This window comes from Microbacterium sp. SWDP-B6, assembly GCF_059803615.1.
This window is the reverse complement of sequence record NZ_JAPFGV010000005.1, coordinates 113,355-168,208: the sequence shown is the minus strand read 5'-3', so window position 1 is coordinate 168,208 and position 54,854 is coordinate 113,355. Positions and strand designations below refer to the sequence as shown.

Below are 54,854 nucleotides of genomic sequence, written 5' to 3'. Positions count from 1 at the left end.
GGTAGGACTGGCCGAACATGTTCGCCGACGCGAGGATCGTGGTCGTGGTGATGAAGGTCATCACCGGACGGAGTCCTGGAAGGGTGACGCTCGAGAACTTCCGCATCGCTCCGGCGCCGTCGAGCGCGGCCGCTTCATAGAGGTCGCCGTTGATGCCCTTGAGGCCGGCCAGGAAGATGATCGTGTTGAGTCCCATGGTCCACCAGACGGTGACGCCGACGATGGAGACCCAGACCCAGGGGACGTCGACCGTCCACGGGATGTCCGAGGGGAGCCCGACCACGCCGAGCAGGTGGTTGAGGATGCCCGACTGCGTGTCGAAGATGTAGCCCCAGATCACGCCGATGACCGCGACGCCGAGCACATACGGCGCGAAGAAGATCGTGCGGAACGTCGTGGCCGCGCGGATGCGCTGGTTCAGCAGGATCGCCACGAGAAGCGGGATGACGACGAGGAACGGCACGCTGATCACGATGAAGATCCCGGTGACGCTCATCGACTTCCAGAAGTCGCTGGAGAGCACGTTGCCCGGGGTGAACAGATCGATGTAGTTCTGGAATCCGACGAACTCCTGCACGTCGCGGAACGGGCTCCAGTTGGTGAGGCTCATCCAGATGCCGAAGATCCCTGGGCCGGCGACGAAAGTCAGGAAGAGCACGAGGAACGGAGCGAGGAACAGATACGCGGTGAGCGGCTTGCGCCGAGAGGATGCGGAGCCCGCAGGTCTGCGCGGGTGTCGCCCCCCAGCGCTGCTGCGCTGGGGGGCGACGAGGGTGGCTGTCTCAGTCACCGTACTTGGCCCGGTTCTGCTCGAGGATCTGATCGGCCTTGGCCGCGGCGTCGTCGAGCGCGGTCTTCGGATCCTTCTTGCCGGTGAGGGCCTCGTTCAGCGCGAGGGTGATCTGCGCGTTGACCTCGGAGATCCCGGGCGAGACCGTCTCGTAGTGGGCGTACTCCAGCTGCTCCATGAAGGGGGCGAGGTTGGGGTAGGTCGAGAGCAGCTCCGGGTCTTCGCGCACCGAGTTCGCGGCAGGCAGCTCGCCGGTCTCGGCCCATCCGAGGGAGTTGTCGTTCATCCACTTCACGAAGACCGATGCGGCCGCCGTCTCGTTCGCGTCCTGGCCCTTGTTGGCCGGGAACACCCAGTGGGTCGAGCTCGACCACACGGCCTTCTCGTCGCCGATCTGCGGCACGGGTGCCGGCGCCCAGTCGAGGTCGTCGAAGGCGGTGTTCGTCGTCTGCCAGACGCCGTTCCAGTTGAATGCGGTGTCGCCAGCGATGAGCGCCTTGATGTTGCCGTCCTGTGCGACGTTCGCGGGGCTGTACCCCTTGTCGACCATGTCGGTCATCCAGGTGAGGGCCTTCACGCCCGCCTCTGAATTGAACGTGGCCTCGGTGACGTCGTCGTTGTAGAGGTCTCCACCGAACTGCCAGATCAGGCTCTGGAACTCGAACGTGCCGGTGAAGACGTAGCCGTCGACCCACTCGCCCTGGACTCCCGCACCCTTCAGCGCGTCGAGTGCGGCCAGATACGACGCCTCGTCGGTGGGGATCTCGCTGATGCCGGCCTTCGCGAGCACCGACTTGTTGGTGAACAGGCCCAGCGGCGTCACGCTCCACGGCACCGCGTACTGGGTGTCCTGGTAGTTGCCCTTGTCGAAGACGGTGGGCGGGAAGTCCTCCGCCGCATATCCGAGCCCGTCGATGATCTCGCCGGAGTCGAGCAGCAGGTTCTGCGCCGCATACGTGGCCAGGTCGTCTCCGTGCAGCACGGCGACGTCCGGCCCCTTGCCCGCCTTGATGGCGAGCGGCATCTTCGCCGTGATGTCCGCCCACTCCTGCGGGACGGCCTTCACCGTGATGTTGTCGTGCTCCGCGTTGAACTCCTTGATGAGCTCGGGGACGATCTTGGGGGCTGCTCCACCCGTCCAGCCGTGCCAGAAGGTGATCTCGACATCGGGGCCGGTGTACTCCCCGTCGCCGGAGACGCCGCCCCCACCGGTGCCGGCCGACGCCGCGCACCCTGATGCCGTGATGCCGATGGCGAGTGCGATGCCTGCACCTATCGCTCGGCGAGCCCATGGACTGTTCATGTGATTGCTCTCCTTTGAGTGACTCCGGCGCACCGGAGCGGGATGACCGGATACCCCAGCCGTGTTCGCAATTTACAGCGCTGGAATTTTGTTGTCAAGGTAGTATCGCGGGTGACGACGTAGCGACCAATTGGAGACCGCATGGGTGTGCGCTTGCAGGATGTCGCGGAGCTCGCCGGCGTCTCGATGAAGACCGTGTCGAATGTGGTGCGCGGATACGAGCACGTGAGCGCATCGACGCGCGAACGCGTGCAGCGCGCGATCGACGAGCTGGACTACCGGCCCAACCTCATGGGCAGACGCCTCGCGACCGGCCGGACGGGTCTTCTCGCCCTCGCCTTCGCGAACGTCGCCCTTCCGTACTTCGCCGAGCTCTCCCGCGCCGTCTCGGCGGCGGCCGGCGAGGCAGGCTATCGGGTGCTGCTCGAGGAGACCGACGGAACGTTGGAGGGCGAGCGCGCCGTGCTCACCAGCTCCGAGTCCGGGATGGTCGACGGCATCCTGTTCCAGCCGTCCACGATGTCGTCGGCCGAGATCTCGCGCCACCGCAGCGACCTGCCGATGGTGATCCTCGGAGAAGGGGCAGCACCCCTCCCCGTGGATCGCGTCATGATCGACAACTTCGAAGCCGCTCGCACCGCCACGGCGCACCTGGTGTCGCTGGGGAGACGGCGGATCGGCTTCGCCGGCCACGAGACGCAGGAGATGTCGTCGACCTCCCTGCAGCGCATCGCTGGCTATCAGCAGGCCCTGGAGGATGCGGGCCTTCGGCCCGACCCCCTCCTCCTCTTCCCCAGCCGAGAGATCTCGCCGTCCGGAGCGGTCGAGGGCGTCGGCGGCGCGCTCGACGCCGGAGCCGACTTCGACGGGCTCGTCTGCCGCGACGACCTCGCCGCGATCGGCGCCCTGCGCGCGCTGCACGAGCGCGGCCGCCGCATTCCCGACGACGTCGCCGTCACCGGCTGGGACGACATCGAGCTGAGCCGGGTGACCTTCCCGAGCCTCACCACCATCGCTCCCGATCTGCACGAGCTCGCCCGCCGCGCCGTCGAGATGCTCATCGAGCGGATCTCCGGGTTCTCCGAGGCCGGACGCCACGAGCTGGTCGGCTACCGGCTGGCCGTCCGCGAGAGCGCGCCGTCCCCTCGGTGATCGGGATGCGTGTCGCACGCGGACTCGGATTCCGCGTGGTTTACAGCGCTGCATAAATCATGCATGCTGGACTGCATGCTGAGAATCGATCCGCCACTCCCGCCCATCGCGAGCCAGGGGGACGGAACCTACCCGCGCCCTCAGCTGGTCCGGAGCGAGTGGAGCGACCTGACCGGCCGCTGGGGCTTCGCCGTCGACGACGACGACCGCGGCATCCGCGAGCAGTGGTTCGCCAATCCCTCCTTCGACGCGTCGATCGTGGTGCCCTTCCCGCCCGAGTCGTCGGCGTCGGGAATCGGTGACCCCCGTCCGCACACGGCGCTGTGGTATCACCGCGCCCTCACGCACGACGAGGTGCTGGCCGCCGGCCATCGTGACGGGCGCCGACTGATCCTCCGCTTCGGGGCAGTCGACTACCGCGCCGTCGTCTGGGTCGACGGGCAGCGAGTCGGCTCACACGAGGGCGGGCACACGCCGTTCGCGGTCGACATCACCGACGCTCTCGAGCGAGACGGCGGGGGCCATGTCGTGGTGCGGGTCGAGGACCGGGCGACGGATGTCGCCCAGCCCCGCGGCAAGCAGGACTGGCGTGACGAGCCCCATGCGATCTGGTACCACCGGACGAGCGGAATCTGGCAGCCCGTCTGGCTCGAATCCGTACCCGCCGGCCCGGCGATCGAGTGGATCCACTGGCGCGCGGATCTGCCGTCAGGACGCGTGCACGCGCGCATCGGTCTGACCACCACGCCGGCATCCGAGTGCGTGGTCGACGTCGAACTGCGTCATGGTGACACCCTGCTGGCACGCGCCTCGACTCTCGCTCGCGAATCCGAGATCGAGATCGACATCCCGATTCCGAGCCAGGCGAACGGACAAGCGTACGAAGAGCTGGTGTGGTCGCCGGAGAACCCGCGGCTCATCGATGCCGTCATCCGGACATCGGGGGACGGGGCACCCCTGGACACCGTGTCGTCGTACCTCGGGCTTCGTTCGACGAGCGTCGATCGGCGCTGCTTCCTGCTCAACGACAAGCCGCGGTTCGTCCGCTCCGTCCTCAGTCAGGGATATTGGCCGGACACCCATCTCGCCGCCCCGTCGGCGCACGCCCTGCGCCAAGAGGTGGAGCTCATCAAGGAACTCGGGTTCAACGCCGCCCGGGTGCACCAGAAGTTCGAGGATCCGCGTTTCCTCTTCTGGGCCGACCGGCTCGGGCTCATGATCTGGGCAGAGGCGCCCGCCGTCTTCTCCTTCACACCGACGGCCGTCGAGCGCACGGTGCGCGAGTGGCTGGAGGTCGTCCACCGCGACGTCTCGCATCCCTCCATCGTCACCTGGGTGCCGCTGAACGAGAGCTGGGGCGTGCAGCACATCGCGCACGACAGCCGCATGCTGCACCACGCTCTGGCGCTCGTGCACCTGACGAAAGCCCTCGACCCGACTCGCCCTGTCGTATCGAACGACGGGTGGGAGCAGGCCGAGACCGACATCGTGGCCATCCACGACTACGAGGGCGACGGCGAGGTGATGGGCGCCCGATACAAGGACCGCGCCGCTGTCGACGAGATGATCACCGGCGTCGGGCCCGCGGGCAGACGACTCGTGCTCACAGGCGAGGTCGACGACGCGCCGGTGATGCTCACGGAGTTCGGCGGCATCTCGTTCGACGTGCACCGCACCGACCATGCCTGGGGCTATACGAGCGCCAGCTCCGACAGCGACTTCCGTGACCGACTGAGCTCGCTGATGGCCGGCATCCACGACAGCACCGCCCTCGCCGGGTACTGCTATACGCAGCTCACCGACACCCTGCAGGAGACCAACGGCCTCGTCGGCGCCGACCGGGTCCCCAAGCTCCCCGTGGACGAGCTACGCGCGATCATGGTCGGTCCGAGAGGATCCCAGCCGTGGGAGTGAGCGTCCGGGGGCGGGCCGGCGGTGCCGGGCATCGCCCCGTGCATCCCGGCTACTTCGCCGACCCCTTCGTGCTGCGTCTGCCCGACGACACCTACGCGGCGTACGGGACCAACCCGACGGCGAGGTCGACCGAGGAGGTCTTCGAGGTCCTGCTCTCACACGATCTCGAGACGTGGCGCAGTGCCGGTCTGGCACTGATGCGGCTCGACTCCGAGATGGGAGACGAGTACTGGGCCCCGGAGGTCTGCTTCCGCGACGGCTCGTGGTGGATGTACTACTCCGTCGGGCACGGCATCAGCGGTCATCACCTGCGCGTCGCCCGCGCGGCCGAGCCGACGGGTCCATTCCACGATCTGGGTGTCGATCTCACCCCTCACGAGACCTTCGCGATCGATCCGCACCCGTTCCAAGACGCGGACGGGGAGTGGTACCTGTACTTCGCGCGTGACGTGCTCGATGCGGAGCGACCCGGCACGCATCTCGCTGTCGCCCGCCTGCCCGCGCCGGCGCAGCTCGCCGACACGCAGGCCGTGCTCGAGCCCTACGCCGATTGGCAGATCTACGAAAGAGAACGCCCGATGTACGGCGGGACGTTCGACTGGCACACGCTCGAAGGACCCGCGGTGGTGCGCAGGCAGGGCAGGTACTGGATGACGTTCTCCGGCGGCGCATGGACGGGCCCCGGCTACGCGGTGTCCTGGGCGTCGTCAGCGAGTACGCTCGGCCCGTGGGTCGCCGCACCGCCGACGGCGCCTCCCCTTCTCTCGTCGGGTGCCTCGCTGATCGGCCCCGGCCACAACTCGCTCGTCGTCGGGCCCGACGGGGGCGACCGCATCGCGTTCCACGCATGGAATGCCGATCACTCCGAGCGACAGATGCACGTCGCGTCGATCGACTTCAGGTCCGAGGAGCCGGCGCTGCTCGCGACCACCCCCGACAGCGGCGCCTGACCCACGGCGGGATTCACCGGACCGGGATCAGCCCGCGGCGAGCGCGGTCACGAACCGGTGCGCGAGACCGTCACCTGGATGCTCTTCATCAGCGGCTGGTCGCTCTGCACGCTGAAGTCCTTGCGTCCGATCAGCACGTTCATCTCGGGCATGTAGCCGGCGGCGCTGCCGCGCGGCAGGTCGTAGGGCACGGCACGGAACGCGGTCAGCATCCGCGTCGATCCGTCCTTCGAGGTCGACACGATGTCGACGAGGTCGCCCTCGACGAGACCGCGGTCGCGCATGTCGTCCTCATGCAGGAACACGAGCTCTCGCAGGTTCTTCACGCCCCGGTAGCGGTCGTCATTCGAGTAGATCGTGGTGTTCCACTGATCATGCGAGCGCATGGTCTGCAGCACCAGGGTCTCGGACGACTCGGGGATGACGTTCGGCAGCGGCGCGTGCGAGAACTCGGCACGACCCGACGGGGTCTCGAACACCCGCTCCCGCGCCGGCTGGGGGATCCGGAACCCGTGCCTGTCGCGGATCAGCTCGTTGAACCCCTCGAACCCGGGCAGCACCTTCGCCATCACATCGCGGATGTTGTCGTAGCCGCCGACATACCAATCCCAGGGCGTGGCCGTGTGGGGCAGCGTCGCCTTGGCCATCCCGGCGATGATCGCCGGCTCCGACCTCAGATACGCGGATGCCGGCTGCTTGCGCCCCATCGAGAGGTGCACCATGCTCATCGCATCCTCGACCGTGACGCCCTGCGGGCCCTGAGCCTGCTGGTCGCGCTCGGTGCGACCGAGGCAGGGCAGGATCAGCGCCTTCTCGCCGTGCACTAGGTGACTGCGGTTGAGCTTGGTGCTCACCTGCACGGTCAGGCGGCACTTCTCGAGCCCCTGCGCCGTGAACGGGGTGTCGGGAGCCGCGAGCACGAAGTTGCCGCCCATGCCGACGAACACCTTCACGCGTCCGTCATGCATGGCCTCGATCGTCCGCACGGTGTCGAGTCCCGGATGCCGCGGCGGATCGATGCGGCAGGCGTCGGCGAGACGGTCGAGCCAGGCGTCCGTGGGGTGGTGGTCGATCCCGCAGGTGCGGTTGCCCTGCACGTTGCTGTGCCCGCGGATGGGTGAGGGACCGGCGCCTTTGCGCCCGATGTTGCCGCGCAGCAGCAGCAGGTTGACGATCTCGCGCACGGTGTCGACGCCGTGCTCGTGCTGGCTCACGCCGAGGCACCAGCTGATGATCGTGCGCTCCGACGCCAGGTAGATCGCGGCCGCCTCTCGGATCTGCTCCTCACTGAGGCCCGACTGCGCGACCAGGTCGTCCCATGAGGTGGCGTCGACCAGCGCGCGGTACGCCTCGACCCCGTTCGTGAGGGTGCTGAGGAACCCGGTGTCGAGCACCGACGGGTCGGTGGTGGCGGCCTCGAAGACGACCTTCGACATGCCCCTGATGAGAGCGAGGTCGCCTCCAGGACGCACCTGCAGGTTCATGGTGCTCGTGCCCGTGGCCTTGAACCGCGCCATGTCGACGAAGTCGTGCGGCACGATGGTGCGGGTGGCGGCAGCCTCGACGAGCGGGTTGACGTGCACGACCTGGGCGCCGCGCGTCACGGCATCCGCCAGCGCGGTGAGCATGCGCGGAGCATTGGAGGCCGCGTTCACGCCGAGCACGAAGAGCGCGTCGCAGTCGTCCCAGTCGTGAAGGTCGACCGTGCCCTTGCCGGTGGCGATCGACGCTTTGAGCGCGCGACCGGAGGCCTCGTGGCACATGTTCGAGCAGTCGGGCAGGTTGTTCGTGCCGTACTCGCGCACCATCAGCTGGTAGAGGAACGTGGCCTCGTTGCTGAGCCGCCCGGAGGTGTAGAACGACGCCTCATCGGGGCTGTCCAGCGCCTGCAGCTCGTCGCCGACGAGCGCGAACGCGTCGTCCCACGAGATCGGCACGTAGTGATCAGTCGCCGCGTCGTAGACCATCGGCTCGGTCAGGCGCCCCTGGTCTTCGAGATCGAAGTCGGGCCAGGTCGCGAGCTCCGTGACGGTGTGCTCGGCGAAGAACCGACGATCCACCCGCTTGCGCGTCATCTCCCAGGTGACGTGCTTGATGCCGTTCTCGCAGATGTCGAGCTTCAGATTGCCGGGGTCGTCCGGCCACGCGCATCCGGGGCAGTCGTAGCCCGAGACCGGGTGGTTCATCTGCAGCATCGCGAGGGGACCGGCGATCGGCTCGCTCTCCCTCAGCACGACTCGACCCACCGACACCGCCGCGCCCCAGCCGGCGGCGGGGTGACCGTACGGCTTGCGCGACCAGGGCCGATCGGTGCGCGGACCGTAGCCGCCCTGACGCGGCTCGGCGGGCATCAGCCCGAAGGCCGTTCCGGCGGTTCCCGCGGTTCCGGCTGTTCCCCGGTCATCGAGCATGCTGTGCCCCTTCTTCGGCGTAAGCAGACGACGCGTGGCCGTCGATGCGCACTCGATGCGCGTGCGAGTAGATGTTCATCGATCGTCCGCGGACGAATCCGGCGAGCGTCACCCCTGACTCCTCGGCGAGCTCCGCTGCCAGAGACGAGGGCGCCGAGACGGCACTGAGCACAGGGATTCCGGCCATCGCGGCCTTCTGCACGAGCTCGAAGCTGGCCCGACCGGAGACCTGGAGGATCTGCCGGCGCAGTGGCAGCCGGTCGTTCAGCAGCGCCCAGCCGACGACCTTGTCGACCGCGTTGTGACGCCCGACGTCTTCGCGCAGCACGAGCAGTTCACCGGAGTCGGCGTCGAACAACGCCGCTGCGTGCAGACCGCCCGTCTTGTCGAATGCTGCCTGCTCCGCACGCAGTCGATCCGGAAGCGCGGCGATCTGCTCGGCATCGACCTGCACGTCATCCTGGTCGACCGGATGGCGAGACACCGTGCGCACCGCGTCGATGCTGGCCTTGCCGCAGACGCCGCACGAACTGGTGGTGTAGAAGCGTCGGGCAGCATCGGGGTCGGGAAGCGCCACGCCGCGAGCCAGGCTGATGTCGAGGACGTTGTACGTGTTCTCCTGGCCACCCGTACCCGGGCCGCCGCAGTGGATCGCCGAGTGGAGCTCGGCGCCGTCGGAGATGATCCCCTCGGACACGAGGAACCCGGCAGCCAGCTCGACGTCGTGCCCTGGAGTGCGCATCGTGACAGCGAGCGGCGAGCCCGCGACGCGGATCTCCAGCGGCTCCTCGACGGCCAGCGTGTCGGCGCGACGGCTCGCACCCTCGCCGAGGGTGAGCTTCAGAATCGGTCTCCGCGTCGTGATCCGCCCCACACCAGCGAGCGTACTCCGCGGTCACGGGATCGGATCGATACGTCATCGGGAGGCCGATACCTGGGTACCCTAAGCCCATGAGCGCGCCTCGCAACGCACGTCGGACACCCGCAGCCCTCGCCATGGCGGCGATCGTCGCCCTGGCGCTCACCGCGTGCACCGGCGGTGGAGGCGAACAGGGCACGACGAGCGACGGCGGCCAGGGATTCCCCGACGACGGCTGCACGCACATCGCGGTCGCCACCTCGTCTGAGAAGGTCAACATGCTCGACGAGCTGGCCGAGGCGTTCAAGGATTCACCTGAGCACGAGGGGCTCGAGACGTGCGCCACGGTGCGCCCGACCAACGTGTCGTCCGGCAACGCGACGCGCTTCCTGACCTCCGGCGAAGACTGGCCGAGCGATGACACGTCGCTCTGGCCCACCCTGTGGTCTCCGGCATCCACCGTCTGGACCGATCGCGTGGCGGCCGCCGCATCACCCAGCCTCGTGGGCGAACCGAAGTCGTTCACGCGCACGCCCGTCGTGTTCGGCATGCCCGAGCCGATGGCCACGGCCCTCGGCTGGCCGAACACCCCCATCAGCATCACCGACCTCGAGACCCTCTGCCAGGACCCCGCGGGGTGGGGCAGCGTCGGCAAGGACATCTGGGGTGCCTTCAAGATCTCGAAGACCAACCCCAACACCTCGACCACCGGGCTCTCGACCATCCTGATGCAGTCGTACGAGGCGACCGGCAAGCTCGAGGGACTCACCTCGGCCGATGTCGAGGCCGCGGCGGACTTCTCGCGGGTGTTCGAGGAGTGCGTCATCCACTACGGCGACACCACCGGAAACGTGCTCTCGACGCTCTATGACGAGACGCAGAACGGCTCCAACGGCTCGGCCTACGTCTCGGCCGTGGCGCTGGAGGAGACCTCGCTGCTGAACTACAACCAGGGCAACCCCGACTCGCACACCGTGCAGCCGGGCGAGACCCTGACGCCGCCGAAGACCAAGCTCGTCGCCGTCTATCCCGAAGGTGGCTCCATGTGGTCGGACAACCCGATCACCGTGCTCGGGGCCGATTGGGTGACGGCCGAGCAGCGCACGGCCGGGGAGGCCTTCGCCGAGTTCGTGCAGACGACCGCGGCGCAGAAGATCCTGCCCGAGTACGGCTTCCGCCCGCTCGACGAATCGGTGCCGCTGGGCGACCTGTTCACCCCGAAGTACGGAGTCGATCCCGCTCAGCCCGCCGTGACGCTGCCGAAGCCCGAGGTCGACGTGATCTCGACGGCGATCGACCAGTGGACGCAGGTGCGCAAGCCCTCGTCGGTGCTCGAGCTCATCGACATCTCAGGGTCCATGGACGACCCGATCGGCGACGGACGCTCGCGCCTCGACGGAGCGATCGAGGGTGCGCAGTCGACGCTGAACCACTTCCGCTCCACCGATGAGATCGGCGTCTGGGCGTTCACGACCGGCATCTCCTCCGACGAGGGTGAGGGCATCCAGGTGCTCCGCGACGTGAGCGCGCTCGGCTCGGACGGCGAGAAGCTCGACTCGTCGCTCGATGACCTGCGCTACGCGCAGCGCAACGGCACTCCGCTCTACGACTCGATCCTGCTCGCGTACGAGGCGATGAGCGAGCGGGCCGAACCCGGTCGCATCAACGCGATCGTGGTGCTCTCGGACGGCGAGGACACCGACTCGAGCACCTCGCTCGACTCGCTCATCGCCAAGATCGGCAAGAGCACGAAGGAGGGCGGAGATGACGCTCCCGTGCGTATATTCCCGATCGCGTATGGAGAGGGTGCTGACACCTCGGCACTGCAGCGCATCGCGGATGTGACGGGCGGACAGCTCTTCGACGCCTCGGACGCCGAACGCATCGACCTCGTCTTCGCCTCCGTGATCAACAACTTCTGAGGTCTCGCGATGCCGTATCTCTCCTCGTCGAACAACCCGTGGCTCGAGGATGCCGTCGCAGGCATATCCGGTCAGAACATCTATGTCGACCCCGACGTGTCGGGCGGACAGGCGCTGACCGACGCCCTCGCCGGGGTCGTTCCGGGTGACGGATCGATCGCGGTGGTCGTGCTGCCGGCAGGGGCCGACAAGACCACGCCCTACAGCAGCTACATCCTCGAGCGGCTGACTGCCGCGGGCGACCACGAGACCGTGATCCTCGCCGTCGGCGACGATCTGCAGGCGACCTCAGCGGCGATTCCCAGCGATGACGCCCTGCGCATCGCGAACGAGAACGAGTCGTCAGGGGCGAATCTCCCAGACAAGCTCGTCGAAACGGTGCAGGAGATCTCAGCCGAGACCCCGACCTCATCGGGGTCTGACTCCGGTGTCGCCGGGCCGGTGATCCCGCTGGTGATCGGAGGCGTGGTTCTCGTGGCAGCCGCCGTGACCGCCGCCGGCCTGATCGCGCGTCGTCGACGTCGCACCGCGGCCGTCTCGATCGACCCGGTGCCCGCCGGCATCCGTCTGCGAGTGAACCGTCTGCGTGAACTCCGCGCCGACTACGCCGCCGTGCCGGGCAGCCCGGTGGCGGCCGAGACGGCGGCGGGGATCGACGCCCTCGCCTCGCACGTCGAGCAGCTGTTCATCCGTCTCGACGCCAAGGCCGGCGAGGATCAGAACGTGCTGGCCGAGGCCGAGTACTCCGACAAGCTCGCCCGCCTGGTCGCGGCCCTCGACCGCGACTACCTGCTCGACCTGCTCACCCGGCCCGACCTGTGGGATGCCCCCGACGAGCGCATCGCCGAGGTGCGCGAAGCGCTGTCGTCGGTGACCACCCAGATCGTCGACAACATCAAGCAGGTCAATGCCCGCAAGGGACTGCTGTTCCAGGTGTCGCTCGACTCGCTCATCGGTCGCAGCGAGCTGCGCGACTGGGAGCGTCAGTTCAAGCAGAGCTCCGGCGAGTAGTCGGCTCTCAGCGCGTCGGAACGGCGGCGTCGACCATACGACCGTCGACGAGGTGCAGCACCCCGTGCATGCGCGGAAGATGCACGAGGTCATGGGTGACGAGCAGCGTCGAGGTGTTCCGCTCGTCGGTGAGCCTCAGGATGAGGTCGATGATCTTGGCGCCGCGTTCCTGATCGAGGGCACTGGTCGGCTCATCGACCAGGAGCACACTCGGATCGTTCATCAGCGCTCGTGCGATGTTGACTCGCTGACGCTGTCCGCCCGAGAGCTGGTGCGGCCTCTTGTGACCGTGCTCGGCGAGGCCGACCGCGGCGAGCAGTTCATCAGCGCGAGCTGCCGCCGTGGCGCGATCGCGTCGGCTGTGCGGCGCCCCGAGCTCGTTCATGACGCTCAGCTGCTCGCGGGCGGTCAACGACGGGATGAGGTTGGGCTGCTGGAAGACGATCCCGATCCGGTCCCGCCGCAGTCGCGTCGCCTCGGCCGGACTGAGGGCCGTGACATCGCTGCCGTCGATGAGGATCTCGCCCGAATCCGGACGCAGAAGGGTGCCGGCGACGGCGAGCAGACTCGACTTGCCCGAGCCGCTCGGGCCCGTGATGCCGGTGACGGTTCCGGGATGGGCGGTGAGGGAGACGCCGTCCACGGCGGTCACCCGGGAGTCGCCGTCGGGGAAGGTCAGGGTGATGTCGTTCAGGCGGATCATCGGTTGCTCCCGAGGGCGGTGAGGGGGTCGGCGGAGGTGACGGAGCGCAGGGCGAAAGCGGCGCCTGCGAGGCCGAGGGCGATCATGATGCCCCCAGGAAGGAGGGTCGTGATCGGACTCAGCAGGAACGGGAGGGCGGTGCCGGCGAGCAGGCCGAGCACGGTGACGAGCCCCAGACCGATGCCGATGCCCACCACCAGCACGATCAGCGCCTGACCCAACGCATCGCGGATCAGAGACGGCGTGCTCGCGCCGAGCGCCTTGAGGACCGCGACGTCGCCCTTGCGCTGCATGGTCCACACGGTGAAGAAGGCCCCGATGACGAGTCCCGAGATGCCGAAGAGCATCGCCACCATGAGCAGGAGGGAACCGATCTCGGAGCGGAAGGCGCTCAGCGCCGTCAGCGATCCGAGGGTCGTCTCCGAGATCGTGTCGTTCGCGGCATCCGCGGCATCCCAATCAGGGGCGCCCGTGACGGCGAGCACCGTGGCGTAGGCATCGGGGTTTCCCGTGGATGCCGAGTAGGCCTGCCAGTCGTGCAGGGTCATCTGAACGACGGGCGTATGGCTGTACCACGCGTCCCCCTCGACCGTCTCGACGTCGTAGGAGACGCCGGCGATCTCGATCTGCGCTCCGACCTTCACGCCGAGCGCATCCGCAGCGGGCACCGACAGGCGCAGCTGCCCGTCCCCGGAGGGCGCACCGGCGTCGAAGCCGGGCTCGACACCGAACACCGCGATCGCAGCACGGGTGTCGTCGGTCTCGGCGCGGGTCTGACTGATGCCGAGGGGGCGCGCGTCGGTCACGCCGGACGTCGCCGCCCAGCCGTTCGCCTGCTGCTCGGTGATCGTGGAGTCGGCGAAGCTCGCCGTGCCGTCGCCACCCGACGGCGCGGAGAACACGATCCGGTCAGCGGGCAGTGCGAGCACACCCGACACGTTCTGGATGGCGAGGCCACCCGTCAGGCCGCTGAGGAACCCGACGAGAAGGGTGATGAGAGCGACGACGGAGCCGATGAGGATGAATCGCCCCTTGGCGAAGCGAAGATCGCGTAACGCGACGAACATGACGGTTGCCTTTCCTGTCTCCGATGCGGCGACCATTCCACTCTCGTCGTCGGCGCCGTCGTGGTCATCGGCCACTCGGAGAGCGTTCCCCGGCCAGGATGAGTACGCCTCGATCGTCCTTTCGGACGATGCCGCGCTCGGTGCGTCGGCGTAGAGTTCGATCCATGGCGCATACCGCTCTGACCCCGGTGTTCGTGGGTCTGCGGACGGGTCTTCACGTCCTCTTCTTCGCCCTGACGGGGGTCGTCATCGCCCGTGCGGTGCTCGACCCGTCGGAGTGGAGCGTCGCCGCGATCGTCCTGGCACTGATCGTCGTCGCGACCTACGCGTCCGGGCTGCTGCTCACGCGCCTCTCCGCCGGGCGACGGCTGATCTCACTGATCTGGTTGGCCCTGCTCTCGGCAGAGTGGCTCGGGTTGCTCTGGCTGAGTGCCGATGCCGCCTATCTCGTCTTCCCTCTGTTCTTCCTGTTCCTCCACCTGCTGGGACGCTGGGCGGGATCGGCCGCGATCCTCGTGTCGACGATCGTCGCGGTGTACGCCCTCGGCATTCACGGCGGGTGGAGCGTCGGCGGCGTGGTCGGCCCGTTCGTCGGTGCCGGCGTCGCACTCCTGATCGGCCTCGGCTACCAGGCTCTGGCGAAGGAGGCCCAGCAACGCGAAGCGCTGGTCCGTGAGCTGCTCGCGACCCGCGGACAGCTCGCCGCACGGGAGCATGAATCCGGCGTCCTCGCAGAGCGCGCCCGCCTCGCCCGTGAGATCCACGACACGCTCGCGCAGGGACTCTCCAGCATCCAGATGCTGCTGCATGCCGCGGAGCGCGCCGACGACGCGCGCCCGGGCATCGAGCACATCAGGCTCGCCCGCGAGACGGCTGCCGCGAACCTCGTCGAGGCGCGGCGGTTCATCCGCGAGCTGACGCCTCCCCAGCTCGACGACCAGACCCTCGGCGGGGCGCTGCGCCGACTGGCCCGCACGCAATGGGCGACGCAGGGACTCGACGTGCAGGTGCGGGTGTCCGACACGGTCGTCCTGCCCATGCATCTGCAGACGGCCCTGCTGCGCATCACCCAGGGTGCGATCGCCAATGTCATCCAGCACGCTCACGCGAAGACGGCGACGGTCACGATCGGCATCGAGGACGACCACCTCCACTTCGCCGTCGAAGATGACGGGACCGGGTTCGATGCGGAGATTCCTGCACCGGGGACCGCCGAGAAGTCGGATTCCTTCGGTCTGCGCGCCACCGCCGAGCGGGTGCAGCAGTTGGGCGGGAGGCTCGAGATCGATGCGGCACCAGGACGGGGAACGACGCTCGCCGTCGACCTCCCTCTGACGGAGTTCGAATGATCCGCCTCGTCATCGCCGACGATCACCCCATCGTCCGCGCCGGTCTCACCGCCCTGTTCGGCCTCGAACCGGACCTGGAGGTCGTCGCAGAAGCGTCGACACCCGACGAGGCCGTCGCCTGCGCCGAGCGCGAGAACCCCGACGTGGTGCTGATGGACCTGCAGTTCGGCTCGCAGTCCCAGGCCACGGGCGTGGACGCGACGCGACGCATCCGTGCGCTCGAGGCGCCGCCCTACGTTCTCGTGCTCACCAACTACGACTCGGATGCCGACATCCTCGGCGCCGTCGAGGCCGGCGCGAGCGGCTACCTGCTGAAAGACGCCCCACCGCATGAGCTGACCGCCGCCGTGCGCGCGGCGGCAGCCGGAGAGAGCGCGCTCGCGCCGGTGATCGCCTCCCGCCTGCTCGACCGCATGCGCGCGCCCCGCGTCAGCCTCAGCAGTCGCGAGATCGAGGTGCTCGAGCTCGTCGCCGCCGGGCGATCGAACAGCGAGGTGGCAGAACAGCTCTTCGTCAGCGAGACGACCGTGAAGTCGCATCTCGCGCACATCTTCTCGAAGCTCGACGTCAGCTCACGCACCGCCGCGGTCTCGGAGGCCCGCCGGAAGGGCATTCTCCGCTGAGACCTGGAGCGTCCCGGGCCTCCGCCAGGCCCTCCGGAGACAACTGGCCTCGCTCGCTGTCGAGGCGACGTCTCACGAGGCAGGGCGCATCATGTTCTCAGCCGGACGTTCCGCTGATCGTCAGACGACGCAGACGCGACCTCAGGCGGCGCCGAGCAGTTCCGTCATCTTGGCGTAGAACACGGCGGGGTCCCCCGCGAGCGATGCCTTCACCATCGCGCTCCAGTCGTCGACGATCACCTCGATCGAACCGTCCGCGAGGCCGTCGAGTGACCGACGGGCCACGTCGCGAGGATCGATCTTGGGCCCGTCGTAGTTCGCCATGAGATCCGTGTCGGCGGCACCGAGATGCACGCCCTGCACGAGGGTTCCCTGACCTGCGAGCTCCAGCCGAACCCCGTTGGCCATGTTCCATGCCGCAGCCTTCGCGGCGGCATACCCTCCGGCACCCGGAGACGCGAACCACGACAGCGCCGACAGCACGTTCACGACCGCGCCGCCGCCGTTCGCAAAGAGGATGGGAGCGAACTCGCGGATCACGTTGAGCGTCCCCCAGAAGTGGGTGTCCATCTCGCGGCGCAGATCCGGCAGATCGCCGGTCACCAGGCCGGCACCCGTGGAGATCCCCGCGTTGTTCACGACGACAGTCACGTCCTGGGCCACACCGGCCGCCTCGACGATCGAGTCGTGGTCGAGCAGATCGAGCCGCATCGGCACCACTCGCCGGTCGTCGAAGTCGAGCGTGTCAGTGCGGCGGGCAGTCGCGTAGACGGTTCGGGCACCGCGTTCGAGCAGTTCGAGCACGAACTGACGGCCGATTCCGCGGTTTGCTCCGGTCACGAGGGCGATCTGGTCGGTGACGTTCATGGGTTCCTTGCTTCGCTGGGATTGTGCGCTCTCCGGCCCGATCGGGCCGACACCACTACGCTAGAACTTGACGTTGACGTCAAGGTCAAGTCCCAGTCACGAATACGGAGGAACGGATGCGGATCGGCGAAGTCGCACGTCAGGCAGGGGTCAGCACGAGGGCGCTCCGCTATTACGAAGAGCAGGGGCTGCTCGCCTCGGAGCGCACGCCCAGCGGACAGCGCGAGTATGCCGTGTCGGCCGTTGAGCGCGTCCGACTCGTTCAGCAGTTCTTCACTGCGGGGGTACCGAGCCGCACGATCGCGCAGCTGCTGCCCTGCGTCGACACCGGACACGGTTCCCCGGAGGCCTTCGCCCTGCTGACAGCGGAACGCGATCGTATCACCGGCGCCATCGAGGGGCTCACCGCCGCCCGCGATGCCCTGGACCTCATCATCGACATCGCCCACAACCCCACGCCGGAACACTGCCCGGCCCTCCGGCATCCAGCGTGGGAACCACACGTCACCATCGAGGCGGCCGCAACCACGCACGCCCGGATCTGAGCTCGCTGAAGGGCCTCAGCGACCAGGTGCGACCGCGGCAGGCGCTCACATGTCGTAGACGGCGCGTCGGTGCGCGACACGTACGACCGTCACGAGCACCTGCTCATCGGTGACCTCGTAGAGAACCCGATAGTCGCCGACTCGGATTCTCCAGGCGTTGTCGTACCCGGCCAGCTTGCGGCATCCGTGTGGACGCGGATCGTGCTCGAGATCGGCCACCCCGCCGAGTATCCGTCGGCGAATCTGCGGGTCGAGCTTGCGGATCTCTCTGGCAGCCGCAGTCGTGAACTCGACCCGAAAGCGCGTCACGCGACTTCTGCGCGCAGCTCATCCAGCGACACCCGCTGACCATCATCAGCCGCTCGAGCGACCGCGAACTCGGCGGCGTCGCGGGCCGCCTCGAGTTCTTCGAGCAGCTCGAGGTCATCGACGCTGATCACCACGGCCGTCAGCTTGCCATGGCGCGTGACGCCCACGCGCTCTGAGCCATAAGCGACCCCGCCGAGAACATCGGCAAGGCTGTCACGCAGATCCTTCGACGGTACGCTGCGGGTGATCGTGTTCATATGTCGAGAATATCACTTATGTACATAATGCCGACATTCTGCCTCGCCGGCTGTTGTGAAGACACGGCCCTCAGGAAGCGGAAGGAGCAGCTGTGGAGGCGCGCACGATCAGCTGCGAGCCCAGAGTCACGACGTCGTCGATCGCCGTGCCGTTCATCGCCTGCAGCAGCAGATCCACGGCGAGCGCACCGCTGCGTTCGATCGGCATCCGCACCGTGGTGAGCGCGGGCGTGACCGCGCCGGCCAGGTCGATGTCGTCGATGCCCACGATGCTGATATCGGCGGGGCAGCGCTTGCCGAGCTCGAGCAGTCCTGCCTCGAGTCCGAGGGCGACGAGGTCGTTGTAGGCGATCACGGCCGTGGCGCCGCTCGCTGCGGCCGGGGCGGCGGCCGCTCGGCCACCCTGGATGGATGCGGCGTGGTGGCTGAGGCCGGTGAGACGGATGCCGTGGCGCTCGCATGCGCGGGCCACGGTGTCGGCGCGACGCACATCGGCCCACGATCCGCGAGGACCCGCCGCATACGCGATATGCGTGTGGCCGAGCGCTGCGAGGTGCTCGATCGCCTGCGCCGGCCCGTGCTCGGTGTCCATCAGCACGCAGGGGGCGCCGTCGATCTGGCGGTTCACCACGACGTAGGGGGTGTCGCCGACCAGTTCGAGCACGTCGGCATCGGGAAGGCGAGGGCTGCACAGCAGCATCCCGTCGAGCTTGCGGGCCTGCTCGATCTGCTCGCGCTCACGGCGCAGGTCTTCATCGGCGTCGAACAGCACGATGCGGTGGCGCCCGTGCCACGCCTGCCCCTGGATCGCCTTGAGCAGCGTCGCGTAGACAGGGTTCGACACGTCGGGCACGACGACCCCGAACGTGCGGGTCGCGGTGGCTGACTGCGGGGTGGAGTAGCCGAGCTCCCCCGCGGCTTCGAGGACGCGACCGAGGGTGTTCGGCGCGAGACGATCCGGCTCTCCGAACGCGCGGGAGGCGGTCGCGATCGAGACGCCTGCTCGTCGTGCCACGTCCGTCAGCGTCGCTGCCATCTTCACCTCCCGCTCTCGCAGCAATCCTACGATCCCCCACTCGGATGTAAAACGTGTTGACAAGTTTGTACAAAAGATGCACACTGATTTGCATGACGATCAACGCCGATCACCCTCAGCGGTGCGCGGCCCCGAGCGAAGGAGCCACCGCGTGAGCATCCCAGCACCGGCCCTGCGCCGCACGACCTCTGCGACCGCATCCCCCCTGGTCGCCCCGACTGCTGCAGGCATCCTGCACCTCGGACTCGGCAGCTTCCACCGCGCACACCAGGCCGTCTACACCGCAGCAGCACTCCAGTCCGCCGGCGGCGACTGGGGAATCGTCGGCGTCGCATCGCGTTCGCGCTCGATCGTCGACGCGATGCACGCGCAGGACATGCTCTACTCGGTCGCGACCATCAGCCCCGGCAGCACGTCGCTGACCATCCCCGGCGTGCACACCGACGCGTTCGTCGGTGCCGAGCAGCCCGAGCGCGTGATCGCGCAGATCGCCGACCCCGGCATCCGCATCGTGACCCTCACCGTCACCGAGAACGGCTACAGCTACTCCCCCGCGACGCAGCGCCTCGATCTCGACGACGACGCGGTGCGCGCCGACCTCCGTGGCGGTGCCGCTCGCTCGACGATCGGCCAGCTCGCCCGCGGTCTGCAGGCCCGTGCCGCTGCCGGCGGCGCACCGATCTCGATCCTCAGCTGTGACAACCTCTCGTCGAACGGCGCGCACACCGAGAAGCTCGTTCGCGAGTTCCTGCATGAGCTGCCGGGCTCGGAGGGCGCAGATGCGCTCGCGTTCCTCGACCGCTCCGTCTCGTTCCCGTCGAGCATGGTCGACCGCATCGTGCCCTCGACGACCGCCGAGCTGCGCACCCGCGTGAGCGCCCTGCTCGGCGCCACCGACGACATCCCCGTGCCCGCAGAGCCCTTCACGATGTGGGCGATCGAAGACCGCTTCGCCGGCGGCCGCCCCGTCTGGGAGGCCGGCGGCGCCGTGTTCACCGACGAGGTCGGACGCTACGAGCAGATGAAGGTGCGGCTACTCAACGGCACGCACTCCCTCATCGCCTACCTCGGTGCGCTCAGCGGAGTCGGCACGATCCCCGAGGCGATCGGACTCGACGGCATCGAGAGTGCCGCGCGCGCCGTGCTGCGCGACGAGTACGAACCCTCGATCGAGGTGCCGTCCGGCGTCGACATCCGCGCCTACGAGAGCGAGCTGTTCGAGCGCTGGGCCAACAGCGCCCTCGGCCACCGCACCAGCCAGGTCGGAACCGACGGCTCGGTCAAGCTGCGTCAGCGCATCCCCGAGCCGGCCATGCTCGCAATCCGCAACGGGGGGATGCCGCACCTGATCGCCCTGACTGTCGCCGGCTACCTGTCGTGCCTCGCTCCCCTGCCGGGCTTCGACCCCGGCCCGCACGCCGCCGCGATGACCGACGGCGCCCGCGAACGCCTCGCAGGATACGCGGCGAGCGCTCGCGACGGACGCGAGCTCGCGCAGCGCGTGATCGGCGAACTGCACCTGTTCGGTGATGAACTCGGATCTCAGGATGCGTTCATCACCCGCGTCGGCGAGCTCGTCGACACCATCCAGCGACGCGGCGTCGATGCCGCGATCGCCGATGCCGTCTCGGCATCCCAGACCACATCATCACTCACCGGCGCAGAGGAGATGCAGCCATGAAGGCTCTCGCCATCCACGGCAAAGAAGACATCCGCTGGGAGGACCGCGAGGTTCCCACCCCCGGCGACGGCGAGGTGCGCCTCCGCGTGAACTACGTGGGCATCTGCGGATCCGACCTGCACTACTACTTCCACGGCGCCAACGGCGAGTACACGATCCAGGAGCCGCTGACCCCCGGTCACGAGCTCTCGGGTGTCGTCGACCTCGATCCGTCAGGTCGCCTCGCACCGGGAACCCCCGTCACCGTGCACCCCGCGCGCTACGGCCCCGAGGTGCCCGGTCTCGAGGACCGCCCGCACCTGCGCCCCGGCGGTGACTACTTCGGCAGCGCCGCGGCGAACCCGCACCGTCAGGGCGGAGCATCCGAGCTGCTGATCGTCGAAGAGCAGATGATCCGCGTGCTTCCGGCTTCGCTTCCCCTCGAGCGCGCCGCCCTCGCCGAGCCTCTGGCCGTCGCGATCCACGCCGTGAACCTCGCCGGCGACATCGCAGGCAAGCGCGTGCTCGTGATCGGCGCAGGGCCCATCGGCCTCCTCGTCGTGGCCGCCGCCGTCAACGCGGGGGCATCGGTCGTCGGCGCCAGCGATGTGCGCGAGGAGCCCCTCGAGCGGGCGAAGAACCTCGGCGCGACCGAGGTCTCGCTCGTCGGCCGCGACACGATCGACAACGAGTCCTACGACGTGGTCTTCGAGTGCTCCGGCGTCGGAGTCGCGCTGACGCAGGCCGTCCGCGCCGCCCGCCGTGCCGGCACGATCGTGCAGGTCGGGATGCTCCCGAACGCCGACGTCGGAGTGAACCTCGCCCCGATGCTCGCGAAGGAGCTGACCATCCGCGGCGCCTTCCGCTTCTCCACCGAGATCGACGACGCGGTCGCCCTGCTGGCCGAGTCCGACGCCCTCGACTCCGTCATCTCTCACGTCCTCCCAGCATCCGACGCCGTCCAGGCCTTCGAGCTCGCCCGCGACTCGTCCGCTTCGGCGAAGGTCCTGCTCTCCCTCTAGCGACACCCCACCCGACACCCCTGTTCCTGGTCCGAAGGAGTACCTCCCATGTCAGAACCGCAGACGACGGCCACCGCCGTCGACCCCGCCGAGAAGAGGTCGGTGAAAGACCTCGTCCGCGCCGCCATCTCCGGATGGCTCGGCACGGCGCTCGAGTTCATGGACTACCAGCTCTACTCGCTGGCCGCCGCGCTCGTCTTCGCCGACCTGTTCTTCTCCTCCGAGAACCCGGCAGTCGCCGTGGTCGCCGCGATGGCCACCTACGGGGTCGGCTACGTCGCCCGCCCGGTCGGTGCGTTCTTCTTCGCTCGTCTCGGTGACAAGACCGGCCGCACGAAGGTGCTGTTCTACACGATCCTCCTGATGGGTCTCGCGACCACCCTGATCGGCTTCCTGCCGACCTACAACCAGGTGGGCGTCCTCGCACCGATCCTCCTCGTGCTGCTGCGCATCGCGCAGGGCTTCGGCGCGGGAGCCGAGATCTCCGGTGCCGGCGTCATGCTCGCCGAGTACGCACCGGCCAAGCGCCGCGGCATCATCGCCTCGCTCGTCGCCCTCGGCACCAACTGCGGCACGCTGCTCGCCTCGGGCATCTGGGCCATCCTCCTCGTCGCCTACAGCGAAGACGAGGTCATCGCCTGGGCATGGCGCATCCCCTTCATCGCCAGCGCGGTCATCATGCTCTTCGCGATCTGGGTGCGCTTCAACCTCAAGGAGACCCCGGTCTTCGAGGAGCGCGACGACGTCGTCGACGGCAAGGCGCTCTCTCGCGACGAGGTCGTGAAGCTCGCCACCGAGACCAACGACATCCGCACTCTCGAGGCGCTGCAGCGCAAGCCGTGGAAGGCGTTCTCGATCGCGCTCCTGCTGCGCTTCGGCCAGGCCGGCAACTCCGGCATGATCCAGACGTACCTGATCAGCTACATCACCGTCGTGCTGCTGCTCGACCGCTCGATCGGCGTCAACGCCGTGATCGTCTCGTCGCTCGTCGCCTTCATCACCGTGCCGCTGTCCGGTTGGCTCGGCGATCGCTTCGGCCGCAAGCGCATGTACATGGTCTGGTCGATCGTCGCGCTCATCGTCATCGTCCCGACGATCCTCATGATCAGCAGCAAGGACACCGTGCAGGTCTTCGTCGGCTATGTCGTGCTGCACAACCTCGCGGTGATGAGCTTCGCATCGCTCGAGAACCTCACGCTGCCCGAGCTCTTCGGCTCCCGCAACCGCTACACCTTCACGGCCATGGCACGAGAGATCGCCGCCATCGTCGCGACCGGTGCGGGCCCCGTCATCGCCGCCGCATGGGTGTCGGCCGTCACCGGCTCGTTCATCCCGATCATCATCATGCTGTTCATCTTCACCCTGAGCGCGCTCGTCGCATCGATCTGGATGCCCGAGGTCGCCGGTCGCGATCTGACGGACCCCCGCGACGCGATCTGACCGAACCGCTCATCACGACCCGGGGTGCGGGCGCCCGAACGCCCCCCCCCCCCCCCCCCCACTTCGACCCGCTTCTTCAGGAGAACGACATGACCATCGAGATCGTCGACGTCAACATCACCAGCCCCGGACGCAACTTCGTCACGCTCAAGATCACGACCTCCGACGGCATCGTCGGCCTGGGTGACGCCACTCTCAACGGACGCGAGCTCGCCGTCGCCTCGTATCTCTCCGAGCACGTCGCCTCGATGCTCATCGGCCGCGACGAGGACCGCATCGAAGACACCTGGCAGTACCTCTACCGCGGCCCGTACTGGCGTCGCGGCCCGGTGACCATGGCGGCGATCGCCGCGGTCGACATGGCGCTCTGGGACATCAAGGCCAAGAAGGCCGGGATGCCGTTGTACCAGCTGCTCGGCGGCGCCAGCCGCGAGGGCGTCCGCGTCTACGCCCACGCGTCGGGCACCGACTACGCCGCGCTCAAGAACGCCATCACCGGCTACGAGGAGCTCGGCTACACCGCGGTGCGCGTGCAGACCGGCGTGCCCGGCCTCGGCCAGATCTACGGCGTCTCGTCCACCGGCCCCGGCGTGCGCTACGACTACGAGCCCGCCAAGCGCTCGGGCGACCGCCCCAGCGAAGAGACGTGGGACACCCGCAACTACCTCAACCACATGCCGGGGATCTTCTCGCAGATCCGCGAGGATTTCGGCACCGACCTGCGCATCCTGCACGACGGACACCACCGGATGTCGCCGATCGAGGCCGCGCGCTTCGCGAAGGACATCGAGCCCTACGACCTGTTCTGGCTCGAGGACTGCACCCCGGGTGAAGACCAGACCGCGCTGCGCCTGGTGCGCCAGCACTCGACGACGCCGCTCGCGATCGGCGAGGTCTTCAACTCGGTCTTCGACTACCAGACCCTCATCACCGAGCGCCTGATCGACTACGTGCGCTCTGCCGTCACCCACACCGGTGGCATCACGGCCATGAAGAAGCTGCTCGACTTCGCCGCGATCTACGGCATCAAGTCCGGCATCCACGGTCCGACCGACATCTCCCCCGTCGGCATGGCCGCGGCGCTGCACCTCGACCTCGCGATCCACAACTTCGGCATCCAGGAGTACATGCCCCACAACGAGCAGACGCTCGAGGTGTTCCAGACCTCCTTCACCTTCGACAAGGGCTTCCTGCACCCCGGCGACAAGCCCGGACTCGGTGTCGACCTCGACGAGGATGCCGCGGCCGGCCACGAGTACACCAAGGCGTACCTGCCGGTGAACCGTCTGCTCGACGGGACCGTCCATGACTGGTGAGGCCATGACTGGTGAGGCCATGACTGGTGAGCCGCGCCGGGTCGCCCTGCCGCAGCGCACGGTCGACTCGCGCCTGATCGTCGTCGCCCGTGCGAAGCGGGCGGAGGACTACGACGCCGTGCTCGACGTGCTCGTGGACGCCGGCATCCGCAGTGTCGAGCTCACGCTCACGACTCCGGGCACGTTCGAGCACTTCCCCCAGCTGCTCGCGCGGTTCGGCGACACGGTCGACCTCGGAATCGGCACCGTCACCAACACGGCCGACCTGGCTCGGGCGATCGAGGTCGGCGCGGCATACATCGTCACCCCGATCACGTCGACCGGCTTCGTCACCCAGGCGACGGATGCCGGTGTGCCGATCGTCCCGGGCGGACTCACGCCGACCGAGCTGTTCGCCTCGTGGTCTGCGGGTGCGTCTGCGGTCAAGGTGTTCCCCGCGGGTCAGGTCGGCCCCGCATATCTGAAGGACCTGCGTGGGCCTTTCCCCGACCTCGTCGCGGTGCCTTCCGGCGGAGTCGACCTCGCGGGTGCTGAGGCCTGGCTGCGAGCCGGTGCGGTCGCGGTGAGCGTGGGCGGTCCGCTGCTCGGCGATGCGTTCAACGGTGGCGATCTCGCCGCGTTGCGCGAGCGCACGGCCGCGTTCGTCGAGGTGTGCGCGCGGGACTCCGCGTGACCTCGCCGTCTGTCGTCACCCTCGGCGAGACGATGGCGCTCGTGCGCACGACCGAGATCGGCTCGCTGCGGCACGCGAACTCCCTGGCGTTCGGCATCGGCGGCGCCGAGAGCAACGTCGCGATCGGCCTCGTCCGGCTCGGCATCCCGACGTCGTGGCTCGGACGCGTGGGCGACGACTCCCTCGGTGAGCGCGTCGCGCGGGAGATCCGCGGCGACGGCGTCGACGTGCGAGCGATCGTCGACCCGGATGCCGCGACCGGCCTCATGGTGAAGGAGCGCCCGTCTGCGGCATCCACCGCCGTGCATTACTACCGCGCGGGGTCGGCCGGATCCCGGCTGCGGCCGGAGGATCTGCCGGACGGATGGGTCGAACACGCCTCCCTGCTGCACATCACCGGCATCACTCCCCTGCTGTCCGACACGGCCGAGGCTGCCGTGCACCTCGCGATCGACCGGGCGCGTGCAGCCGGAACCAGGGTGAGCTTCGACATCAACTACCGTTCGGCGCTCGCCTCCCCCGCGGTCGCGGGTCCGGCGCTGCGCGACATCGCCGAGCGTTCCGATGTCGTCTTCGGCGGCGTCGAGGAGTTCGCCATCCTGTATCCCGGGATCTCGGTGGCGGATGCGGCGGCACGACTGCACGATGCCGGGTGCGCGACGACCGTGCTCAAGCAGGGTCCCGACGGCGCCTCGGTCTTCACGGCCGGATCCGTGGTCGGCGCGCCCGGATTCGCGATCGCCCCGGTCGACACCGTGGGTGCGGGCGACGCCTTCGTCGCCGGCTATCTCAGCGCTCTGCTCGACGGCCAGGATCTCGAGGCCGTGCTGCGGCGAGCGAACGCCTGCGGCGCGATGGCCTGCCTGGTTCCCGGTGACTGGGAGGCCGCTCCGACCCTGCGCGATCTCGAGCGGTTCGTCGACGGCGATTCCGACCCGGTGCGGCGCTGATCCGGCGTTGAAGCAGCCCGAGAACGCGTAGCCTCGAAGGATGTCCAAAGCCGTCATCTCTCCGTCCACGGCTTCCGGCCCACCCGATGCAGAGCCCGCGCGCAGAGCGCTGTTCTCGCACGCTGCGGTGAACTCCCGACCGGTCGCGCTCGTCTACCGACTCCTGGCGCTGGCTGTCATCCTCACCGGTGTCATCCGGCACGCCAACCTCCTGACCGGCGACCCCTCGTGGACGACCGTGCTGTTCTACACGATGGTCAGCAATCTGCTCTGTCTCGCCTGGGTGCTGTTCCTCATCGTCCGGACCATCCGAGACCTGCATCAGAGCGGCCCGTTCGGCACCTCGACGCCCAGTGCCAGGGGCAGCGGAGCGGTGATGTTCGCGATCACCGTCACGATGCTCATCTATCTCATCGTGCTCGTGCCCACGCGGTTCGCCGACGGCGACGCCGAGATCTTCTCGCTCACCGACAACCTGATCCACATCATCACGCCGGTGCTGGTCATCGTCGACTGGCTGCTCTTCGTGCCGAAGGGATCGTTCCGGTGGGTCGACCCGCTGCTGTGGACGCTCGTCCCCTACGCGTACCTGACGTGGGCGTTCGCCTATGGAGCGCTCGGCGGAGAGTTCACGCCCGGCCAGACGTATCCGTACCCCTTCATGGACGTCGACGCGCTCGGTCTCGGCGGCGTCGCCCAGTGGATCATCGCCCTGACGATCGCCCTCATCGCTGTCGGCTTCGTGTTCGTCATCATCGACCGCGCGCTCGGCGCACTCGCCCGACGGGTCGCACGGCGCTGATCCGTTCCCTCTCCTGACGCTTCCGGTCCCTTTCGACGCTTCCGGTCCTTTTCCTGACGGTTCCGGTCCCTTCCGACGCTTCCGGTCCCTCTCCTGACGGTTCCGGTCCCTTCACGGGGCCCGTTCCCTTCGCGGGAGACCCCTGGCCCATCTGCAGGAGCGAAGCACGGATGCAGGACCGAACTCGAGCTTCTGTCCCGCATCCGTGCTCGAGTCCTGCAGATGTGTCGTCCTCGCCGCCGAGTCAGTTGATGATCTCGGCGCGGTCGTCGGCGTGAAGGGCGTCGAGCCTCTCCCGCCAGGAGGCGAGCGCCTCCGGTGAGAGACGGGTCCAGTCGAGCACTTCGCGCACGACCCTCAACGGCGCACTGCTGCGATAGGAGCGGGTCGGATTGCCGGGGAACTTCTTGTCAGTCACATTCGGGTCGTTCTCGAAGTCGCCGGTCGGCTCGACCTCGTACACGCGCGGCTCACGATCACCCGGCGCGAGCTCGGCGGCGAGACCCGCGCCATCAGCCACGGCCGTGAAGTAGATGTGATTCATCACGATCTCGGGGCGGTAGTTCGACGCGAACCCCGCCGTCAGGAGGTCACCCGGGCGCAGATCCGCCTTGGTGCCGTGGAAGAAGGGCCCGTCATCCAGTGCGTCGCTCACCGGCACAGCCTACGACTGCTCCGGATGCCGCGGAAGGGCACTCTGCCCGGGCGCCGATCTGCACGGGAGGGGGAGATCCGCGTGCGGGGAAGGCACTGCTCGTGTGGAGGGAGCACTGCGCCCGGAGAAGGCACTGCGCCTGGGGAAGGCACTGCGCCGGGGAAGGCACTGCGCCTCGGGACGGCACAGCCTCGGGACGGCACTGCCTGGTGCGGGCGCGCTGCGCGTGGGGAGGAGACCTGCGCGTGGGGAGGATGAATCCTCGGATTCTCTCCTCCCGAAGCGCAGTCCTCCTCCCGAAGCGCAGTTCTCCTCCCGGCGGAGCGCCTGCCTCAGTCCCTCAGTCGCCGGAGCGACGCGTGCCGACACCCGGCTCGTCGTTGTGGACAGACTCGTCTTGCACGGATGACTCCGAGGACGGATCGACCCGCACCGGACCCGACCCTCCGGAGTCCGCGCCGGCGTTGCCCGCGGGAATCTCCCCGACCTGGTCAGGGTCGTCGGCATCCCGATCCTCGATGAGCGCCGCGATCCCGTCCTCGGAGGGTTCTGCGCCGCTCACATCCCGGCCGGACTTCTCACCGTCGCTGGTCACTCGGTGCCGTCCCGCAGATCCGACGGCGCATCGCCGCTGTGCGGCAGGCCTTCGTCTTCCGGGGCGAGGTCGCCCTGTCCGTCCTCGCCGAGCTCGGCCTCGAGCGGCTCGTCGCCCTGTGTCTCAGGCTGCGAGGTGTCGGTGGGGAACGTCCCATCGGTGAAGTCGTCGACCGGGGGGACTCCCGGCATGTTCGGCGGGAAGCTGTTGGCGAATGCGTCGATGTTCGACATGGTGCCCTCCTCTGATTCGTCCGGACCATAATGATCCGTCCGATCCGCGGCGAGCGCAGGGCGGTTGACAGCTGACCTCGAGACGGGGAGGATTCCGCCCGATCCGGTCAGGGTCAGGCTCCGACAGGAAGACCCGACGAGCGGAGCACCACATCGACCTGCGTGTCGATCTCAGCCGGAGTCGGCGGTCCGGCGAGGCCGAGCAGCCGACGTCGGTGGAGTTCGCCGAGCAGCGCGGCGAAAAGGAACTCCGCCGTCACCACGGCATCCGCCGGCAGGTGCGACGCGATGAAGCCCTGAGCACGCCCTGGACCCTCGTCATAGAACTCCACGGCGAGAGACGGATGCCGGGCAGCTGCGGCGATGATCGCACGATGGATGCCGATCGCCTCGTCTCCGAGCAGGTGCGCCAGGATGGCTCGGCACGCCGATCGAAGGTCGTCCCCCTCGTCCCCCGCCTCGCCGAGATAGGCGTGCTGTCTGAGGATCGCCGCCCGCACGAGGCCGGCGCGGTCGCCGAAGACTCCGTACAGTGTGCGCTTCGCGACATGCGCGTCGGCCGCGACGCGATCGAAGGTCAGCGCCTCGAAGCCCTCATCGCTGAGGAGAGAGACGACGACGTCGACCACTCTCTCGTCTCGGGCGTTCGCCTCACCGGCGGAAGGCCGACCTCGTTTTCCCGTCATAGGATGACTCTAGCAATAAATGCTACGCACTCGTTTCATTAAGGAGTCCACCGTGTCAGACCTGATCCACCACATCGCCATCCAGGACGACTGGGAGATGAGCCGAGGCTTCGGCGAATACGTCGTCTCGACCCGGGGAGTCCATCTCGATGACGCCGGATTCATCCACGCCACGACCGCCGACCGGCTCGGCGCGGTGGTCGCCACCCGCTTCGGCGACCTCACCCTGCCGCTCCTCGACATCGCGATCCGCCCCGAGGGTCTGGCCGCCGAAGGCATCGCCGTCGAGTGGGTCGATGGCGATGCGCACATCCTCGGCGCACTGCCGATGACGAGTGGCGTGGTCGTCTCGGAGACACCGATCGCCCGCTGAACCGCGGCGCCACCGGGAGCGACGCCGTGAGCTCCCAGCATCCGTCTCTAGGCTCGCCACCGTGGACACGGAGATGACGGTCACCGAGCGCCGAGACAAGCGCATCGAGATCGCGGCAGAGGTCATCATCCTGGTGATCGGGCTGACTGCCGCAGCCGCTGGCCTCTCGACTCTCTTTCCGGGGATGCTGTGGACGATCCAGTGGATCCCCCTCGGAGTTCCGGGCATCGCATCGGTTCTGCTCGTCGTCGCCATGGGCCTGGCCGCATTCGTCAGGCGAGGCGATCTGGTCAAGGGAGGGTTCGCGGTGCTCCTCCTCGTCTGGGTGATGTTCCTCGGACCGGCGATCGGGTTCGCGCTCGTGCTCGTGCTGTTCGGATTCAGCTGACCGCCGCCCCTGACCGCTCCGCACCGTGAGAGCATCGATCGCAGACCACGACACGAGGGAGTATTCGGATGCTCGACACAGCAGACAGCGTGAGGCTCGGTCGTTCAGGACTCCGGATCTCCCCGGTGGTTCTCGGATGCATGAGCTTCGGCGCCCCGGATCGCGGCGCGCACGGGTGGTCGCTCGACGAAGAGGCCAGCCGCCCGCTGATCAGGCACGCACTCGAAGCTGGGATCACCACCTTCGACACTGCTGACGTCTACTCCGACGGCACGAGCGAGGAGTTCGTCGGTCGCGCTCTGGCCGACTTCGCGAACCGCGACGAGATCGTGATCGCGACCAAGGTGCACGGGCGCATGGGACCGGGGGCGAACCAGGCCGGGCTCAGTCGCGCCCACATCCTCTCGGGCATCGACGCGAGCCTGAGGCGCCTCGGCACCGACCACGTCGACCTCTACCAGATCCACCGATGGGATCCGCAGACCCCGATCGAGGAGACGATGCAGGCTCTGCACGACGTCGTCCGTTCCGGCAAGGCGCGATATATCGGAGCGTCGTCGATGTGGGCATGGCAGTTCGCGAAGGCTCAGCACGTTGCGGCGCAGTACGGGTGGACGCCGTTCGTGTCGATGCAGGACCAGTACAACCTGCTGCAGCGCGAAGAGGAGCGCGAGATGCACCCCTTCTGCCTCGACTCCGGAGTCGGGGTGCTGCCCTGGTCGCCGCTCGCGCGCGGCAGGCTCACACGCGACTGGGACGAGAAGACGGCACGCACCGCGACGGATGCCTTCGGAGCGACGCTGTATCGCCGCGAAGAGGAGTCGAACCGCGCCATCGTCGAGGCGGTCGCTCGCGTCGCCGAGGCTCGAGGAGTCTCCCGCGCGCAGATCGCTCTCGCATGGGTCGCTCAGCAGAGCGCGGTCACGGCGCCGATCGTCGGCGCGACGAAGGCGGGTCACATCGAGGATGCCGTCGCGGCCGTCAGCATCCACCTCGAACCCGCCGAGCTCGAAGCGCTCACCAGTGCCTATACGCCTCGCGAGCCGGAGGGTTTCTGACCCAGGTCGAGCGTTACTCGATCTGACCGATGGGCTCGCGCTTCTCGGCCTGGAACTGATCCTCTGCGCGGCCCCGTGCCCAGTAGGCCGAGATCGACAGTGACTCTCTCGGCACGTCGCGCTGCTTCAGCAGAGCCCGCACGGCCTTGATGGTTCCGCGCTCGCCATGCGCGAAGACTCCGGGATGACCCGCACCCCAGGGCAGCTCGGCGAGAACGTCCAGCAGCTCGTCATCCGAGTCGGTCCATCGAACCGTCACGCCGGCCGGCGCCTCGGGCAGGAGGCGGTCGGCGGGGTCGGCGACGGTGAGGATGACGTGCCCGACGGCATCCGCGTCCATCGCTTCGACGGCCGACGAGATAGCGGGGAGGGCGGTGTGGTCGCCGATGAGCAGATGCCACGGGGTTCCCGGGGCGGGCAGGTACCCGCCGCCTGCTCCGCTGACGACGAGCGTGTCGCCGATCTGCGCCGAGCGAGCCCACGGGCCCGCGACTCCCTCGTCGCCGTGCACGACGAAGTCGATCACGAGGCGCTGCTGCTCGGCATCCGCCGCGCGCACCGTGTAGGTGCGTCGGGTGGGCAGCTTCTCGGGGCTCTCCTCGCGCAGCTGCGCGAGATCGTACGGAGGAGTTAGCCCGTGGCGCGGGTCGGCGAACAGGATCTTCACGTACTTGTCGGAGAAGACGTTGTCGGTGAAGGCCTCGTACCCGTCGCCTCCGGCCGTGATGCGCACGAGGTCAGGACTGACCTGCTCCACCCGCTGCACGCTGAGCACGGCTTGGCTGGGGGTTCGACGAGGCTGGTCCGGCATTTTGCGTCTCCTGACGGTGAGGAACGAAGTCCCCTCCAGTCTGCCCGGCGCAGCCCGGAGCGAGGGCCGCTCAGCCGGCGCAGAGGTCGGTGTCGGCGCTGCGGTTCACCGCATCGACCGGGCGCGGCGGCACCGGCGTCGCGTTGGGCTGGGAGACGAGCGCTTCGTAATCGCCACCGAGCAGCACCTGCACTCCTTCGACATCCCCGACCTGAACGGTCACCGCGAGGCCCAGTTCGGCAGCCAGCGCCTGCGCCGTCTGCTGGGCGTCGGGGGTGTCCGCAGCGGTGATCGTCGTCAGTTCGACCGGGTCGGCATTGGCGATGCTCGCGACCGTGTATCCGTATCCCGTCGCATCCTCCGAGACGCGGGATGCCAGCCCGCTGATGCCCGCCCCGTTGAGAATCTGCACGGGGGCGGTGCGCACGGTGGCTGGGGGCTGCACCTCGTCGGTGGTCAGCACGATCGGCACGTCGTCGATCAGCGCCCGGAAGATGACGTCGGCGTCGGCGGTGGGCACGACGCGGTTGGGATCCTCCGGAGCCTCGGTCGTCGGCATCGTGACGAACGTCACGCTGCTCAGGGGAACATTCGCGACCCGCGCGGCGAGGCCGGCCAGATCGGTCAGGGCGCCGAGACCCGGATCGACGGTCATCGACGAGGTGACGGCATCGAGAAACGCGTAGAGACGGTCGGGGCGCACCAGCACGTCGGACTTCGTGGCCTTCTGCACGATCGCCGAGAGCACCATCTGCTGATGCCCGAGGCGAGCGATGTCGCTCTCTTCGGCGAGCGCGTGCCGGGTGCGGGCGAGAGCGAGCGCCTGGTCGCCGTTGATCGACTGAGCGCCGGCCGGCAGGTCGAGCCTCGCGTGGCCGTCCTGCAGGGGTTCGGGCAGACACACGTCGATGCCGCCCATCGCATCGACCATGCCGATGAAGCCCTCGAAGTCCATCTGCACGAAATGATCGATCGTCATCCCCGTGAGCTGCTCGACCGCCGCGACGGAGCAGGCCGGCCCGTACTGCAGGGCCGAGTTCAGCATCCCGAAGCCGCCGTCGTACGACCCGCGTCCGTTGTCATCGCAGGCGGGCAGGTCGCCGAGGGTGTCACGCGGAAGCTGCACGGCGTCGATCCGGGTGTTGTCGCTCGAGATGTGAGCGATGACCATCGCATCGCTGCGCTCGGTGCCGTCGTCTTCGCCGAAGCCGTCCGATTCGAGCGCTCTCGAGTCGGATCCGAGCAGCAGGATGTTCAGATCCCCCGTCGCGAGCTCGGGTTCGGACTCCCCGTCGTCCGAGCGGATCGGCGCGGTCGTGACGTTCCCCTGCAGCTGCGCGTAGGCGATCGCACCGACGGCGACCAGCGCCACGACGACGGCAGCGCTGATCCAGCCGATCACACGGCCACGCCGCCGGCGAGGTCGGGGCACCGGTCCGGTCTCGGGCGATGCGTCGTTCTGGCCGTCACTGGGGGAGGATGCTGGCGGTCTCACCTGTTCACACCATCACGACTCAGCCGCCACCACCAACACGTGGAGGCGGCGAGTCCTGCGAGGGTGCTGTGAGCTCGGGCTCACACCGTGACGTAGCCGCGGGAGGAGTCATCGTGGATGAGGCGGTAGTCCGGGCTCGCTCCACGGTGATCGGCAAGGCTCCACACCCGTGCCGATCTCGTCTGGTCGGAGGACGAAGCGCCGTATTCGAGCACGAGTGCGGTCGGCATCCGCCCGTCGCGGTACTCGCCGACGAAATAGCGCGGGCTCCCCAGACCGCCCGAGTCCACCCGACCGACGAAGTGACCGGGCTCGCTCGCGCGAGGCGGGGTGGCGAGCAGGTCGGCGGTCGTGATGCGCTGCACGGACTCAAGCTGTGCGAACCGCAGCAGCGGGGCGGGCAGAGATCTGTACTCTGGGGCGTGTTCGTGACTCATGCGAGCCTCCTCAGTCAGGGATGGTGGTGTCTCACGGACAGTGGTGCCGGGGCTGCAACCCCGGCACCACGTTGTTCTTCCACCGTACCTTATTTTGAGTCATTCAAAATAACCGGCACACTCGGCGCGTCAGACGCGAGCGGTGAGTAGCCTTCATCCATGAGCTTCCACATCGAGCACACACTCGACGGCCGCCACACGAGCACCGGCAGCTACGACACTCTCGGCGAGGCGGTGATCGCGGCGCTGGGCGTGAGGCGGGCGCCCGTGCTCGTCGTCGACGACTCCGCGCCTGGAGATGCGGATGCCGTCGCCGTCGTCCTGAAGAAGGGTGAGGTGCTCACCGCAACGGGCGAGCCCGAGTGGTGGGGTCGAGTGGCGAAGGCATCTCAGCAGAAGCTCCTCGCCGGCGGTCGACTCGACGCCGCGGTCGTCACGGATCTCACCGACGCGGGTGGCGCTGTGGCCGCGACAGCATGGGAGAGCGGCCCCGTCGAAGAGTGGGAGCTGACCCCGGCATCCGACCATGACTGGGTGCGCTTCGAGGCGGCTCGGCAGGCGATTCGCGGCTGACACACTTCCGACGCATGCGAAAGGCCCGGCTTCCTCGAGAGGAACCGGGCCTTTTCACATCTGCTTCTCGCTGTGCGCGAGGGGGGACTTGAACCCCCACGTCCATAAGGACACTGGCACCTGAAGCCAGCGCGTCTACCATTCCGCCACTCGCGCGAGTATGTCGGGCTCCGAAGAACTCAACTTCCCAAAGATATCACGCGTTTCACCTCGAGAAGAAACCGAGGCCGCGGTGGACTCAGCACCGCCGGGAGGACTTCTGCCCCTGGGGAGGAGGATTCCCTCGATTTCCTCCTCCGCAGGGGCAGTTCTCCTCCCGAACGGCGCGCCCCCGACCGCCGCGAGACACCGCCCTCGACCCCGCGCACCCCTCCCCACTCCCCCGGATTCTCGGCGCTTTCCCGCCTCGCGAGGGCGTTCACCCAGCACACCTGGCTACGATGTGCGTACCGGTCGGTATGCCAGAGGAGCCCAGTGGGACTACTTGACAGCTTTGAGAAGGGTCTCGAGCGCGCTGTGAACAGCGCGTTCGCGAAGACCTTCCGCAGCGGCATCCAGCCCGTGGAGATCGCTTCGGCCCTTCGGCGCGAAGCGGACACCAAAGCGGCTGTGGTGAGCAGGGACCGCATCATCGCGCCCAACAACTTCGTCGTGCGCCTCAGCACTGACGACGCCGAGCGGATGCAGGGGCTCGGCGGAGCCCTCACCGATGAGCTGCATGCACTGCTCACGAAGCACGCGAAGGCACAGGGCTACAGCTTCTCCGGCCCGCTGTCAATCTCACTCGAGGGCGACGACAAGATCGCCACCGGCACGATCAACGTCAGCTCGGGCACGGTCGAGGGCCGCGTCAACTGGCAGGCCGTCATCGACGTCGACGGCCGCCGCCATTCGCTCACCCGTGCCCGCACGGTCATCGGCCGCGGAACGGATGCCGACATCACGATCTCCGACGCGGGATCCAGCCGCAAGCACGTCGAGGTCCTCTGGGACGGCGAGCGCGCCATGATGCGCGACCTCGGCTCGACCAACGGCACCAAGGTCGACGGCCAGAAGGTGCGAGAAGCGGCCCTTCCCTCTGACACCACCATCACCATCGGACGCACCGACCTGGTGTTCCGCATCGTTCCCGTCGCCACCCCGTCACGCCCGCCGCGGCCGCGCGACGACGACGCGACCCGCGCGTTCGGAGCCATCTCGTGAGCACTCCCAGCGAGCTCGTCCTGCTCCTGCTGCGCATCGGCTTCCTGCTGATCCTGTGGTTCTTCGTGTTCGGAGTCGTCTACTCGCTGCGCGCCGACCTCTTCGGCATGAAGGTGCGCAAGCTCCCGGCCGAGGCCGCTGCCGCGATGCCCGCCCCGACGAAGGCACCCGCCTCAGCACCGGCATCCCGCCCCGCATCGTCGAAGCCCAGCACCGGCCCCGCGACGGTCGCGACGGCCAAGCGCCTCGTGATCACCTCCGGCCCGAAGGCCGGGCTCGAACTGCCCCTCGGCACCGAGACTCTGACGATCGGCCGCTCGAGCGAGTCGGCTCTCGTGATCCGCGACGACTACACCTCCAGCCATCACGCGCGCCTGCTGCTCCGAGGCGACAGCTGGGCCATCCAGGATCTCGACTCGACCAACGGCACGTACGTCGCCGGCCAGCGGGTGACCGGCGGTCCCGTCGGCCTCGCCCTCGGCACCCCGATCAAGGTGGGCGCCACGACCTTCGAGCTGCGAGCCTGACCCCGGCATGGTCTTCGAAGGCTCGAGTGCCGCGATCTCCCACACCGGGAAGGTCCGCTCCAACAACCAGGACTCCGGATACTCCGGGGCGAACCTGTTCGTCGTCGCCGACGGCATGGGCGGTCACGCGGGCGGCGACGTCGCGTCGAGCATCGCGATCCACCGGCTCGAGCCGCTCGACCAGCCCTACACGTCGGTCGAAGACGCACAGGCCTCCCTTCAGGCCGCCGCGACCACGGCAGCCGGCGATCTGATCCGCGCCGCCAAGGACCGCCCCGAACTCGCCGGCCTCGGCACGACGCTCAGCGCGATCATCATGGTCGACGACTATGCGGTCATCGGTCACATCGGCGACTCGCGCATCTACCTCTACCGCGACGATGCGGTCACCCAGATCACCGCCGACCACACCTTCGTGCAGCGACTCGTCGACTCTGGTCGCATCACCCCCGAAGAGGCGCGATACCACCCGCGTCGCTCGGTGCTCATGCGCGTGCTCAGCGACATGGACGCCGACCCGGAACTCGACATGTTCGTCATGCACACCCAGCCGGGTGACCGCTGGCTGCTGTGCTCCGACGGGCTCTCCGGTGTCGTCGACGAGGCGCACATCCTCAAGGCGATGCGCATGGGCATGGCACCGGGGCGCACGGCCGACAACCTGCTGAAACAGGCACTCGACGGCGGCGCGCCCGACAACGTGACGATCGTCCTCGTCGAGGTCGGCGGCCAGCACGCCATGCACTCCGGCACCGCGACGATCGTCGGATCGGCCTCGAACCCCGCCAACATCACCGTGCCGCCCGTGCGCGCACCGCGCGGCAACTGGCTGCATCCTGTTCGGCAGGCGGCGAACGAGCCCAGTCACTTCGAGCCGGCCCCCGAGTACCTCGAGGAGCTCATCGAAGAAGACCGCCGACGGGCCAAGCGCCGTCGTCTCGGCTGGATCGCCGGGATGCTGGTGGTCGTCGCGATGCTCGTGTTCGCCGCCTTCGCGGCCTACAGCTGGACCCAGACCCGCTACTTCGTCGGCGCCGACGAGGACAGCGTCGTGATCTACCAGGGCGTGCAGCAGAACATCGGCCCGATCACGCTGTCGACGCCGCTGCGCGACACCGACATCCTGCTCGCGAACCTCCCGCCCTACCAGCGGGATTCCGTCGAGCGCACGATCACCGCCCGTTCCTTCTCCGACGCAGAGGCGATCGTCACGCGGCTCCAGGCGGGAGCCGACCGCGTGATCGGCGAGACTCCCCTGCCCACTCCCCTGCCCACCGAGACGCCGACGGAGGATGCGGGATGAGCACCGACGTCACGGCCGACACGAGCGTCATCAAGGCCCTCAAGAAGATGCGGATGCCGCAGACGCAGCGCAACCGCGAGTTCTGGCTGCTGCTGTTCGCCGTCGCGATCAGCGGCGCGTCCCTCACGCTCGTGCAGCTCGGCGCGCTCGGCCTGATCGACCCGATGATCCTCGCGATCGGCGGCGGTCTCGCCGTTCTCGCGTTCGCGGTGCACTTCGTGCTGCGCGCCGTGGCCTCCGCGGCCGATCCCTTCATCCTGCCGATCGCCACCCTGCTCACGGGTCTCGGCATCGCGATGATCTACCGCATCGACATCGCCCAGTCGCTGACCGGGTGGAACGCGTACTCGACGAAGCAGCTCGCGTGGACCGCGATCTCGCTCGCGGGCGCGATCGCCGTCGTGATCCTGCTGCGCAACTATCGGGTGCTGTTCCGCTACACGTACATCTTCGGACTCTCCGGCATCCTGCTGCTGCTGCTGCCGTTCGTGCCCGGCCTGCGCATCCCCGACGCGAACGCCCAGGTGTGGGTGTCGCTCGGCGGCATGTTCGCCTTCCAGCCGGGCGAGCTCGCCAAGATCTGCCTCGCCATCTTCTTCGCCGGCTACCTGGTGCGCACCCGTGAGAGCCTCACGTCGGTGGGCACGAAGTTCCTCGGCATCACCTGGCCGCGCATGCGCGAGCTCGGACCCGTGCTGGTGGTGTGGGCGATCTCGCTCGGAATCATCGTGATCCAGCGCGACCTCGGCACCGGAACCCTCATCTTCGGCATGTTCGTCGCGATGCTCTACGTCGCCACCGGCAAGACCAGCTGGGTGCTGATCGGCCTCGGCCTCGTCGCAGCCGGCGTCGCGGTCGCCACGCAGATCCTCAGCTACGTGCAGGGCCGCTTCACGAACTGGCTGTTCCTCTTCGATCCTGAGAAGGTCGACCCGGACGTCGCAGGGTTCCAGCCCATGCAGGGCCTGTTCGGCCTCGCACACGGCGGTCTGCTCGGCACCGGATGGGGTCAGGGTCGTCCCGAGGTCACCCCGCTCGCGCACAGCGACTACATCATCACCAGCCTCGGTGAGGAGATCGGCCTGATCGGGCTGTTCGCCATCCTCTGCCTCTACATGGTGTTCGTCAGCCGCGGCGTGCGCATCGGGCTCGCCGGTCAGGACGACTTCGGCAAGCTCCTCGCCATCGGCCTCTCGTTCACCATCGCACTGCAGGTGTTCATCATGGTCGGCGGTGTGACCCGGCTCATCCCGCTCACCGGCCTGACCACCCCGTTCCTCGCCGCCGGTGGCTCGTCACTCGTGGCCAACTGGCTCATCGTGGCCATCCTGCTGCGCATCTCCGACGGTGTCCGCAGCCAACCCAGGGCGGTGATCGGCTGACATGACCGACTCTTCGACTCGTCGCTGCGCTCCGCGCTCAGTGACCGGCGTGCACTCCGCCCGAGGGGGCGTCGCATGACCAAAGAGCTCCGCCGTCTCAGCATCGTCATGCTGTTCATGTTCCTGTCGCTGTTCGCGGCGACCAGCTGGATTCAGGTCGTCGAGGCCGATTCCCTCGGGCAGAACCCGAACAACAGGCGCACGCTGCTCGACAGCTACGAGATCCAACGAGGATCGATCATCGTCGACGACGTGGCGATCGCCTCCTCGACGGCCTCCGACGACCGCTATCAGTTCCAGCGCGTCTACACGGATGCCGCGATGTGGGCGCCCGTCACCGGGTACTTCAACCCTGCGCTGCAGTCGGCGACGGGGATCGAGCGGGCCATGAACGCCGATCTCTCCGGCACGGGCTCGAGCGCGTTCTTCGCCGAGATCGAGCGGATCCTCTCGGGCCAGCCGCAGAGCGGATTCAGTGTGGAGCTGACCCTCGACGCCGCCGCGCAGCGAGCGGCCTACGAGGGCCTCCAGGGACTCAACGGCGCCGTCGTCGCCATCGAGCCGAAGACCGGGCGCATTCTCGCCATGGTGTCGACGCCCGGCTTCGACACCAACCTGCTCGCGACGCATGACGCGGATGCCGCGAACGCGACCTACGACCAGCTCGACGAAGACCCCACGAAGCCGCTCTCGAATCGGGCGATCGCCGGGGACCTCAACCCGCCCGGCTCGACGTTCAAGCTCGTGGTCGCCGCCGCGGCCTATGCGAGCGGCGACTACACCCCTGACTCGACGCTGCCGAACCCCGCTCGCTACCAGCTGCCGCAGTCGAACAACACGGTCTCGAACGCATGGGGCGGCACGTGCGGGCCGGGTGACACCGTGACGATCGCCGAGGCGATCCGGTTGAGCTGCAACATCCCGATGGCTGAACTCGCCGTGCAGCTCGGCGACGACAAGATCCGCGAGATGGCGGAGAAGTTCGGGTGGAACCAGAGCTTCTCCACCCCTCTCGAGTCGACGCCCTCGAGCTACCCCCGCGCCCTCGACGACCCGCAGACCGGACTGACCGGATTCGGACAGGGACAGGTCACCGCCACACCGTTGCAGATCGCGATGGTGGCGGCGGGAATCGCGAACGAAGGCGTCGTCATGAACCCCCGTCTGGTCGACACGGTGATCGGCAACGACCTCTCGGTCATCCGTTCGTACGACGACACGCAGTTCGGCCAGGCGACCGATGCGACGATCGCCGATCAGATCACGGCGTCGATGGTCGCCAGCGTCTCAAACGGCGCTGCGCAGGGTGCAAGAATAGACGGGGTCGATGTGGCTGGAAAGACAGGCACGACCGAGAACGGTAACAAGCCCTACACGTTGTGGTTCACCGGTTTCGCGCCGGCGGACGACCCGGAAGTGGCAGTAGCGGTCCTCGTCGAAGACGGCGGCGGACAAGGGCAGTCAGGATCCGGCGACACCATCGCCGCTCCGATTGCAAAGAAGGTCATAGAGGCGGTGCTGGGCAGATGAGACCGACGCAGGGTGTGTCGTTCGGTGGTCGCTACGAGCTGCAGTCGCGTATTGCGATCGGCGGCATGGGCGAGGTGTGGGAGGCGACGGATCACGTCATCGGCCGCACCGTGGCCATCAAGATCCTCAAGGACGAGTACATGGGGGACCCCGGGTTCCTCGAGCGGTTCCGCGCTGAGGCGCGCCATGCCGCTCTCGTCAACCACGAGGGCATCGCGAGCGTCTTCGACTACGGCGAGGAGAACGGCAGCGCCTACCTCGTCATGGAGCTCGTGCCCGGCGAGGCGCTCTCGACCGTGCTCGAGCGCGAGGGCGCGCTGAGCGCCGACAAGACGCTCGACATCGTCGCGCAGACGGCATCCGCTCTGCAGGCCGCCCACGCAGCAGGCCTCGTGCACCGCGACATCAAGCCGGGAAACCTGCTGATCACGCCCGACGGCCGCGTCAAGATCACCGACTTCGGCATCGCCCGCATCGCCGACCAGGTGCCGCTGACGGCCACCGGCCAGGTCATGGGCACCGTGCAGTACCTCTCGCCGGAGCAGGCTTCCGGGCACCCGGCATCGCCGGCGACCGACACCTACTCGCTCGGCATCGTCGCGTACGAGTGCCTCGCAGGCAAGCGCCCCTTCACGGGTGAGTCGCAGGTCGCGATCGCGATGGCGCAGATCAACGAGCAGCCTCCGCCGCTGCCGCCGACCGTGCCGATCCCGGTGCAGAACCTCGTCATGGCGATGATCGCCAAGAAGCCGGCCGACCGGCCCTCGTCCTCCGCGACGGTGGCACGCGCCGCCCAGGCACTGCGCCGAGGAGACCTGAACTCCGCGGCCATCGCCGTGCCGGCCATCGCGACCGGCGGCGTGGCATCCGACGACGCCACCCGACTGCTCACCGCATCGGGCGACGACGGCACGACTCGCATCCTCCCCACCACGGCCCAGCTGCCCACCGGCGAGCAGGCCGATGAGGGCGCCGAGAAGACGAAGAAGAAGCGCAGCCCCTGGACGTGGCCGCTCATCGCTCTGATCGCCCTGATCGTGATCGTGCTCGGCGGAACCGTGTTCGCTCTGATGAACCCGGGCGACCCCGAGCCCGAGCCGACGCAGTCGGAGACGGCTGTCCAGACGCCCAAGCCGACGCCGAGTGAGACCGAGACGCCCGAGCCCGAGCTGATCGACGTCGATGCTCTCGGGCTCGTCGGAATGCAGTGCGAGGCCGCGCAGGCCGCGGCGGTCAACGCCGGGCTGCAGGCCGAGTGCACCGTGGGCAACACCGTCGCCCCGAGCGCGAGTCAGGTCGGAACGGTCGAATCGGTCCAGCCGGGTGGGAACGTGCCGGAGGGCACGACCATCACCCTGACGACCTTCAAAGAGCAGGTGAAGGTGGGCAAGCCCTCGGGCACCCCGACCATCGCCGGCACCGCGACCGAGGGCGTTCCTGTGACACTCAACTGGCCGAGCTTCGAGTGCCCCTCGGGCACCCCGGCGCGGTCCGCCTTCGAGGTCACGCTCACCAACGCGACCTTCTCCGGCGGCAACTCGGGCGAGTCCATCCGCAGCTTCGGACCGAGCGTCCTCTCGACGCAGATCGTCCCCGGCACGGCCGGCCAGACGATCACTGCCACGTTCCGTGTGTTCTGCGGAAGCGACATGCCGTCCGAGCAGTCCGACGCGATGCCGGGCGTCGCCATTCTGCCTGCCGCACCGGATCCCGGTGAGGGCGACACCGATGGCGGCGACTCAGGCGAATAAACCGCTCTCGCCGTAGGCTAGAGCATCCACAAGGTCGTATCAGGGGGTCAGTACGTGTCGACAGAGCCACGCGTTCTCGCGGGTCGCTACCGCGTAGACGAGCTCATCGGGCACGGCGGCATGGCGAAGGTGTACCGAGGGTACGACCTCACGCTCGGTCGTGCGGTCGCCATCAAGATCCTCGACCCCGAGCTCGCACGGGACAACGCGTTCCGCACGCGCTTCCGTCTCGAGGCGCAGTCGGCGTCGCGCATGTCTCACCCGTCGATCGTCCGCGTCTACGACGCCGGCGACCCCTCGACCACCGACAGCAGCACCGATGAGCCTCCGTACATCATCATGGAGCTGATCAGCGGAACCCTGCTGAAGGACATCATCGCGAAGGGTCCGGTGCCTGTCGAAGACGCCGTGCGCTACGTCGACGGCATCCTCGAGGCGCTCGACTACTCGCACCGCGCGGGCGTCGTGCACCGAGACATCAAGCCGGGCAACGTCATGGTGACCGACAAGGGCCAGGTCAAGGTCATGGACTTCGGCATCGCCCGCGCCGTGTCCGACTCGTCCTCGACCGTCGCCGAGACCACGCAGATCATCGGCACCGCCGCATACTTCTCGCCCGAGCAGGCCAAGGGCGAGCCGGTCGACGCCCGGGCCGACCTCTACTCCACCGGGGTGGTGCTCTACGAGCTGCTCACCGGTCGTCAGCCGTTCCGCGGCGAGTCGCCGGTCGCCGTCGCGTACCAGCACGTCAGCGAGACCCCCGTGCCTCCGACCGAGGTGAACGAGGACTCCCCCGGTGCGCTCGACCCGATCGTGCTCCGCGCACTCGCGAAAGACCCGTACCAGCGGTACCCGGATGCCGCGCACTTCCGCGCAGCGCTCGACTCCGCGGTCTCCGGCCACGCGCCCAGCCGCAAGGAACTCGGCGCGCTCACCAGCGAGCTGTATGGACCGAGCCCGCGCGCCGCGCAGGAGACGGCCCGGTCGCTGCGCCAGCTGAGCACTGACACGACCATGGCTCGCACGCAGTCGGGTCCGCCGGTCGCGTGGATCTGGGCAGGTGTCGCGCTGCTCGCGGTGCTCCTCGCATCCGTGCTGTTCTGGGTGTGGACGCTCAGCATGCGCCCGGATGACGTGCCGTCGAGCGCTCGCGTCGTGCCGGATCTCGTCAACGTCTCGTCCGAGCGCGCCCAGGACGATCTCGCCGAGCTCGATCTGACCACCAAGCTCGTGCTCGAGTCGAGCAACGACATCGTCGAGGGCAACGTGATCCGCACTGATCCGGAGAGCGGTACAGCCGTCAGCGAGGGTGATTCCGTCACCATCTACGTGTCATCCGGCAAGGAAACCGTGATGGTGCCGATTCTCGAGGGGCTGTCGTTGACGGCCGCCAAAGATGCTCTCGCGGCAGCGGGTCTCGAACTCGGCACGGTGATCCAGCGCAACGACAAGGGCCTGGCAGCAGAGACGGTGATGGAGGCGAGCGAGGCCGCCGAGAGCGAGGTCGCGCCGCAGACCGTCGTGAATCTCGTGGTCGCCAGCGGCCGGGTGACCCTCACCGATGTCACAGGGTGGACGATGGATGCCGCGCAGGCAGAGCTCGAACGCATCGGGCTCACGCCGAGTCCGGTCGAGCTGATCGACTGCACGCCCACCGAGCCCCCCACCGTGTCGTCGATGTCGGCCGCGCCGGGCGATGTCGCGATCGGCTCGACCGTCGAACTGCGCTACTGCGTCGCCGCCGGCTGACCCGAGGCGTCACCGACGCTTCACACGCCCGACAGGGGATGCAGGTTCGCCGACAGAGCCGCGGCGTCCGGGTCGCCGCAGAGGTCGAGCCAGTTCGCCAGCAGGCGGTAGCCGCCTTCAGTGAGCACGCTCTCGGGATGGAACTGCACACCGAGAATCGGCAGCCGGGTGTGCGCCAGGGCCATGACGGTGCCGCTCTCCGTGCGGGCGGTGACGACGACGTCGGCCGGCAGCGCCGATTCCGCGAGGGCGAGAGAGTGATATCTGCCGGCATCGAACGGCGACGGGATGCCGGCGAAGAGAGCCGAGCCGTCGTGCGTGACCCGCGACACCATGCCGTGCATCAGCTCCGGCGCCTCCGACACGGCTGTGCCGAAGGCCGCGCCGATCACCTGATGCCCGAGGCAGACGCCGAGGAGCGGCATCCCGATCCGCGCGGCGAGGCGCACCGCATCGATCGATACCCCGGCGTCGGCTGGTGTGCCCGGGCCCGGCGAGAGGAGCAGCGCGTCGAAGGCGGACAGCATCTCCTCGAGCTGCGCGGCGTCGGTGGCATCCGCTTCGATCAGGGTCACATCGGCGCCGAGCTCACGCAGGTACCCGACGAGGGTGTGCACGAAGCTGTCGTGGTTGTCCACGACCAGCACGCGGGTCATTCGAGATCGACCTCGCCCGGTGTGATCAGGGGGCTCACCCAGGGGAACACGAACCAGAACAACCCGTAGAGCACTGCTGCGATGAGCACGAGGAGGAAGAAGAGCTTCAGCCACCACGGACCGGGCAGCAGGCGCCAGAGTGCGGCATACATGATTTCGTCTCGTTCCGTTCGGCTAGATCGACGGCGCAGCCGGCGGAGGCGGGGGGTCGGTGAGCGCCGTGGGCGGGCCCTCGGCGCGGGGCTGGAAGCTGTCGAACACCCCGTAGGCGACGATGCGCTCAGCGAGTGAGTAAAGCGGCGAGCAGGCGGTCAGAGTGATGTACTTCTCGCCCGTCTCGACGCCCGGCATCTGCGGCACGTCGAGCAGCACGTCGGTCTGCGTCGGCTTCACGTACTCCAGCGTCCGGAAACGGTAGGTGAACCATCCGTCGGGGGTCTCGACGACGATCGCATCGCCGACCTGGAGCTTGTCGAGCTGGTTGAAGGGCTTGCCCCAGGTGGTGCGGTGCCCGGCCATCGCGAAGTTGCCGACCTCGCCGGGCATCTTCGAGTCGGTGTAGACGCCGATTCCCAGGTCGTCGAGAGTGCGTGCACGGCTCGTGCCCCCGTAGATGCCGACGTTGTAGTCAGCACCGAAACGCGGTACGTGCATCTGCGCGAACCACTGTGCGTCGGCGGGGGCGGCCGGTATCACGGGCTCGTAGTATGTCGTGCCGTCCTCCCCCTCGATCAGGGGCGGAGGCTCGGGTGCCGGAGCCTCGGCAAGCGTCTGCGACATGGCAGCGCCCTCGTCGTTCTTCTGCGCGGCGATGATGATGTCGCCGATCCACATCTGCCAGGCGACGAAGAGCAGCACGAGCACGCCACCGGTGAGCAACAGCTCGCCGAGCACGCTCGTGAAGGTCGCGCGCGATCGGGGGCGACGGCGTCGTGCGCGTCGCTCCCCCGAGACGACGGATGCAGTCATGGCCAGATCTTATCTTCCAGACCTGGACACCAGCCCTCTGGCCTTGCTTTTCCGCGCGATATGACACTCTTGGGTACACTGTGGGAATGGCACGCGACCGCAAGACTGAAGAACCCGAAGCTCCGCGCAGCGAAGGCGAAGCCGCACCCAACGCCGTGTGGTTCAAGCCGGTGATGGTCGGCTTCATGCTCCTCGGTCTGGTGTGGATTCTGGTGTTCTACATCTCCGGCATGCAGTTCCCGATTCCCGGTCTCGACAACTGGAACCTCGCGATCGGTCTGGGCATCGCCCTGATCGGATTCCTGATGACCACCCGCTGGCGCTGACGCCTGCCCCCTCTCTTCGAAGAAGGCCCCTCTCGCTCAGGCGAGAGGGGCCTTCTTCGTGTCGTCGACGAGCGATTCGGTCAACATGTCGTCCTGAGTTATCCACAGGTTATCCCCACCCTGGGGAGAATTACACCCATGTTATTCACAACGGTTAACAACCCTGTTAACAACTCTTGATCAGGAGTAAACCGTCGTGATCAGGAACGGCACCAGGAAGGCGACGATCAGTACGAGCGCCACGACCACCGCAGCGAGCAGCAGGATCTGCAGCATGCGCTGCTCTCGCCTTCGGGTTCTCGTGAGGATGAATGCGACGAGTGCACCGACGATCGCTCCACCGAGGTGCGCCTGCCAGGCGATGTTCTGAGAGAACACGAATCCGACGACGAAGTTGATGCCGAGGATCACGAGGATCCCCGTGACGTTCGCGCCGATGTGCCTGCCGATGATCAGCAGCGCGGCCATGAGGCCGAAGATCGCCCCGGAGGCGCCGACCGTCGCGGTCCCGGGCGCGAGCAGGGCGACGGCGACGGAACCGCCGAGTCCGCTGATCAGGTAGAGCGCGAGGAAGCGGACCCGACCGAGCATCGGCTCCAGGCTCTGCCCCAGCATCCACAGCGCAAGCATGTTGAGCGCGAGATGCAGGAAACCGCCGTGGACGAACACGGCGGTGAGAAGCCGCCAGGGCTCGAAGGTCATGAGAGACAGGTTCGGATACAGATATCCCGCCGCGAAGAGCAGCTGGCCCGTGATCGCGTCGCCGATCCCCGGGATCAGCTGCACCAGCCCGATGAACGACGTCACTGCGAGCAGTGCGTACGTGACGATCGGCTTGCCGCTGCGCACGGCGGCGGTCGCCGTGTTGCGGCCGCCCCACCGGCGCTCTGCACGCTTCTGGGCGGGAGTGCGGCTCTTGCGCTGCTCGGCCATGCACTCGGGGCAGATCACTCCGACCGGCGCCTGCGTCTGGCACTCGGGGCAGATCGTTCGCAGGCACCGCTGGCAGAGCACGAAGCTCTGCCGATCCGGATGCCGGTAGCAGAAGTTGTCGCGGTTGTCCGCGAACTCAGGCGTCGTCATCCGGATCGGCCAGCGTCGGCGTCAGGCCGCGACGATGTCGATCGACTGCAGCACGACGGGCTCGATCGGGCGGTCGCCCGCGGCCGTCGGCACTGCGGCGATCGCGTCGACGACAGCCTTGGAGGCGTCATCGGCGACCTCGCCGAAGATCGTGTGCTTGCCCTGGAGCCAGGGAGTGGGGTCGGTCGTGATGAAGAACTGCGAGCCGTTGGTGCCCTCGGGCTTGCCCGTGATGGCGTTGCGACGCAGGCCGGCGTTCGCCATGGCGAGGATGTAGGGCTCGTTGAAGTTGAGCTCCATGTTGATCTCGTCGTCGAAGTTGTAGCCGGGGCCGCCGATGCCCTGTCCGAGCGGGTCGCCGCCCTGGATCATGAAGTTCGGGATGATGCGGTGGAAGACGACGTCCTTGTAGAGAGCGCCCTCGCCCGGCTTGCCGGTGGCGGGGTGCGTCCACTCCTGGGTGCCGTCGGCGAGGCCGACGAAGTTCTTGACCGTCTTCGGAGCGTGGTCGCCGAAGAGGTTGATGACGATGTCACCGTGGTTGGTGTGCAGGGTTGCGACATGAGAAGCATGAGCCATGCGTCCATTCTCGCAGAGCTTCCCATGAGTTGGCCCGCGTCTAGCGTCGATCCGCCTTCGGCGCAAGGGTTCGGCGATTCCCTCGCCCCATCCAGGGTCGCGTGGCAAGATGGGGAATCCGTACTCCAATCGACAGGAGAGCATCGTGAGCATCAGCCGCAAGCGGAAGAAGGAGCTGCGTCGTCTTCAGAACGACGCGAACCAGCTCTGGGAGAACCAGCAGGTCCTGGTCGGCCACGCCGCCGACGTCGCCCGTGAGGCCGGACGCCAGCTCGGCCACTTCGGCCGCGAGCAGGTCGGTCCTGTCGTGCAGGACACCTACAACCGTCGCGTCGCCCCCGTCGTCGACCGTGGCGTGCGATTCGGCCACCACGTCGTCGACGACAAGGTCGTCCCGATCGTCGGCGGAGTCGTCGGAACCGCGCTCACCGCGTGGGACGTGGCGAACGCCAAGCGCGAGGGTGTCGTTCGCAAGGTCCGGAAGGCCACCAAGCCCGAGCCGAAGGGCCCGGGCGTCGGCTCGATCATCGCCCTGATCCTCGGAGTCGCCGCAGCAGCCGGTGTTCTCTACGCCGCCTGGCAGGCACTGCGCGCAGACGACGAGCTCTGGGTCGCCGACGACCCGCTCTCCGCACCTGACGCGTGACCTCGACACCGGAGCCCCCGGCCACTGAGCCGGGGGATCTCCATGCTCGGGTGAAGGATGCCGCGGCCGCGCGGGGCCTCGAGATCGAGATCCGTGAACGACCGGCGGCCCGCAGCCTCGTCGAAGCTGCGGAACTGCTCGGCATCCTGCCCTCCGGCATCGTGAAGACCCTCGTCGTCAAGCGCTCGGACGACACCTATCTGTTCGCGCTGGTTCCGGGCGGCAGGTCGATCTCGTGGCCCAAGCTGCGTGCGGTGGTGGGTGTAAACAAGCTGCGCCTGCCTGAGCCGGAGCTGGCCCTCGCGGCGACCGGATACGAGCGCGGCACGATCGTACCGATCGGCAGCACCACCGACTGGCCCGTCTTCGCCGACGAGTCGATCATCGGACAGCGGATCGCCATGGGCGCCGGTGCTCACGGCTACAGCCTGTTCGTGGACGCAGACGACCTCATCTCCGCCTACGGCGCGACGGTGGCCGACATCTCGGTTCCCGAAGAGGCGCGCGACTGACTCAGAGGATGCCGGCCATCCGCAGTGCGATGTCGACCAGCTTCACCCTCTGCAGCTCCTTCACTGCTTTGAGGGGGAACCACTCCGCCATGTCGGTCGAGCCGTCGGCCTCGAAGGTCAACTTCCCGCCCGTCACGGATGCGCGGTAGACGATGCGCAGCGTGTGCAGCGGCTGGTCCGACTCGCCCACCCGCTGACCGGCGGGGATCACCCGCGAGTGGATGCCGAGCAGCTCCCCGACTTTGACGCTGTAGCCGGTCTCCTCACGAAGCTCCCGACGCACGGCGTCTTCGGGTGCCTCGCCGGCCTCGAGACCGCCACCGGGCATCGTCCAGGCGACTCGGCGTCCTTCGATCCAGCGCGCCAGAAGTATGCGTCCGTCGTCATCGGTGACGACCGCGTATGCCGCGACCCGCATGTCCATGCCCTCACACTAGCCCCCGCGCGATGACGTCCACCGCAGTGTGTCGAGCCGTCATGACAGAGGGGGCCGGATCGATCAGGAATCGAGAAGCACAGCCGGCCGTGGCATCCGTAGTGTGAAGTTCATCGCAGATCACGCCAGGAAAGGAACCCGTCATGGCTGACAACGAGAAGAACTTCAGCGCCGAGGAACGCGAGGCGATGAAGGAGGCCGCGGCCGACAAGCGCAAGTCGCGCTCTCGAGCGAAGAAGAGTCCTGAGGAAGTGCGCGCCGAGGGGATCGCAGATCTCGAAGCGGCGGTGGCGAAGCTGCCGGACGACAAGGATCGCGAGTTGTCGCTGGCGCTGCATGCCCTCGTCACCGAGGTCGCTCCCGAGCTGATGCCGCGCACCTACTACGGCATGCCGGCGTGGGGCAAGGACGGCAAGGTGCTGTGCTTCTTCCAGCCGGCGAGCAAGTTCAAGGTCCGCTACGGCACCTTCGGGTTCGAGCCCATCTCGAACCTCGACGACGGCACGATGTGGCCGACCGCCTACGCGCTGCTCGACCTCACTGCAGCGAACCGCAAGGTGCTCACCGAGCGCATCCGCCTCGCCGTCAGCTGAGTCGTCGTTCCCTGTCGCAGGCCCGAGCAGTAGCGTGGATGCCGTGAGCACACTGCCGTTCCCCGCTTCCGTGTACGCCGCCCGACTCGACCGCGCCGCGTCTCTCGCCGCCGACTCCGGTCTCGACGGAATAGTCGTGGGCCCCGGCCCCGACCTCCAGTATCTGGTCGGCGTCGAAGGCGACACGATCGAACGCCTCACAGCACTCGTGCTCGGTCCCGGACTCGCTCCCACGATCGTCGTGCCGAGGATGGAGCTGGCGAAGGTGAGGACCACCGCTGTGGGGGCGCTCGGACTCGCGGTCTCCGACTGGGTCGACGGCGACAACCCCTACGACCTCGTGGCCGCGGCCCTCGGCACCGTCTCAAGGGTCGGCGTCTCCGACGCACTGCCGGCACTGCACGTCATTCCGCTGGCCGACCGGATCGATGTGCGCGTCGAGCTCGCGACGCCGGTGCTGCGTGAGGGTCGCATGATCAAGGATGCCGAGGAGATCGCCGAGCTGCGGCTGGCCGGCGAGGCGATCGACGCCGTGCACAGGCGCGTGCCCGAGTGGCTGCGTGCCGGGCGCACCGAGCGCGAGGTGGCGGCCGACATCGCCGAGGCCATCGTCGCCGAGGGGCACCGCACGGTCGAGTTCGTCATCGTCGGTTCCGGCCCCAACGGCGCCGACCCGCATCACGAGGTGTCGGACCGGGTGATCGGCGACGGAGAGATCGTGGTCGTCGACATCGGGGGAGCGGTGCCCAGCGGCTACAACTCCGACAGCACCCGCACCTACGTCGTCGGCGCCCCCGACCCCGACGCTGCCGATCGCATCGCGGTGCTCGTGCGCGCTCAGCAGGCCGCGGTCGACGCCGTGCGCCCCGGAGCGACGGCCGAGCAGATCGACGCCGCGGCGCGGTCCGTGCTCGCTGAGGCGAGGCTCGGAGAGGCCTTCCTGCACCGCACCGGTCACGGCATCGGCGTCTCGGTGCACGAAGAGCCCTACATCGCGCCCGGCAACGATCTGGTGCTGCGCGAGGGCATGGCGTTCAGCATCGAACCCGGCATCTACTTCCCAGGCGAGTGGGGTGCACGCATCGAGGACATCGTCGTCGTGACCGCCGACGGATGCGAGCGCCTGAACATCGCACCCCACGGACTCACCGCGGTCTGAACCGCGCCGGCAGGTCGTCGGCGCGCGGTCGGTCAAGCCCCTTGGTCGACACGATCCCGGGTGGCAAGACTGTTCCCATGGCATCCGACCACAGCACCGAGACCGGCGATGCACGCGGCCCGGAGCACACCGCAGACGGGCATCACGTCGTCATCGACGGCCGGCGATGGCGGGCGACGGACCCGTCGATCCCCGACGCGTTCCGGCAGGAGCTCGTGGATGAGCTGATGGCTGCGCGTCGTGCCGTGAAGACGCAGGATTCCGATGCGCGACGGCGGGTGCAGGACGCGAAGACCGCGCTGGGTGAACGCGGGGAGCCCTGGTGGGAGGACCGCAGCGGCGACGGCTTCGACGAGAGGATCGCGGCCGCGCTGCGCGCGCTCACCCGCAAGCGGAACGAGTCCTCGATCTGTCCGAGTGACGTGGCGCGAACGGTGGGCGGTGAATCGTGGCGAGCGGTGATGCCGGACGTGCGGCGGGTCGCCGCCGCACTCGCAGACCGCGACGAGATCGTCGTGACTCAGAAGGGCGAACCGGTGAGCATCCGTGAGGCCAGAGGACCCGTGCGGATCATCCGCGGTCCGAAACTCTGATCACGGGCGGTTCTGACGCCGCATCCCGGCTTCAGAGCTCGTCGTGATACCCGCTGTAGGGGAAGTCCACGTCGCCGGTGTCACGCGGGTCGTACGCCACCGAGGCCACGCTGATCGTCACCTGGGTGTTCGGCGTGATCAGCACGCTCACGGCCCTGTTTCCGACCACGACCAGGTCGACGAACGTACCTGAGCTCCTCGTCGCCGACTCGATGCGTTCTCGCAGGTCGTCGACGTCCTGATCCTGGGAGAGCAGGAAGCTCGCTCCGTCGAACACGATCTCGGTCTGGATCATCGTCTCCCTGTCAGCCATGCGTGCACGCTACGCCCTCGACCTGAGAGTGAGAAGGGGGGTTGATTACTAGACGATCTTCGAGTTCTTAACAGATGCATCCACAGCTGTGGACTGGAAGAGCCCCTGATCCGGCAGGCTCGGGCAGTTGTTAACAGGGTTGTTAACACCTGTGGAGGAGCGCAGATGGCCCTAATCGAGGGCGGCCGTCTCGGCGATCAGGTCGAGTCGATCGAGAAGCAGCTGTCCTGTTCCACTCATCGCCGAGACGGCATTCACGGTGACTAGGAGGGCCACGAGTGCGAAGAAGATGACACCGGGGAGGCTGCGCCGGGAGGTGAGTGTGATGACGAGCGCCACCAGCGCCCCGATGATCGCGATCGTCTGCCCTGCGACCGAGGCGAAAGCCATCCGCAGCGCGGAGTCGACCGTGAGCGGTCCGTAGCTGTTCAAGGATGCGGAGAGTGCGATCGGGATGACGAAGAGGCTCATGATCAGCACCAAGCGGCGTCGGGCGAACCAGCGCGGTGGCCGGACGACGACCGGCGAGGTGTCCGTCATTGAGACGCTCATCCCACGATCGTAGCTGCGGAGCACGCACGAGGGGAGAAACGAGAAGGCCCGCGCGCTACGCACGTTTCAGCTTCTATCGGGGTGGCCCGGAGGAACTGCTACGGACGAGTGGACAGAGCCAATTAACGGCTAGAGGAGCTGTGAGTGCGACGGCCGTCCCCCAAGCACGGAATGCTGGTAGTACGCATCATCGTCACTGAGCGATGCTATGAAGTCGGTGAGACCGCGGTAGACGCACTCCGTGCGGCCGTAGGTCGCCCCGCGGTTAGAAAGAGTCTTGTCGATGTAGACGCGAAGGTTGTAGGGAAGGCGTCGGAGGAGCTGATCGTCTGGTTCGCCGTTCTCGGATACGCGATACGCCGCCAGCGCGACCGGCGCCAAGCTCTCAAAGATGTCACGGACGATTCGCCGTTGACCTATTTGGATGTTTGCCAGCCGTGGCCCATCGATCACATGGTACCAAATCAGTTGCTTAATGAGGGAGTTGAGATCGTCCTGAACGGGCGTGCGTGTGAGTCGACCATCCTCGATGGTCGCCGCGTTAATGAACTGCGTGAGCATCATGCTTCGGGCCTGATCGAGCAGAGCATGGTCCTCATCGACTCCTGCATACGCTGTGCTCGGCATGAAAGTCAACAGGTTCTCGAACGCCGAGATAGTGTCGTCGTTCAAACGCGACCCGAGGGCCTCAGGCTTTGCTGCGTAGACGAGGAAATCCCTGAGCGTTTTAGAAGTCGGCTTGTAGTCCGCGAGCGGTATGTGTCCGGAGCGATAGAAGTCTTCAATGTCGTGAACCGCGTAGGAGATATCGTCCGCCCAGTCCATCACCTGCGCATCGATCGATGTGGAAACCGGCGCGTCAGCGAAGGACTCGTTCGGATCCTGTCCCGTCACGGTGAAAAAGATGTCAGCGTCGCAGTCGTAAGCGCCCCACTTGCGCTTCTTGGCAGCGTTTTCACCTCGAAGCCAGGGATACTTCGTCACTGCGCGCAAGCTTCGGTAAGTCAAGTCTAGACCGGGCGTTTTTGTTCCTCGATGTGTGGCGAGCCGCGCGACGATTCGAAACGACTGCGCATTTCCTTCGAAGCCGTCTTCGAGCTTGCACTCCCCGCACCGGTCATCGACGCGTTCTCTGTAAGGCCGCGCAGCGTCTCGATGATCTGGGCACGTCAGGATCCTGTTGAGCTCCGCCTCGGCCGCGTGACCGAAGGGCGGATGCCCTAAATCGTGGGCGAGACACCCGGCCGCGATAGCGTTGGAATCCAGGTGCGCCGCGGCCGTACCATCGTGATCGAGCTTGCTGAAGAGCGATAGGCCTACCTGCTCTACCTTGAGACTGTGGGTCAACCGATTGTGAAGAATCAACTCTGGCCGGCCGAGCGCAACCTGAGTGACGCCGCCGAGTCTCCGAAACGACTCGCCGTACAAGATGCGATCTCTGTCGCGATGCGTTGACGACCGGAATGAGGGATCGGCTTCACTATGGCCGGAGGGGCGGTCGCCGTCGAACCCCTTGATCAAGGTCACGGAAGTCGGACGGTGTACCGAGGTGTCAGCGTCAGTTTCTTCGCGGAGATCAGTCCGAACAAGATCTCCCGTGCGTCCTCGAACGTAACGGCGCGCGTCAGAATGAGCTCGTCAACGACCGCTTCGGTGCCGAACTCGTCGCTCCCCGGCTGCATCTCTTCGAAGAGCGCTCGAGCGTCGAGGTTCTCAATCACTTCCGTCACAACAGCCCCACTCTCATCATGCGGAACACCGCCATCGCGATACTAACAATCTCCTCCGCGTGTCATCCTGTCACACACTTCGGACACGCGTATGATCCGGCCCCGGTCAAGGATCTGACTACTGTAATCGAAGCGAGCGAGCAGCACTACGGAGAGTTCTGAAGTTCCCGCTATCCCCTCGACATCGATCACACGGCAATTGTCTCTCTTCTAAACACAAAGCTGGTGATTGTTTTTAGCGAGTCGTATAGTTGGCGCCGTGGAGCACAGTGCTGCAGGCCTGGCGACGCCAGAGGTAGTCGCCTTATGTGGGGTGCCCGCGTCTACCCTTGCGAACTGGGTGAGCAAGGGACTCTGTACGCCTTCCCTCGCCCAGTCCGGCGGACGTCAGCGAGCCACCCAATATTGGTCGATCCGCGATGTCGTCACGATCCAAGCCGTTCGGACCCTACGGCAAGCAGGCTGCCCGCTCGCAGTTTTGCGACAAGCCTCCGCCACGTTGGCCGACACTTGGCAACGTGGACTGAACGACGCCGTGTTGTGGTGGGACGGCGAGGACATTCTTACGCTGACGCCGGCGGGCGACTTGGTGAGCCTCGTAACGAGGAAGGGACAGGGTCTCTTCTCGGTCGCGGCTGTAGTCAACGTCTCGTGTCCTGTCGGCGAGTGGGAACGCCAGCTTCATAGAAGCTTGGAGGGACGCGAGCCACTTCCGCTCTCTCGCATCCGCGCCCGCCGCGAAGAAGCACGCAAGCGGCGAGAATCGGCCTGGCCAGCGACCGATGCAAGCACCGCGAACTAACGCCCAGCTCTTCTTGGTCAGCGAGCTGTGAGCTTTACCAACCCGGGATGGAGCGTACGGGAAGCGTACCTAGCCGTCGCCGATGCGCACCTTGAGCGCAGTCGTGGACACTTCGCCCGGCTCGAGGCCACGGAGCTGCGCCATAATCGGCGCGAGCCCCACGCCCGGAACATTCGCGTCTATCGTCTCTTGCAGTCCCAGAGCAGAACGACCCCCCCGGGGCCA

Annotated in this window: 60 protein-coding genes and 1 tRNA gene (1 of these 61 only partly in view); 33 read left to right on the top strand and 28 right to left on the bottom strand. The window is 67.6% G+C overall.

Annotated features, from left to right (window positions below; genetic code table 11):
• A protein-coding gene (locus OPU70_RS09305) for a carbohydrate ABC transporter permease (protein WP_498557597.1) crosses the window boundary here: on the bottom strand, nt 1-790 show its 5' portion. Its footprint begins 185 nt before the window's first position; the window shows 790 of its 975 coding nt (coding positions 1-790); its start codon is at nt 788-790; its stop codon lies off the left edge, out of view.
• Nucleotides 783-2,093 carry an ABC transporter substrate-binding protein gene (locus tag OPU70_RS09300; protein ID WP_042540959.1) on the bottom strand — a complete coding sequence of 437 codons (1,311 nt, stop codon included), beginning with the start codon at nt 2,091-2,093 and terminating at the stop codon, nt 783-785. The genes OPU70_RS09305 and OPU70_RS09300 overlap by 8 nt, the downstream gene beginning before the upstream one ends.
• A 141-nt stretch (nt 2,094-2,234) precedes the next feature.
• Here OPU70_RS09300 and OPU70_RS09295 point away from each other — a divergent pair, with 141 nt between their 5' ends.
• The 3 genes from OPU70_RS09295 to OPU70_RS09285 all read left to right on the top strand — a co-directional run bounded on the left by OPU70_RS09295 (nt 2,235) and on the right by OPU70_RS09285 (nt 6,109).
• Nucleotides 2,235-3,245, top strand: a complete 1,011-nt coding sequence (locus tag OPU70_RS09295; protein ID WP_079111907.1) for a LacI family DNA-binding transcriptional regulator — start codon at nt 2,235-2,237, stop codon at nt 3,243-3,245.
• A 75-nt stretch (nt 3,246-3,320) separates the two neighbouring features.
• Nucleotides 3,321-5,159: a glycoside hydrolase family 2 protein gene (locus OPU70_RS09290; RefSeq protein WP_498557596.1), complete on the top strand. Its 1,839-nt coding sequence runs from the start codon at nt 3,321-3,323 to the stop codon at nt 5,157-5,159.
• Nucleotides 5,150-6,109: a glycoside hydrolase family 43 protein gene (locus tag OPU70_RS09285; protein WP_498557595.1), complete on the top strand. Its 960-nt coding sequence runs from the start codon at nt 5,150-5,152 to the stop codon at nt 6,107-6,109. Before OPU70_RS09290 ends, OPU70_RS09285 begins: the two co-directional genes overlap by 10 nt.
• A 47-nt stretch (nt 6,110-6,156) precedes the next feature.
• On the opposite strand, the gene OPU70_RS09280 is transcribed toward OPU70_RS09285, so the two are convergent.
• Nucleotides 6,157-8,520 carry an FdhF/YdeP family oxidoreductase gene (locus OPU70_RS09280; protein WP_498557594.1) on the bottom strand — a complete coding sequence of 788 codons (2,364 nt, stop codon included), beginning with the start codon at nt 8,518-8,520 and terminating at the stop codon, nt 6,157-6,159.
• Nucleotides 8,510-9,394, bottom strand: coding sequence for a formate dehydrogenase accessory sulfurtransferase FdhD (fdhD, locus tag OPU70_RS09275; RefSeq protein ID WP_498557593.1), 885 nt, complete (start codon nt 9,392-9,394; stop codon nt 8,510-8,512). Before fdhD ends, OPU70_RS09280 begins: the two co-directional genes overlap by 11 nt.
• A 77-nt stretch (nt 9,395-9,471) precedes the next feature.
• Here fdhD and OPU70_RS09270 point away from each other — a divergent pair, with 77 nt between their 5' ends.
• Nucleotides 9,472-11,301 carry a substrate-binding and vWA domain-containing protein gene (locus OPU70_RS09270; RefSeq protein WP_079111904.1) on the top strand — a complete coding sequence of 610 codons (1,830 nt, stop codon included), beginning with the start codon at nt 9,472-9,474 and terminating at the stop codon, nt 11,299-11,301.
• A 9-nt stretch (nt 11,302-11,310) separates the two neighbouring features.
• Nucleotides 11,311-12,312 carry a hypothetical protein gene (locus OPU70_RS09265; RefSeq protein ID WP_498557592.1) on the top strand — a complete coding sequence of 334 codons (1,002 nt, stop codon included), beginning with the start codon at nt 11,311-11,313 and terminating at the stop codon, nt 12,310-12,312.
• A gap of 7 nt (nt 12,313-12,319) precedes the next feature.
• On the opposite strand, the gene OPU70_RS09260 is transcribed toward OPU70_RS09265, so the two are convergent.
• On the bottom strand, nt 12,320-13,015 hold the full coding sequence (locus OPU70_RS09260; protein ID WP_498557591.1) for an ABC transporter ATP-binding protein: 696 nt from the start codon (nt 13,013-13,015) through the stop codon (nt 12,320-12,322).
• Nucleotides 13,012-14,082, bottom strand: a complete 1,071-nt coding sequence (locus OPU70_RS09255) for an FtsX-like permease family protein (RefSeq protein ID WP_498557632.1) — start codon at nt 14,080-14,082, stop codon at nt 13,012-13,014. Before OPU70_RS09255 ends, OPU70_RS09260 begins: the two co-directional genes overlap by 4 nt.
• 164 nt (nt 14,083-14,246) lie before the next feature.
• Here OPU70_RS09255 and OPU70_RS09250 point away from each other — a divergent pair, with 164 nt between their 5' ends.
• On the top strand, nt 14,247-15,431 hold the full coding sequence (locus OPU70_RS09250; RefSeq protein WP_498557590.1) for a sensor histidine kinase: 1,185 nt from the start codon (nt 14,247-14,249) through the stop codon (nt 15,429-15,431).
• Nucleotides 15,428-16,054, top strand: coding sequence for a response regulator transcription factor (locus OPU70_RS09245; protein WP_079111900.1), 627 nt, complete (start codon nt 15,428-15,430; stop codon nt 16,052-16,054). Before OPU70_RS09250 ends, OPU70_RS09245 begins: the two co-directional genes overlap by 4 nt.
• 141 nt (nt 16,055-16,195) lie before the next feature.
• On the opposite strand, the gene OPU70_RS09240 is transcribed toward OPU70_RS09245, so the two are convergent.
• Entirely contained in the window at nt 16,196-16,921 is a 726-nt protein-coding gene (locus OPU70_RS09240; RefSeq protein ID WP_498557589.1) for an SDR family oxidoreductase, read from the bottom strand.
• A gap of 116 nt (nt 16,922-17,037) precedes the next feature.
• Here OPU70_RS09240 and OPU70_RS09235 point away from each other — a divergent pair, with 116 nt between their 5' ends.
• On the top strand, nt 17,038-17,466 hold the full coding sequence (locus OPU70_RS09235) for a MerR family transcriptional regulator (RefSeq protein WP_498557588.1): 429 nt from the start codon (nt 17,038-17,040) through the stop codon (nt 17,464-17,466).
• A gap of 45 nt (nt 17,467-17,511) precedes the next feature.
• Here OPU70_RS09235 and OPU70_RS09230 read toward each other — a convergent pair whose 3' ends face one another.
• The 3 genes from OPU70_RS09230 to OPU70_RS09220 all read right to left on the bottom strand — a co-directional run bounded on the left by OPU70_RS09230 (nt 17,512) and on the right by OPU70_RS09220 (nt 19,068).
• Nucleotides 17,512-17,775: a type II toxin-antitoxin system RelE family toxin gene (locus OPU70_RS09230; protein WP_498557587.1), complete on the bottom strand. Its 264-nt coding sequence runs from the start codon at nt 17,773-17,775 to the stop codon at nt 17,512-17,514.
• Nucleotides 17,772-18,032, bottom strand: coding sequence for a type II toxin-antitoxin system prevent-host-death family antitoxin (locus tag OPU70_RS09225; protein WP_042540979.1), 261 nt, complete (start codon nt 18,030-18,032; stop codon nt 17,772-17,774). Before OPU70_RS09225 ends, OPU70_RS09230 begins: the two co-directional genes overlap by 4 nt.
• Nucleotides 18,033-18,102: 70 nt before the next feature.
• Nucleotides 18,103-19,068, bottom strand: a complete 966-nt coding sequence (locus tag OPU70_RS09220) for a LacI family DNA-binding transcriptional regulator (RefSeq protein WP_042540981.1) — start codon at nt 19,066-19,068, stop codon at nt 18,103-18,105.
• A gap of 151 nt (nt 19,069-19,219) precedes the next feature.
• Here OPU70_RS09220 and OPU70_RS09215 point away from each other — a divergent pair, with 151 nt between their 5' ends.
• The 7 genes from OPU70_RS09215 (at nt 19,220) to OPU70_RS09185 (ending at nt 26,931) form a co-directional block, all read left to right on the top strand.
• Nucleotides 19,220-20,749 carry a mannitol dehydrogenase family protein gene (locus tag OPU70_RS09215; RefSeq protein ID WP_498557586.1) on the top strand — a complete coding sequence of 510 codons (1,530 nt, stop codon included), beginning with the start codon at nt 19,220-19,222 and terminating at the stop codon, nt 20,747-20,749.
• A complete protein-coding gene (locus tag OPU70_RS09210; RefSeq protein WP_498557585.1) occupies nt 20,746-21,750 on the top strand; it encodes an L-idonate 5-dehydrogenase in 1,005 nt (334 codons plus the stop codon). Before OPU70_RS09215 ends, OPU70_RS09210 begins: the two co-directional genes overlap by 4 nt.
• A gap of 48 nt (nt 21,751-21,798) precedes the next feature.
• Nucleotides 21,799-23,190, top strand: a complete 1,392-nt coding sequence (locus OPU70_RS09205) for an MFS transporter (RefSeq protein WP_042540985.1) — start codon at nt 21,799-21,801, stop codon at nt 23,188-23,190.
• Nucleotides 23,191-23,279: 89 nt separating this feature from the next.
• A complete protein-coding gene (gene manD, locus OPU70_RS09200; RefSeq protein ID WP_498557584.1) occupies nt 23,280-24,506 on the top strand; it encodes a D-mannonate dehydratase ManD in 1,227 nt (408 codons plus the stop codon).
• 19 nt (nt 24,507-24,525) lie between these two features.
• Nucleotides 24,526-25,179 (top strand): bifunctional 4-hydroxy-2-oxoglutarate aldolase/2-dehydro-3-deoxy-phosphogluconate aldolase, encoded by a 654-nt coding sequence (locus tag OPU70_RS09195; protein ID WP_498557583.1) that lies wholly within the window; start codon nt 24,526-24,528, stop codon nt 25,177-25,179.
• On the top strand, nt 25,176-26,129 hold the full coding sequence (locus OPU70_RS09190) for a sugar kinase (RefSeq protein ID WP_498557582.1): 954 nt from the start codon (nt 25,176-25,178) through the stop codon (nt 26,127-26,129). Before OPU70_RS09195 ends, OPU70_RS09190 begins: the two co-directional genes overlap by 4 nt.
• Nucleotides 26,130-26,169: 40 nt before the next feature.
• Nucleotides 26,170-26,931: a Pr6Pr family membrane protein gene (locus tag OPU70_RS09185; protein WP_498557581.1), complete on the top strand. Its 762-nt coding sequence runs from the start codon at nt 26,170-26,172 to the stop codon at nt 26,929-26,931.
• Nucleotides 26,932-27,175: 244 nt separating this feature from the next.
• Here the strand turns inward: OPU70_RS09185 and arr are convergent, their stop codons facing one another.
• The 4 genes from arr to OPU70_RS09165 all read right to left on the bottom strand — a co-directional run bounded on the left by arr (nt 27,176) and on the right by OPU70_RS09165 (nt 29,100).
• The gene (gene arr / locus OPU70_RS09180) at nt 27,176-27,586 is read right to left on the bottom strand and encodes an NAD(+)--rifampin ADP-ribosyltransferase (RefSeq protein WP_498557580.1); all 411 of its coding nucleotides are present in this window, start codon (nt 27,584-27,586) and stop codon (nt 27,176-27,178) included.
• A gap of 340 nt (nt 27,587-27,926) precedes the next feature.
• Entirely contained in the window at nt 27,927-28,148 is a 222-nt protein-coding gene (locus OPU70_RS09175; RefSeq protein ID WP_056375032.1) for a hypothetical protein, read from the bottom strand.
• A 29-nt stretch (nt 28,149-28,177) separates the two neighbouring features.
• On the bottom strand, nt 28,178-28,414 hold the full coding sequence (locus tag OPU70_RS09170; protein ID WP_042540995.1) for a hypothetical protein: 237 nt from the start codon (nt 28,412-28,414) through the stop codon (nt 28,178-28,180).
• Between the two features lie 113 nt (nt 28,415-28,527).
• A complete protein-coding gene (locus OPU70_RS09165; RefSeq protein ID WP_498557579.1) occupies nt 28,528-29,100 on the bottom strand; it encodes a TetR/AcrR family transcriptional regulator C-terminal domain-containing protein in 573 nt (190 codons plus the stop codon).
• Nucleotides 29,101-29,152: 52 nt separating this feature from the next.
• On the opposite strand from OPU70_RS09165, the gene OPU70_RS09160 reads away from it, so the two are divergent.
• From OPU70_RS09160 to OPU70_RS09150, 3 genes are all read left to right on the top strand, one after another.
• Entirely contained in the window at nt 29,153-29,473 is a 321-nt protein-coding gene (locus OPU70_RS09160) for a DUF952 domain-containing protein (RefSeq protein WP_498557578.1), read from the top strand.
• A 61-nt stretch (nt 29,474-29,534) separates the two neighbouring features.
• A complete protein-coding gene (locus OPU70_RS09155) occupies nt 29,535-29,861 on the top strand; it encodes a hypothetical protein (protein ID WP_498557577.1) in 327 nt (108 codons plus the stop codon).
• A 68-nt stretch (nt 29,862-29,929) separates the two neighbouring features.
• A complete protein-coding gene (locus OPU70_RS09150; RefSeq protein WP_498557576.1) occupies nt 29,930-30,919 on the top strand; it encodes an aldo/keto reductase in 990 nt (329 codons plus the stop codon).
• Nucleotides 30,920-30,932: 13 nt separating this feature from the next.
• On the opposite strand, the gene OPU70_RS09145 is transcribed toward OPU70_RS09150, so the two are convergent.
• The 3 genes from OPU70_RS09145 to OPU70_RS09135 form a co-directional block, all read right to left on the bottom strand.
• The gene (locus OPU70_RS09145) at nt 30,933-31,730 is read right to left on the bottom strand and encodes a siderophore-interacting protein (RefSeq protein ID WP_498557575.1); all 798 of its coding nucleotides are present in this window, start codon (nt 31,728-31,730) and stop codon (nt 30,933-30,935) included.
• A gap of 70 nt (nt 31,731-31,800) precedes the next feature.
• Nucleotides 31,801-33,162 (bottom strand): LCP family protein, encoded by a 1,362-nt coding sequence (locus tag OPU70_RS09140; protein ID WP_498557574.1) that lies wholly within the window; start codon nt 33,160-33,162, stop codon nt 31,801-31,803.
• A gap of 143 nt (nt 33,163-33,305) precedes the next feature.
• Nucleotides 33,306-33,662, bottom strand: coding sequence for a hypothetical protein (locus OPU70_RS09135; protein WP_498557573.1), 357 nt, complete (start codon nt 33,660-33,662; stop codon nt 33,306-33,308).
• A 159-nt stretch (nt 33,663-33,821) separates the two neighbouring features.
• Here OPU70_RS09135 and OPU70_RS09130 point away from each other — a divergent pair, with 159 nt between their 5' ends.
• Nucleotides 33,822-34,235: a hypothetical protein gene (locus OPU70_RS09130; RefSeq protein ID WP_475433158.1), complete on the top strand. Its 414-nt coding sequence runs from the start codon at nt 33,822-33,824 to the stop codon at nt 34,233-34,235.
• Between the two features lie 73 nt (nt 34,236-34,308).
• Here OPU70_RS09130 and OPU70_RS09125 read toward each other — a convergent pair.
• Nucleotides 34,309-34,391, bottom strand: a tRNA-Leu gene (locus OPU70_RS09125).
• A 318-nt stretch (nt 34,392-34,709) separates the two neighbouring features.
• Here OPU70_RS09125 and OPU70_RS09120 point away from each other — a divergent pair.
• The 7 genes from OPU70_RS09120 (at nt 34,710) to pknB (ending at nt 43,680) form a co-directional block, all read left to right on the top strand.
• Entirely contained in the window at nt 34,710-35,438 is a 729-nt protein-coding gene (locus OPU70_RS09120; protein WP_042541009.1) for an FHA domain-containing protein, read from the top strand.
• Complete coding sequence (locus OPU70_RS09115; RefSeq protein WP_056375015.1) at nt 35,435-35,965, top strand: FHA domain-containing protein FhaB/FipA; 531 nt, start codon at nt 35,435-35,437, stop codon at nt 35,963-35,965. The genes OPU70_RS09120 and OPU70_RS09115 overlap by 4 nt, the downstream gene beginning before the upstream one ends.
• 7 nt (nt 35,966-35,972) lie before the next feature.
• Nucleotides 35,973-37,268 carry a PP2C family protein-serine/threonine phosphatase gene (locus OPU70_RS09110; RefSeq protein WP_042541012.1) on the top strand — a complete coding sequence of 432 codons (1,296 nt, stop codon included), beginning with the start codon at nt 35,973-35,975 and terminating at the stop codon, nt 37,266-37,268.
• A complete protein-coding gene (locus OPU70_RS09105) occupies nt 37,265-38,650 on the top strand; it encodes an FtsW/RodA/SpoVE family cell cycle protein (protein WP_042541014.1) in 1,386 nt (461 codons plus the stop codon). Before OPU70_RS09110 ends, OPU70_RS09105 begins: the two co-directional genes overlap by 4 nt.
• A gap of 75 nt (nt 38,651-38,725) precedes the next feature.
• Nucleotides 38,726-40,180, top strand: coding sequence for a peptidoglycan D,D-transpeptidase FtsI family protein (locus tag OPU70_RS09100; protein WP_056375013.1), 1,455 nt, complete (start codon nt 38,726-38,728; stop codon nt 40,178-40,180).
• Nucleotides 40,177-41,931: a protein kinase domain-containing protein gene (locus tag OPU70_RS09095; RefSeq protein ID WP_498557572.1), complete on the top strand. Its 1,755-nt coding sequence runs from the start codon at nt 40,177-40,179 to the stop codon at nt 41,929-41,931. Before OPU70_RS09100 ends, OPU70_RS09095 begins: the two co-directional genes overlap by 4 nt.
• Before the next feature lie 54 nt (nt 41,932-41,985).
• On the top strand, nt 41,986-43,680 hold the full coding sequence (gene pknB, locus OPU70_RS09090; protein WP_042541020.1) for a Stk1 family PASTA domain-containing Ser/Thr kinase: 1,695 nt from the start codon (nt 41,986-41,988) through the stop codon (nt 43,678-43,680).
• Nucleotides 43,681-43,700: 20 nt separating this feature from the next.
• On the opposite strand, the gene OPU70_RS09085 is transcribed toward pknB, so the two are convergent.
• Genes OPU70_RS09085 through OPU70_RS09075 form a run of 3 tightly spaced genes read right to left on the bottom strand, consistent with a single transcriptional unit; the run spans nt 43,701 to nt 45,305 of the window.
• Nucleotides 43,701-44,336, bottom strand: coding sequence for an anthranilate synthase component II (locus OPU70_RS09085; protein WP_498557571.1), 636 nt, complete (start codon nt 44,334-44,336; stop codon nt 43,701-43,703).
• Nucleotides 44,333-44,488 (bottom strand): hypothetical protein, encoded by a 156-nt coding sequence (locus tag OPU70_RS09080; RefSeq protein ID WP_042541024.1) that lies wholly within the window; start codon nt 44,486-44,488, stop codon nt 44,333-44,335. The genes OPU70_RS09085 and OPU70_RS09080 overlap by 4 nt, the downstream gene beginning before the upstream one ends.
• Nucleotides 44,489-44,510: 22 nt before the next feature.
• Nucleotides 44,511-45,305, bottom strand: coding sequence for a class E sortase (locus OPU70_RS09075; protein WP_056375007.1), 795 nt, complete (start codon nt 45,303-45,305; stop codon nt 44,511-44,513).
• Between the two features lie 86 nt (nt 45,306-45,391).
• On the opposite strand from OPU70_RS09075, the gene OPU70_RS09070 reads away from it, so the two are divergent.
• A complete protein-coding gene (locus tag OPU70_RS09070; protein WP_042541028.1) occupies nt 45,392-45,631 on the top strand; it encodes a cell division protein CrgA in 240 nt (79 codons plus the stop codon).
• A gap of 180 nt (nt 45,632-45,811) precedes the next feature.
• On the opposite strand, the gene OPU70_RS09065 is transcribed toward OPU70_RS09070, so the two are convergent.
• A complete protein-coding gene (locus tag OPU70_RS09065; RefSeq protein WP_498557570.1) occupies nt 45,812-46,714 on the bottom strand; it encodes a rhomboid family intramembrane serine protease in 903 nt (300 codons plus the stop codon).
• Nucleotides 46,715-46,735: 21 nt separating this feature from the next.
• The gene (locus OPU70_RS09060) at nt 46,736-47,293 is read right to left on the bottom strand and encodes a peptidylprolyl isomerase (protein WP_042541032.1); all 558 of its coding nucleotides are present in this window, start codon (nt 47,291-47,293) and stop codon (nt 46,736-46,738) included.
• Nucleotides 47,294-47,438: 145 nt separating this feature from the next.
• On the opposite strand from OPU70_RS09060, the gene OPU70_RS09055 reads away from it, so the two are divergent.
• Both OPU70_RS09055 and OPU70_RS09050 read left to right on the top strand, forming a co-directional pair.
• Entirely contained in the window at nt 47,439-47,939 is a 501-nt protein-coding gene (locus OPU70_RS09055) for a hypothetical protein (RefSeq protein WP_042541033.1), read from the top strand.
• A 50-nt stretch (nt 47,940-47,989) separates the two neighbouring features.
• On the top strand, nt 47,990-48,451 hold the full coding sequence (locus OPU70_RS09050; RefSeq protein ID WP_042541035.1) for an aminoacyl-tRNA deacylase: 462 nt from the start codon (nt 47,990-47,992) through the stop codon (nt 48,449-48,451).
• Nucleotide 48,452: 1 nt separating this feature from the next.
• Here OPU70_RS09050 and OPU70_RS09045 read toward each other — a convergent pair whose 3' ends face one another.
• Entirely contained in the window at nt 48,453-48,875 is a 423-nt protein-coding gene (locus OPU70_RS09045; RefSeq protein WP_042541037.1) for an NUDIX hydrolase, read from the bottom strand.
• Between the two features lie 155 nt (nt 48,876-49,030).
• Here OPU70_RS09045 and OPU70_RS09040 point away from each other — a divergent pair, with 155 nt between their 5' ends.
• From OPU70_RS09040 to OPU70_RS09030, 3 genes are all read left to right on the top strand, one after another.
• A complete protein-coding gene (locus OPU70_RS09040) occupies nt 49,031-49,480 on the top strand; it encodes a DUF1801 domain-containing protein (RefSeq protein ID WP_056375000.1) in 450 nt (149 codons plus the stop codon).
• A 43-nt stretch (nt 49,481-49,523) separates the two neighbouring features.
• On the top strand, nt 49,524-50,639 hold the full coding sequence (locus tag OPU70_RS09035) for a M24 family metallopeptidase (protein ID WP_311877784.1): 1,116 nt from the start codon (nt 49,524-49,526) through the stop codon (nt 50,637-50,639).
• A gap of 77 nt (nt 50,640-50,716) precedes the next feature.
• Nucleotides 50,717-51,232, top strand: coding sequence for a DUF3253 domain-containing protein (locus tag OPU70_RS09030; protein ID WP_367821739.1), 516 nt, complete (start codon nt 50,717-50,719; stop codon nt 51,230-51,232).
• Nucleotides 51,233-51,263: 31 nt separating this feature from the next.
• Here OPU70_RS09030 and OPU70_RS09025 read toward each other — a convergent pair whose 3' ends face one another.
• From OPU70_RS09025 to OPU70_RS09010, 4 genes are all read right to left on the bottom strand, one after another.
• Nucleotides 51,264-51,545: a hypothetical protein gene (locus OPU70_RS09025; RefSeq protein ID WP_042541043.1), complete on the bottom strand. Its 282-nt coding sequence runs from the start codon at nt 51,543-51,545 to the stop codon at nt 51,264-51,266.
• Between the two features lie 171 nt (nt 51,546-51,716).
• On the bottom strand, nt 51,717-52,097 hold the full coding sequence (locus tag OPU70_RS09020; protein ID WP_498557569.1) for a hypothetical protein: 381 nt from the start codon (nt 52,095-52,097) through the stop codon (nt 51,717-51,719).
• A gap of 129 nt (nt 52,098-52,226) precedes the next feature.
• The gene (locus OPU70_RS09015) at nt 52,227-53,624 is read right to left on the bottom strand and encodes a deoxyguanosinetriphosphate triphosphohydrolase family protein (RefSeq protein ID WP_498557568.1); all 1,398 of its coding nucleotides are present in this window, start codon (nt 53,622-53,624) and stop codon (nt 52,227-52,229) included.
• Nucleotides 53,621-53,818 (bottom strand): hypothetical protein, encoded by a 198-nt coding sequence (locus tag OPU70_RS09010; protein WP_498557567.1) that lies wholly within the window; start codon nt 53,816-53,818, stop codon nt 53,621-53,623. Before OPU70_RS09010 ends, OPU70_RS09015 begins: the two co-directional genes overlap by 4 nt.
• Before the next feature lie 268 nt (nt 53,819-54,086).
• Here OPU70_RS09010 and OPU70_RS09005 point away from each other — a divergent pair, with 268 nt between their 5' ends.
• On the top strand, nt 54,087-54,629 hold the full coding sequence (locus OPU70_RS09005) for a MerR family transcriptional regulator (protein WP_498557566.1): 543 nt from the start codon (nt 54,087-54,089) through the stop codon (nt 54,627-54,629).
• Nucleotides 54,630-54,854 lie beyond the last annotated feature (225 nt).

What these genes read in the sequence shown, in the direction of transcription:
- OPU70_RS09300 (WP_042540959.1), bottom strand. Translation starts at nt 2,093, where the DNA reads ATGAACAGTCCATGGGCTCGCCGAGCGATAGGTGCAGGCATCGCACTC.
- OPU70_RS09295 (WP_079111907.1), top strand. Translation starts at nt 2,235, where the DNA reads ATGGGTGTGCGCTTGCAGGATGTCGCGGAGCTCGCCGGCGTCTCGATG.
- OPU70_RS09290 (WP_498557596.1), top strand. Translation starts at nt 3,321, where the DNA reads ATGCTGAGAATCGATCCGCCACTCCCGCCCATCGCGAGCCAGGGGGAC.
- OPU70_RS09280 (WP_498557594.1), bottom strand. Translation starts at nt 8,520, where the DNA reads ATGCTCGATGACCGGGGAACAGCCGGAACCGCGGGAACCGCCGGAACG.
- OPU70_RS09270 (WP_079111904.1), top strand. Translation starts at nt 9,472, where the DNA reads ATGAGCGCGCCTCGCAACGCACGTCGGACACCCGCAGCCCTCGCCATG.
- OPU70_RS09265 (WP_498557592.1), top strand. Translation starts at nt 11,311, where the DNA reads ATGCCGTATCTCTCCTCGTCGAACAACCCGTGGCTCGAGGATGCCGTC.
- OPU70_RS09260 (WP_498557591.1), bottom strand. Translation starts at nt 13,015, where the DNA reads ATGATCCGCCTGAACGACATCACCCTGACCTTCCCCGACGGCGACTCC.
- OPU70_RS09255 (WP_498557632.1), bottom strand. Translation starts at nt 14,082, where the DNA reads ATGTTCGTCGCGTTACGCGATCTTCGCTTCGCCAAGGGGCGATTCATC.
- OPU70_RS09250 (WP_498557590.1), top strand. Translation starts at nt 14,247, where the DNA reads ATGGCGCATACCGCTCTGACCCCGGTGTTCGTGGGTCTGCGGACGGGT.
- OPU70_RS09245 (WP_079111900.1), top strand. Translation starts at nt 15,428, where the DNA reads ATGATCCGCCTCGTCATCGCCGACGATCACCCCATCGTCCGCGCCGGT.
- OPU70_RS09240 (WP_498557589.1), bottom strand. Translation starts at nt 16,921, where the DNA reads ATGAACGTCACCGACCAGATCGCCCTCGTGACCGGAGCAAACCGCGGA.
- OPU70_RS09235 (WP_498557588.1), top strand. Translation starts at nt 17,038, where the DNA reads ATGCGGATCGGCGAAGTCGCACGTCAGGCAGGGGTCAGCACGAGGGCG.
- OPU70_RS09225 (WP_042540979.1), bottom strand. Translation starts at nt 18,032, where the DNA reads ATGAACACGATCACCCGCAGCGTACCGTCGAAGGATCTGCGTGACAGC.
- OPU70_RS09220 (WP_042540981.1), bottom strand. Translation starts at nt 19,068, where the DNA reads ATGGCAGCGACGCTGACGGACGTGGCACGACGAGCAGGCGTCTCGATC.
- OPU70_RS09210 (WP_498557585.1), top strand. Translation starts at nt 20,746, where the DNA reads ATGAAGGCTCTCGCCATCCACGGCAAAGAAGACATCCGCTGGGAGGAC.
- OPU70_RS09205 (WP_042540985.1), top strand. Translation starts at nt 21,799, where the DNA reads ATGTCAGAACCGCAGACGACGGCCACCGCCGTCGACCCCGCCGAGAAG.
- manD (WP_498557584.1), top strand. Translation starts at nt 23,280, where the DNA reads ATGACCATCGAGATCGTCGACGTCAACATCACCAGCCCCGGACGCAAC.
- OPU70_RS09195 (WP_498557583.1), top strand. Translation starts at nt 24,526, where the DNA reads ATGACTGGTGAGCCGCGCCGGGTCGCCCTGCCGCAGCGCACGGTCGAC.
- OPU70_RS09185 (WP_498557581.1), top strand. Translation starts at nt 26,170, where the DNA reads ATGTCCAAAGCCGTCATCTCTCCGTCCACGGCTTCCGGCCCACCCGAT.
- OPU70_RS09170 (WP_042540995.1), bottom strand. Translation starts at nt 28,414, where the DNA reads ATGTCGAACATCGACGCATTCGCCAACAGCTTCCCGCCGAACATGCCG.
- OPU70_RS09165 (WP_498557579.1), bottom strand. Translation starts at nt 29,100, where the DNA reads ATGACGGGAAAACGAGGTCGGCCTTCCGCCGGTGAGGCGAACGCCCGA.
- OPU70_RS09150 (WP_498557576.1), top strand. Translation starts at nt 29,930, where the DNA reads ATGCTCGACACAGCAGACAGCGTGAGGCTCGGTCGTTCAGGACTCCGG.
- OPU70_RS09145 (WP_498557575.1), bottom strand. Translation starts at nt 31,730, where the DNA reads ATGCCGGACCAGCCTCGTCGAACCCCCAGCCAAGCCGTGCTCAGCGTG.
- OPU70_RS09135 (WP_498557573.1), bottom strand. Translation starts at nt 33,662, where the DNA reads ATGAGTCACGAACACGCCCCAGAGTACAGATCTCTGCCCGCCCCGCTG.
- OPU70_RS09130 (WP_475433158.1), top strand. Translation starts at nt 33,822, where the DNA reads ATGAGCTTCCACATCGAGCACACACTCGACGGCCGCCACACGAGCACC.
- OPU70_RS09110 (WP_042541012.1), top strand. Translation starts at nt 35,973, where the DNA reads ATGGTCTTCGAAGGCTCGAGTGCCGCGATCTCCCACACCGGGAAGGTC.
- OPU70_RS09105 (WP_042541014.1), top strand. Translation starts at nt 37,265, where the DNA reads ATGAGCACCGACGTCACGGCCGACACGAGCGTCATCAAGGCCCTCAAG.
- OPU70_RS09100 (WP_056375013.1), top strand. Translation starts at nt 38,726, where the DNA reads ATGACCAAAGAGCTCCGCCGTCTCAGCATCGTCATGCTGTTCATGTTC.
- OPU70_RS09095 (WP_498557572.1), top strand. Translation starts at nt 40,177, where the DNA reads ATGAGACCGACGCAGGGTGTGTCGTTCGGTGGTCGCTACGAGCTGCAG.
- OPU70_RS09085 (WP_498557571.1), bottom strand. Translation starts at nt 44,336, where the DNA reads ATGACCCGCGTGCTGGTCGTGGACAACCACGACAGCTTCGTGCACACC.
- OPU70_RS09080 (WP_042541024.1), bottom strand. Translation starts at nt 44,488, where the DNA reads ATGTATGCCGCACTCTGGCGCCTGCTGCCCGGTCCGTGGTGGCTGAAG.
- OPU70_RS09075 (WP_056375007.1), bottom strand. Translation starts at nt 45,305, where the DNA reads ATGACTGCATCCGTCGTCTCGGGGGAGCGACGCGCACGACGCCGTCGC.
- OPU70_RS09070 (WP_042541028.1), top strand. Translation starts at nt 45,392, where the DNA reads ATGGCACGCGACCGCAAGACTGAAGAACCCGAAGCTCCGCGCAGCGAA.
- OPU70_RS09065 (WP_498557570.1), bottom strand. Translation starts at nt 46,714, where the DNA reads ATGACGACGCCTGAGTTCGCGGACAACCGCGACAACTTCTGCTACCGG.
- OPU70_RS09060 (WP_042541032.1), bottom strand. Translation starts at nt 47,293, where the DNA reads ATGGCTCATGCTTCTCATGTCGCAACCCTGCACACCAACCACGGTGAC.
- OPU70_RS09045 (WP_042541037.1), bottom strand. Translation starts at nt 48,875, where the DNA reads ATGGACATGCGGGTCGCGGCATACGCGGTCGTCACCGATGACGACGGA.
- OPU70_RS09040 (WP_056375000.1), top strand. Translation starts at nt 49,031, where the DNA reads ATGGCTGACAACGAGAAGAACTTCAGCGCCGAGGAACGCGAGGCGATG.
- OPU70_RS09030 (WP_367821739.1), top strand. Translation starts at nt 50,717, where the DNA reads ATGGCATCCGACCACAGCACCGAGACCGGCGATGCACGCGGCCCGGAG.
- OPU70_RS09025 (WP_042541043.1), bottom strand. Translation starts at nt 51,545, where the DNA reads ATGGCTGACAGGGAGACGATGATCCAGACCGAGATCGTGTTCGACGGA.
- OPU70_RS09020 (WP_498557569.1), bottom strand. Translation starts at nt 52,097, where the DNA reads ATGAGCGTCTCAATGACGGACACCTCGCCGGTCGTCGTCCGGCCACCG.